This window comes from Rhodococcus sp. C26F (assembly GCF_053345925.1).
The window spans coordinates 1-48307 of the sequence record NZ_JBKFBA010000026.1 but is presented as its reverse complement, the minus strand read 5'-3'; the positions used below and the strand labels follow the sequence as shown (position 1 = coordinate 48307).

Here is a 48307-nt window from a genome sequence, read left to right as displayed (position 1 = left end):
GCCGACTCGGCGACCGACACCGCGGTGCCGCTGTCGGCCGCATACGCGCGAGCGAAGGCGTCCTCGGCGGTGGCGCCGCAGCTGGCGGTATCGGACACCAGGATGTCGTTGGCAGAAGGAGGCGACACACAGGTCACCGGCGCCGCTGCGGCGGTACCCCCACCGAACAGCGCAGCCGAGGCCACACCGACGGCGACGAGTACACCGGCCCGGAACGAACGGCGCGCGGTGAGAACGGATCGGAAGGAACGAATGGACAAGAACGGGCTCCTCTGCACTGGAGTGCCTCTTCGCGAAAGGCTGCGTCTGCGCGAACTGGGGAACGAGCGCCCCGCGCGAACGGGGGGCCGGTGCCCCGGCGGTAGGGTACCGATCACATGCGTCTCACGCGAGACCACGTGTCACAGACTGTCGAGGAGCCCCGGGAGAGCGGCGACGGAGTCGATGACGTGGTCGGGACGATCGACCGCCAGGTCCAGGACGGATTGCCGAAACTTGCCGGTACGCACCAGGATTCCCGTCATACCGAGGCGTTGCCCCGGGACGACCTCGCCCGCGATGTCGTCGCCGACGACCACCATCCGATCCGGTTCGACACCCATCCGCTCCGACGCGACGAGGAAGCCGCGCAGCGACGGCTTGCCCACCGCCACCACCGACCGGCCGGTGAGCTCCTCGAGTCCCGCCAGGTAGACCCCGGTGTCGATGCGCAACCCGTCGGCGGCCTGCCACGCGAGCGCCCGGTGCATCGCGACCACCGGGACGTCCTCGAGCATCAGTTCGGCGACGCGACTCATCGCCCGGTGCGTGAAGGCATCCCCCGCGCCACCGAGGATGACCACCTCCGGATCGTCCTCGTCCAGCACGAGACCGTCGAGATCGGCGGCGATGTCGCCTTCGTTGAGGACCCAGCAGCGCAGACCCGGATAGGTCTGCCGGACGTGGTCGACGGTGAGGGACACCGCGGTGACGATCTCGTCCGGCGACACCTCCATCCCGAGATCGGTGAGCCGCTGCGCGATCTCGGCGCACGTCCGGGAGGTGGTGTTGGTGAGGAAGGCGCGGCGGNCGCCGTCGGCACGCAGTCGTGCCAGGACGTCCGCCGCGCCCGGGACGGGCTGCCACTCGGTGACGAGCACGCCCTCGATATCGAACAACACCCCGTCCACACGCGTCATGCATCGAGCCTATCCGCGTGCGCGCCTACGGCGACAGGCTCGGCTCACACGCTTCCGGCGAGACGCTCGGCGAGCAGGCGGGTGAACCGCGCCGGATCCTCCACCTCGCCACCCTCGGCGATCAGCGCCATGCCGTGGAGCAGCTCGGCGACGTCGGCGAGCGAGGCGTCGTCCGGACGCTGTTCCCGGGCCGTGCGCAGACCCGACACGAGCGGGTGACCGGGGTTGAGTTCGAGGATCCGCTTGACCCGCGGCACCGGCTGACCCGACGCCTTGTACATCCGCTCGAGCGCGGGCGACATGCTGAAGGTGTCGCCGACGATGCACGCCGGGGAGGACGTCAGGCGCGACGAGAGCCGCACGTCCTTGACCTGCTCGTCGAGGGTCTCCTTCATCCACGACAGCAGGTCGCCGAACTCCTTCTCCTTCTCCTCGCGTTCGGCTTCGGCGGCCTTCTTCTCGTCCTCGGTACCGAGGTCGACGTCGCCCTTGGCGATCGACTGGAAGCGCTTGCCCTCGAACTCCGGAACGGAGGTCACCCACATCTCGTCGACGGGGTCGGTCAGGAGCAGCACCTCGATGCCCTTGTCGCGGAACGCCTCCATGTGCGGGGAGCTCTCGAGCAGCTGCCGCGACTCGCCGGTGAGGTAGTAGATCGCGTCCTGGCCGTCCTTCATGCGCTCGACGTAGCCGGCGAGCGTGGTCTGCTCCTCCTCGCTCGCCGTCGAGTCGAACGACGAGATCGCCAGCAGCGTGTCGCGGTTGTCGGTGTCGGAGATCAAACCTTCCTTGACGACCCGGCCGAACTCGCGCCAGAACTTCGTGTACTTCTCGGGTTCCTTCGCGGCCATGTCCTTGACGGTCGCGAGGACCTTCTTCGTCAGGCGGCGGCGGATGGCCCGGATCTGCCGGTCCTGCTGCAGGATCTCACGAGAGACGTTGAGCGACAGGTCCTGTGCGTCGACCACACCCTTGACGAAACGCAGGTACTCGGGGACGAGATCCTCGCAGTCGTCCATGATGAACACGCGCTTGACGTACAGCTGCACGCCGGTGCGCCGTTCGCGGGCGAACAGGTCGAAGGGCGCGTGCTCCGGGATGAACAGCAGCGCCTGGTATTCGAAGGTGCCCTCGGCCTTGAGCGGGATGATCTCGAGCGGCTCGTCCCAGGCATGGGCGATGTGCTTGTAGAAGTCCTTGTACTCGTCCTCGGAGACTTCGTCCTTCGAGCGCGCCCACAACGCCTTCTGCGAGTTGAGGGTCTTGGTCTCGAAGGTCACCTCGTCGGTGCCGTCCTCCGACTTCGTGGTGCGCGAGACCTCCATGCGGATCGGCCACGCGATGAAATCCGAGTACTTCTTGACGATCTCCTCGAGCTTCCACTGCGAGGTGTAGTCGAACAGGTGGTCCTCGGCATCCTCGGGCTTGAGATGCAGGATCACCGAGGTGCCCTGGGGCGCGTCGTCGACCTCGGCGATCGTGTAGGTGGATTCGCCGCTGGACTCCCAGCGCGTACCGGTCTTCTCCCCGGCCTTGCGGGTGACGAGCGTGACCTTGTCGGCGACCATGAACGACGAGTAGAAGCCGATACCGAACTGGCCGATCAACTCCTCGGAAGCGGCGGCGTCCTTGGCTTCGCGCAGCTTCTGCCGGAGTTCGCCCGTGCCGGACTTCGCGAGGGTGCCGATGAGATCGACGACCTCGTCGCGGTTCATGCCGATGCCGTTGTCGCGCACGGTCAGGGTGCGCGCATCCTTGTCCACCTCGAGCTCGACGTGCAGGTCGGAGGTGTCGACGTCGAGATCCTTGTTTCGGAAAGACTCCAGCCGGAGCTTGTCCAGGGCGTCCGACGCGTTGGAGATCAACTCGCGCAGGAAGGTGTCCTTGTTCGAGTAGATCGAGTGGATCATCAGATCCAGCAACTGCCGCGTCTCGGCCTGGAATTCACGCTGTTCGACGTTCGTACTCATTCCGGGTTCCCTTTCCACAAGCAGAACTTCCCCGGAAATAGTAAGCCGTCCGCGAGTCCGGCCCGTTCGCGCTTCCGGGTCCATGATGGAGGTGCAGGCTTCGTCGTTCACAGGAGGTTGCGATGACGGTTCGTCGGACGGTGGTCGTCGGTGCGGGCATCGTGGGTCTGTCCACCGCGTGGTTTCTGCAGGATCGAGGCATCGAGGTCACGGTGCTCGATCGGGTCGGCGTGGCGGGTGACGCCTCGTGGGGCAACGCCGGATGGCTCGCGCCGGCACTGACCCTGCCGCTACCCGAGCCGGGGGTGCTGCGTTACGGCTTGCGCTCGATGTTCCGGCCGTCGTCGCCCGTCTACGTGCCGCCCACGACGGATGTGCGGTTGCTGCGCTTCCTCGCCGACTTCGCCCGGCACTGCACGAGACGGCAGTGGACGTCGTCGATGGAGGTCTTCGCGCGCGCCAACCGCCTCGCCCTCGATGCCTACGACGATCTCGCCCGCGGGTCGGGCGACACGATCGTCACCGAACCGACGCGGGTCGCCGATCCGTTCCTCGCGGCGTTCACCTCGGACGATGACCGTCGGCTGCTGGTCGAGGAGTTCGAGCACGCGCGTGCCGCCGGCAGCGAGATCGACTTCGACCTGCTCGACACCGACACGCTGCATTCGCTCGAACCGCTGCTCGGGGACTCGGTGCAGGTGGGTCTCCGGATCCGGGGGCAGCGGTTCATCGATCCGCCGCGGTTCGTCGCCGCGCTGGCGCACGCGGTCCGCGCCAGGGATGCGGAGATCGTCACCGACGTCGACGTCGAGGAGGTGCGCGACACCGGTCGCGGGGTGGATGTCGTCGTGGCCGGTGGGGACTCGCGGTCGGCGGATGCGGTGGTACTCGCGAACGGAGCGTGGCTCGGGTCGCTCGCCCGGCCGTTCGGCGTGCGCACGCAGGTCCAGGCCGGTCGCGGCTACAGCTTCAGCGTGCGGCCGCCGAGCCTGCCGAAGAACCCGGTCTACTTCCCGGCCCAGCGGGTGGCGTGCACACCCCTCCAGGACCGTTTCCGGGTCGCGGGAATGATGGAGTTCCGCAGTCCCGACGCCCCGCTCGACCCGCGACGCATCCGGGCGATCGTCGACGCGACCCGTCCGCTGTTGCGTGAGGTCGACTGGGACGGGCGCAGCGAGGAGTGGGTGGGCTCACGGCCGTGCACGGCGGACGGGCTCCCGTTGATCGGCCGCACCCGTTCGGAGCGGGTGTACGTCGCCGGCGGGCACGGGATGTGGGGTGTGGCGCTCGGTCCCCTCACCGGACGGCTGCTCGCCGGGTCGATGACCGGCGAGCCGGATCCGTTGCTCAGGTCGTTCGATCCGCTGCGCTGACCGGTCCGGGTTCGAGACGGTCGCGCACGCGGTCGAACCATTCGAGGACGGCCCGTTCGTAGAGGATGCCGAAGTCGAGGGTCGCCGCGGCGTGCGGCGGGAGGATGTCGGCCGCCGCCTGCTGTTCGTAGGCGGCGAGCTGCTCCTCGTGTCTGCGGCGATGGTCGGCGAGCATCGAGGCGAGGCGCTCGGGCGAGAGGTGATCGCCGAAGGCGACGGTCAGGAGCAGCGGATGGCGGATGTTCTCGTCGCCCGGTTCGCGGTCGATCCATTCGGCGAAGGCCGTGCGTCCGGCCTCGGTCAGCAGGTAGGGCTTGCGGTCGCGCGGGCCCTTCTCCCCTGCCTCGATCAGTCCCTGCCGTTCCATCGCCGCCAGTTCCCGGTAGACCTGGCTCGTCGTCAGCGACCAGAACTTGCCGATGCGCGTCTGTGCGGTGGACACCAGGTCCCAGCCCGTTTTGGGGCCTTCGTGGAGGAATCCGAGCAGTGACGCGGCGGTGGCGTTGAGCGGTCGTCCGGTCATTGCCGGTTCCTTTCTCGATTCGGGTACGGAAAAGACTTGACATTCCACTGTGGCATATCCACCCTGGAATCAGGTGACATTCCATTGTGGAAGATCCCGGAGGGCACCATGGAACACACATCCACCACCGGCCCCGGTACCGCGACATCGCCGCTGCGCATCTCCGATGCCGAGCGCGAAACGATCGTGGAGGAGCTCGGGCGCCATCTCACCGCCGGACGGTTGACGATCGGCGAGTTCGACGAGCGTGCGGCCCGGGTCTACCGCGCCGTGACGCAGGACGACGCCGGCGCCGTTCTCACCGACCTGCCGTCGACACCCGTTCCTACCCCGTCCCCACCGGCCGGCAAACCGTTCCCACGTCTGCGCCTGCCGCTCCACCAGCGCATCGAGTGGGGAGCATGGGCCACCGTGGGATCGATCAATCTCGTGGTGTGGGCACTGGTCTCGCTCGGAACGGCCTCGCTGATCTACTTCTGGCCGATCTGGGTCATCGTTCCCTGGGGTCTCGTCCTGGCGGGACGCACCGCACTCGGACTCGAGGGCGGTCCGGACCGCCGCAGGACCGACGACCACATCCGCAACGCCCGGCGACTGCACCGCGAACACATGCGCCGCGCGGCCGTCGTCCACCGGCGTGCCGTCATGCACCGGCGTGGACTGAATCCGCACTGCGAGCGATCGAGCCGTACCTGGTACTGATGTTCCCGAGATAGTGCGGGTGCGTGAGGATGTAGGGGGCGTCGATCGAGATGCCGCGAACGACGATCTCCCCCGCCGTCTCCGGTGCCATGCCGGCGTTCCCGCCCTTGATGTGGTCCACGCGCCGGACCTCGCCGCCGAGCCGGGCGGTGCTGTCGTCGAGCCCCGAACGCACCAGTCCCGGGCACAGGACCGAGACCCCGACACCGTGCGGGGCGAGTTCGGCGCGTAGCGCTTCGGACATCGCGACGACGGCAGCCTTCGCCGCGCTGTACACACCGCGGCCCGGCACACCCGCGGTCAGCCCCATGACCGAGGCGGTGTTGACGATGTGCCCGTGCCCGCGTGCCCGCAGGTCACCCGCGAAGGTCGAAACGCCGTTGAACACCCCCGGTGACATCGATGTCGATGACGGTGTCGAAGACCTGAGGATCGAGGTCGGCGAAATCGGTTCCGTTGAAACCGATCCCGGCGTTGTTGACGAGGATGTCGACCGGGCCGAAGGCGTCCTCCGCCTCCTGCTTGACGCTGCACCAGCCCTCCCGGTCGCGTACGTCGAGGACGGCTCCGCGGAAGAGCCGGAAGACTCCCGTCCGGTCGGCGAGCGTGGATTCGATTGCCGCATCGTCGATGTCCGCGATCGTCACGGCCACTCCGCAGCGGGCCAGGGCGTCGGCGATACCGCGGCCGATGCCGCTCGCACCTCCGGTGACGAGCGCGTGGCGCGCCGAGGCGATGTTCATGGGGGCTCCGTTCGTCGAGATCGGTGGTTCGCCGGGATCGGTGGTTCGTCGAAATCAGCGCGACCGGCGGATCTTCCCGAAGTCCCAGCTGCGCACGCTGTGCGGAGTGACCCGCAGCCATGCGTGACGGCCGTCCGTCGTGAACTCGTCGCGACCGGCGTACTTGCGGGCGAAGGACAGTTCGACGCCGCGCAGCAGTTCGTCCTCGACGGTGCGCGCCACGACCTCGGGTCGGGAGCCGCGCGGCACGTCGCCGACGCTCACCGTGGTGCCGCGCACCTCGACGCCGCGCAGATCCGTGAACTGTTCCCCACCGTCGACGACGACCGCGATGCGCGGGTCCTTCTGCAGGTCGGTCCACCGGCGGCTGCGGACGAGGGAGTTGAGCCACAGGAAGGCGCCGTCCCAGACGAACCACAACGGAGCGACGTGCGGGCTTCCGTCACCACCGATCGTGGCGACGCGGCACGTCCGCTCGGCCGAGAGGAAGAGATCGATCTCCTCCTTCGTCATCGAGATCCCGGCGCCGCGCGTGCGCAGCGTGCCGTTTCCACTCATCAGGCCTCCTACCTGCACGAATCCTCGTGAAGAATTTTATTCTCTTTCATGAGAGAGATGTTCTCATCCGGCGGGTGCGAACACAACAGCCCGACGGGTCCGACCGGTCTGCGATAGTCGGGACCAGCCGTGCCCATCCCGGGCATCCCGCACGCCGGAGACGGAGCTGCCGATGTTTCTTCTCGACGACAGGCTGGTCTTCGGCGCCGGAGATCTCACCCGCGCCGCCTCGTGCGAGTTCGCACTGCTCCGCAGCCTCGACTCGGCGCTCGGTCGGCTCCCGCGCCCCGACACCGAACCCGATGCGATGCTCGACCGCGTCGTCGCACTCGGCGGCCGCCACGAGCAGCGCGTCCTCGACCGCTTCCGCGCGCAGGTGGGTGCGGAGAAGGTCGTCGAGATCGCCCGGCCCGAGTACACCGCGCAGGCGCTCACCGAGGCGGCGCAGGCCACCCTCGACGCCGTCCGGGCCGGCGCGCCCGTCGTCTATCAGGGCGCTTTCTTCGACACCGGCTCCTCCGACACCGCCCCCGATCCGCTCGGCATGATCGGCTTCTCCGACTTCCTCGTCCTCGAGGACGACGGCTACGCCGTCTACGACAGCAAACTCTCCCGGCATGCGAAGGTCGAGGCCCTGCTCCAGCTCGCCGCCTACGCGGACGCACTCGCGCGCACCGGGACGACGGTGTCCTCGCACGCGCATCTCGTCCTCGGCGACGGCTCGATCGCCTCCTACCCGCTCGCGGAGGTCATGCCGGTCTATCGGCACCGACGCGCCTGCCTCGAAACCCTTCTCACGTCGCACCGCGCTGCCCCCGGGCCGGTGCGGTGGGGAGCGGGTGGGCACACCGCCTGCGGTCGCTGCGACGACTGCACCCCGGAACTCGAACGTCACCGCGACCTGCTGCTGGTCGCGGGGATGCGCAGTACCCAGCGGCTGCGGCTGATCGAAGCGGGCGTGTCGACCATCGACGACCTCGCCGCATGCGCGGCACCCGTCGACGGGATGGCCCGCCGCACCTTCGACGCCCTGCGCGCCCAGGCACGGGCGCAGCTCGAGGAGGAGAGGCGGGGCAGTCCCTATGCGGAGGTCTACGACGCCACCCCGCTCGGCATCCTGCCCGCGCCCGACGAGGGCGACATCTTCTTCGATTTCGAAGGCGACCCACTGTGGTCCGAGGGCGGCAGTTCCGAGTGGGGACTCGAGTACCTGTTCGGCGTCGTGGAGGGACCGGCCGACGCACCGGCCTTCCGGCCCTTCTGGGCACACGACCGCGAGCAGGAGCGGCAGGCACTGCTGGACTTCCTCGACTACGTCACCGACCGCCGGCGTCGCCACCCGAGGATGCACGTCTACCACTACGCCCCGTACGAGAAGACGGCGTTGCTGCGGCTGGCCGGGCGCTACGGCGTCGGCGAGGAGATCGTCGACGACCTGCTGCGCGAAGGTGTGCTCGTCGACCTGTACCCCGTGGTGCGCAACTCGATCCGGGTGGGTGCCCGGGCGTACGGACTGAAGAAACTCGAACCGCTCTACACCGAGGAGAGCGAGGCACGCGACGGCGATGTCGCCGACGCGGGCGCCTCGATCGTCGCGTACGCCGACTACTGCGCACTGCGCGACGCCGGGCACCTCGAGGAGGCGGAACGCGAACTCGCGTCGATCGCCTCCTACAACGAGGCCGACTGCATCTCCACCCTGCGTCTGCGCGACTGGCTGCTCACCCACGCCCGCGACCACGGCATCTCCCCCACCGAGACGACCCACGGCGAGGCCGCTCCCGACGCGGAGGCGCACCCCGTCGAGACGAAACTCCTCGAATACGTCGGCGGTGCACTGGCGGGCGACCGCATCCCGGAACAGCAGGCGGCCGCACTCGTCGCCGCGGCCATGGGCTACCACCGGCGCGAGCGGAAACCTTTCTGGTGGGGACACTTCGATCGTCTGGCCACGACTCCCGACGAGTGGGCGGACGCCCGAGACACGCTGGTCGCAGCGACGTGCACACTCGAGACCGACTGGCACAAGGCCACGCCCCGCCGGCGACTGCTCCGGCGTCGGCTGCGCCTCGCGGGCGAGTTCGAGCCGGGCAGCACGTTGCGCGCCGGCCAGGACGTCTTCCTGTTGTACGACGCTCCGGGACCGGACGGACTGCCCGACGGCGGCACCGGGACGCGCGCGTGGTCGCGCGGCGTGGTCGTCGAACGCACCACGGGGACGGACCATCCCGACGTGCTCGTCGTGGACGAGTCGCTGCGGACGGACGAGGAGTACTCCGTGCTGCCGGTGGCCGTCACTCCCGGCGCGCCGATCTCGTCGAAGAACATCGAAGCGGCGATCGCCTCCGCCGCCGAGGCGATGTGCAGCGAGTTGCCGGCTCTGCCGTCGACCGCGGCGGTGGACGTGCTGCGCCGCATCCCTCCCCGCCTGCGCTCCGGTGCCGCGCTGCCGCCGCTCGGCGACGACGCGGCCGGCACGATCGTCACGGCCGTTCTCACCCTGGAGAATTCGTACCTGGCGGTGCAGGGCCCGCCCGGCACCGGAAAGACGTACACCGGGGCCCGGGTGGTGGCGGCGCTCGTGAACGAGCACGGCCGGCGCGTCGGCGTGGTCGCGCAGTCGCATTCGGTGGTCGAGAACATGCTGGCCGGCATCGTCGCCGCGGGAGTGTCGCCGGAACGGGTCGCCAAGGCGAAATGCCAGAGCCCCGATCCGACGTGGACCGCCTTCCCTGACGCGAAGTCCCTTGCGGCGCATATCGGTACATCCACCACCGGCTATGTGGTGGGCGGAACGGCCTGGGACTTCACGAATCCGAACTGCATCGAGCCCGGCAGCCTCGACCTGCTGGTGGTCGACGAGGCCGGTCAGTTCTGTCTCGCCAACACCATCGCCGTGGCCACGGCGGCGTCGAATCTGCTGCTGCTCGGCGATCCCCGCCAACTGCCGCAGGTCTCGCAGGGCACCCACCCCGAGCCGGTCGACGAGTCCGCCCTCGGATGGCTCGCCGAAGGGCACGGTGCGTTGCCCACCGATCGCGGCTACTTCCTTCCGGTGACCTGGCGGATGCACCCGGATCTGTGCGCGCGGGTGTCCGAGCTGTCCTACGAGGGACGACTGCGGTCGAAGTCCGAGATCACCACGCGCCGCGCGCTCGACGGCGTCCCGCCCGGCGTCCGGCTCGTGGAGGTCGCGCACGAGGGCAACGCGACCTGCTCACCCGAGGAGAGCGCCGAGATCGTGCGCGCCGTCGCAGCCGTGCTCGGCTCGGCGTGGACGGCCGACGCCGGCTCCCCGCCGCGACCCCTCGGCGAGGAGGACGTCCTGGTGGTCGCACCGTACAACGCTCAGGTCACCCGCCTACGGCAGGATCTCGCCGCCGCGGGTCTGCACCGGGTCCAGGTGGGCACCGTCGACAAGTTCCAGGGCCGCCAGGCGGCGATGGTGTTCGTGTCGATGACGGCCTCCGCCGTCGAGGACGTGCCGCGGGGCATGTCGTTCCTGTTGTCCCGCAACCGGTCGAACGTGGCTCTCTCACGCGGCAAGTGGTCTGCGGTGATCGTCCGGTCCGGCACCCTGACCGATCACCTCCCGTCGACCCCGGACGGCCTGATCGAACTCGGGGCGTTCATGCGGTTGACCGGAGCCGACCCGACCGCGACGTGACCGCACTCACATCGTCCGTTAGGATCGACGGCGATCCTGTTACCTCAGGTATCAGATACACGGGACCCGGTCCCCCGAGAAGACCCGGTCCCCCGAGCACAGGAGTACACGTGTCGAAGACCCTCGAGGCCACGATCGAGATCACCGCCTCCCCCGAGCAGGTGTGGCGCGTGGTGTCCGATCTGAAGCGGATGGGCGAGTGGAGCCCACAGTGCCGTCGGATGATCGTGCGCGGCGGGCCGGTGTCGGCCGGTACCACCACGATCAACATCAACAAGAAGGGCCTGCTGGTGTGGCCCACGACGTCGAAGGTGATCGATTTCGAACCCGGCCGTCGCCTGAGCTTCCGGATCAACGAGAACCGGTCCATCTGGTCGTTCACCCTCGAACCCACCGCCACCGGCACGCGGGTCACCCAGCGGCGCGAGGCGCCCACCGGGACCAGCAAGGTCTCGCAGACCCTGGTCAAGTATGTCCTCGGCGGCACCGAGGCGTTCGACGACGAACTGACGATGGGGATGAACGCGACTCTCGCCCGTCTCAAGAACGAGATCGAGGCGGGCGCGCGGGTCTGACCTTCCCTCCTCCGCTCACGTACGCTGGAGTGCCTGTGGACCGACAGGACCCGCCCGCGCGACGGGCGGGTCCACTGCGGTCCGGATCACCGATCGCCAGCGATAAGAGGAGCCCGTGGCACGTAAGCCGACGCCCGCCGGAACACCCCCCACCAGCGGGGTAGCCCACATGGTCGACCTGGTCAGGCATGTCGTACCGCCCATGCATCCGGGCGGCATCCCCTTCGTCGCAGCTCCGCTCGCCGTGGCCACCCTCGGCCGCCGCAAGCCCTGGCTGCGCCGCGCCGGTCTCGCATCGGCACTGGCGTGCGCCACCTTCTTCCGGCACCCGCACCGCGTGCCGCCGAACCGTGCCGGGGTGGTCGTCGCTCCCGCCGACGGTGAGATCGCTCTCGTCGACCACGCCGTGCCGCCCGCCGAACTCGGGCTCGGCAGCGAGGAGCGCCCCCGGGTCAGCATCTTCCTGTCCGTCCTCGACGTGCACGTGCAGCGCAGCCCCGTCGGCGGCACCGTCCGCTCGGTGGTCCACACCCCGGGCAAGTTCCTCTCCGCCGATCTCGCCGACGCGAGCGAGGTCAACGAGCGCACCAGCATGCTGATCGAGACGCGCGACGGCGCCGAGGTCGCCGTCGTCCAGATCGCCGGGCTGCTGGCACGGCGCATCGTCAACGACGCGCAGATCGGCGACACCCTGCCGATCGGCGACACCTACGGCCTGATCCGCTTCGGATCCCGGGTCGACACCTACCTGCCGGTCGGGAGCACCCTGCTGGTCGAACGCGGCCAGCGCACCATCGGTGCCGAGACCGTCCTCGCTCAGCTGCCCACGGTGTCGTGAGTCCGCACACGCAGGGTTCGCGTGCGGTCGCGACCGGGCGGTCCCGCAATCGGCCCAACGTCGTCCGCCTGCTGCCGAGCGTCATCACGATCCTGGCGTTCTCCGCCGGACTGTCGGCGGTGAAGTTCGCGCTCGACGGACAACTCGGCACCGCGCTCGGCATGATCGGCGCCGCGGCCGTCCTCGACTCGCTCGACGGCCGCATCGCCCGCATGCTCGACGCGACCAGCAAGATCGGCGCCGAACTCGACTCGCTGTCGGACGCCGTCGCGTTCGGTGTCGCCCCGGCGCTCGTGCTCTACGTGACGTTGCTCGACGGCAGCCCCTTCGGCTGGATCGTCGCCCTGCTCTACGCGGTGAGCCTCGTGCTGCGACTCGCGCGCTTCAACACCCTGCTCGAGGACGACAGCGTCCCCGCCTACGCACGTGAGTACTTCGTCGGTGTGCCCGCACCGGCGGCCGCCCTCATCGCGCTCGCACCCGTCGCCGCCCACATCCAGTGGGGCGACGGCTGGTGGACCGCCTACGGGCTGGTCGCGGTGTGGATCCTCGGGACGGCCGGGCTCGCGATCAGCCGCATCCCGACCTTCGCGATGAAGTCGGCGTCCGTGCCCGCGCGACTCGCCGTGGTGCTGCTCGTGCTGGTCGCGGTGGCGGCGGCCGCGCTGGTCACCTATCCGTTCATCCTCATGCTCGTGCTGGTCGCGGTCTACCTCGCGCACATCCCCTTCGCGGTGCGTTCGCGGCGCTGGGTCGCGGCCCGGCCCGAGACCTGGGACATCAAGCCCTCGGAGCGACGCGCACTGCGTGCCCGCAACCGCGCGCAGCGTCCGCGTCGTGTCGCCGCCCGGCGTGTCGCCACGTCGGCGAGATCTCAGGCGCGACTCGGGCTGCGCCGTCCGCGAGGACGATGACATGCACGACCCGCGAGGACGCTAGTCACGTTCTAGGCTCGGCGGGGTGACGACCCCACAACTCTCACTCACCGTCCGGCTCAACACCTCCGCCGCCGACTCGCGGCGCGGTGTCGTGCGTCTGCACCCCGAGGCGCTGGCCGCGCTGGGCCTGCGGGAATGGGACGCGATCGCACTCGTGGGAGCGCGTCGCACGGCGGTCGTGGCGGGTCTCGCCCCGGCCGGCACCCCGACCGGCACGATCCTGCTCGACGACGTGGTGCTGTCGAACACGGGCCTGAAGGAGGACGCGACGGTCGTCGTCGCGCCCGTGACGGTCTACGGCGCGCGCACGGTGACGGTCACCGGGTCCACCCTCGCGCGGCAGTCGATCCCGGAGACCACCCTGCGTCAGGCGCTGCTCGGGAAGGTCCTCACCGTCGGCGACGCGGTGTCGCTGCTCCCTCGCGATCTCGGACCGGGCACGAGCAACGCCGAGACGACGCGGGCGCTGTCGCGGACCTTCGCGATCGCGTGGACCACCGAACTGCTCACCGTCTCGTCGGTCGATCCGGCCGGGCCGGTGAGCGTGCAGCCGAACACCGCCGTCGTCTGGGGTGGTGGCCCGGGTGCCCTGCCGTTCTCCGTGCCGTCCGCCTCCGGATTCGTCTCGTCGGGGTTCGTCGCCTCCTCCCCCGTGACCGCCCGGCCCGAATCGGCCCCCGCCACGCCTCCGGCACCGCCGATCGAGGATCTCGTGGGTGTGCAGGCCCAGGTCGCGAAGCTCTCCGAATGGCTCACCCTCTCGCTCGACGAACCCGAACTGCTGCGCACCCTCGGCGCGTCGCCGCATCTCGGGGTGCTCGTCACCGGCCCCGCGGGCGTCGGTAAGGCGACCTTCGTGCGCTCGGTGGTCGCCGACCGGCGTCTGGTCGAGGTCGACGGGCCGGGCGTGGGTGCACTCGCCGCCGACGAGCGACTGCGCCGGATCTCCGCTGCGGCCGAAGCGGTGCGCGGCGGGGGTGTCCTGCTGCTCACCGACGTCGATGCCGTGCTCCCCGCCGACACCGAACCCGTCGCGACATTGATCCTCGACGAGCTGCGACGGGTCGTCGACACCGAGGGCGCGGTGCTGATCGCGACCACCGCGCATCCCGACGACGTCGACTCCCGGCTGCGCGCCCCGGAGATCTGCGACCGCGAACTGTCCCTGCCGCTGCCCGACGGCGCGACCCGGCGGGCCCTGCTCGACGTGCTGCTGCGCTCGGTGCCGTCCACCGGTCTCGACCTCGCCGCCGTCGCGGGTCGCACCCCCGGTTTCGTCGTCGCCGACCTCGCGGCGCTGTGTCGCGAGGCGGCACTGCGCGCGGCGTCGCGGGCGAACCGCGACGACGACGAACCCTCGCTCGTCCAGGACGACCTGCTCGGCGCGCTCGAGGTGATCCGTCCGCTGTCGCGGTCGGGCTCCGAGGAGTTGGCGATCGGCAGCGTGAGCCTCGACGACGTCGGCGACATGGTCGAGACGAAGCAGGCCCTGACCGAAGCCGTCCTGTGGCCGCTGCAGCATCCCGATTCGTTCGAGCGTCTCGGCGTCGACCCGCCGCGCGGTGTGCTGCTGTACGGCCCGCCCGGTTGCGGCAAGACCTATCTCGTCCGCGCTCTCGCCGGCACGGGGCGTCTGAGCGTCCACGCCGTCAAGGGCGCCGAACTGATGGACAAGTGGGTCGGTGCGTCGGAGAAGGCGGTGCGCGAGTTGTTCGAGCGTGCCCGCAACTCGGCACCGGCGTTGGTGTTCCTCGACGAGATCGATGCGCTCGCACCGCGCCGCGGGCAGAGCTCCGATTCCGGGGTGTCCGACCGGGTCGTCGCGTCGCTGCTCACCGAACTCGACGGTGTCGAGCCGCTGCGCGACGTCGTGGTGGTGGGAGCGACGAACCGGCCCGACCTCATCGACCCGGCTCTGCTGCGTCCCGGCCGGCTCGAACGTCTCGTGTTCGTGCCGCCGCCGGACGCCGAGGCCCGGGCCGCGATCCTGAAGACCGCGGGCCGATCGGTACCGCTCGACGACGACGTCGACCTCGACGACCTGGCCGCCGGACTCGACGGCTACTCGGCCGCGGACTGCTCGGCGCTGCTGCGCGAGGCCGCGCTCGCGGCGATGCGGCGCAACGTCGACGCCGCCGTGGTCACCGCGGAGGACGTCGCGGTGGCCCGGGAGAAAGTGCGACCCTCGCTCGATCCCGCGCAGGTCGCTCATCTGCAGGCCTATGCGGAGGGCCGTTGAGATGGCCGTGACCACCGCGGTCCGCGTCGCCGGACCGGCAGCCGTCCTCGCGGCCTTCCTCGCCGCCGGGGTCGCGATCCTCGTCCCGGCCGCGGGCGAATCCGTCCTTCCTGAGGGTGCGCGCAGCGAATGGGCGCCCGTGGTCACCGCCGCGCTCGCCGTTCTCTCGGCGGCCGGGCTGCAGCGGACCGGCTCCCGACGTACCGCCTGGATGCTGGCCGCCGCCTCGATCGTGGTCCTCGGGTCGATCCGCTATCTCGTTCCCGCCGGTATCTCGGCCGACAGCCTGACGGTCGTCGGATGGATGATCGCCGCGATCACCGGTGTGCTGCTCGGGGCGGCGACCGCGGGCTCGTGGGGTTCGGCGACCGGTCAGTGGGCCCTGATCGCCGGTGGCTGGGCGGCCTTCCTCACCGCCGCGGCCGTCGGTTCCGAGGTCCCCGTGGAGGCCATGCGCTGGACGGTTCCCCAGTGGGCGCTGGCCTTCGCACTCGTGGCAACGGTCGCCGCCGCGCTGACGGTGCCTGCCGGGATGCGCGTGCAGCGGGCCGATCCGCGGTTGCTCGCGATCATGGTGACCGCCGCGGTGGTGCTCTCGGTGGGCTACCGGCTGCTGGGTGGATTCGTGGGTTCCCGCGCGAGCGACACGGGTGTGCTCCTGTGGCTGGTCGCCGGTGGGGCGCTCGCGGTGGCGGTCGTCGGCGCCGAGATCGTCGCGCGCCTCGTCCCGCCCGGCGACGACCGGTTCGTCCTCGCTGTCACCGGAGCCGTGGCCGCGGCGTACCCCGTCCTCGTCGAGTTGTGGTCGGGTATGCAGTCGGCGACCGTGCCGTGGTGGGTGCTGCTCGTCGCGGGGGCCGCCGTGGTCGCCGGGGTGCGGCTCTCCCCCTACATGCCGTACGCGCTGCCCGGGTTGGTGCTCGCCGCGTCGATCTCGGCGGCGACGGTGTGGTGGCCGGCGGAGATCGGCGAGGGCATTCCCCTCGCGGTGCGGGTCGCGCTCGTCGCGCTGGGCACCGGTCTCGCACTCGGGGCATCGTTGCCGGGCTCGGCGTCCGTCGCGGCTCTCGGCCTGGCACTGCCGGTGCCGGCGACGGCCGTCGTCGGGGCGGTGTGGATGCTTCCGGCGGATGCGCAGTGGTCGGCGCTCGCACTGTTCGCCGCGGCCGTGATCTGTGCGTGGCAGGTGCGCTAGCGCTCTCACCTCCCCGATTCGCAAGCGTGCGAAGACAACCGTTAGGATGGGCACAATCCGTTTTGCCCGATGACGGCGAGCGGCGTGCATGTCGGGGCGATCCCCGTTTCGGCGGTGTGCCGTCCGCTGTGACGACAGCGAGTCCCACGGCCCGCAGTCAGTTTCACCCCGCCGACAGGCCCGACCCCGACGGAGTGCCTTTTGATCGCCATACTCGTTGCCCATGCGGTCGCTGCCCTTCTGGCGCCGCTTCTGGTCCGAGTCATGGGGAGAAATGCATTCCTGCCGCTCGCGGTGGTGCCCCTCGCGAGTCTCGGCTGGGTCGTCACCAACTGGGGAACCGATCAGAAACTGCAGATCGCGTGGGCCTCGACGCTGTCGATGAATTTCGATCTGCGCTTCGACACGCTCGCGGCGATCATGTGCGTGCTCGTCCTGGGCATCGGCTCGTTGATCCTGCTCTACTGCTCGCGCTATTTCGAGGACGACGAGCCCCGCCTGGGCGTGTTCGCCGCCGAGATGGTCGCCTTCGCGGGCGCCATGTTCGGTCTGGTGGTCAGCGACAACATGTTGCTGCTCTACATCTTCTGGGAACTGACGACCGTCCTGTCGTTCCTGCTCGTCGGGCATTACGCCGAACGCGCCTCGAGTCGCCGTGCCGCCACCCAGGCCCTGCTCGTCACCACGGCCGGTGGTCTGGCGATGCTGGTCGGCATCATCATCCTCGGCGAGATGGTCGGCAGCTACAACCTGTCCGACGTCGTCGCGGCGGCACCTCACGGATGGCTCGCCGGCGTCGCCGTGGTGCTCGTGCTCGTCGGCGCACTGTCGAAGTCCGCCGTGGTCCCGCTGCACTTCTGGCTGCCCGGCGCGATGGCCGCCCCCACCCCGGTGTCCGGATATCTCCACGCCGCGGCGATGGTCAAAGCCGGCATCTACCTCGTGGCCCGGCTCGCACCCGGCTTCGCGGACAGCGCCGCGTGGCGGCCGATCGTCATCGGTCTCGGTCTCGCGTCGATGATCCTCGCCGGCTGGCGAGCGTTCCGCGCCTTCGACCTCAAGCTCATCCTGGCCTTCGGCACCGTCAGCCAGCTCGGCTTTCTCACTGCGCTGGTGGGCACGGGCAGCCGGGAAGCGGCCCTGGCGGGCCTGGCGATGGTGATCGCCCACGCCCTGTTCAAGGCATGCCTGTTCATGGTGGTCGGCATCATCGACCACTCCACCGGCACCCGCGACATCCGCAAACTCGCGCATCTCGGCTCTGCCGCCCCCTACCTGATGGTGATCGCGATACTTGCGGCGGCGAGCATGGCCGGTCTGCCGCCGTTCATCGGTTTCGTCGCGAAGGAAGCCGCGCTCGAGTCGTCGCTGGTGGCCGAGGTGCTCCCCGAATGGGCGCGGATAGCCATGACTGCGGGCATCGTGGTGGGCTCGATCCTCACCCTCGCCTACAGCATCCGGTTCATCTGGGGCGCCTTCGGTCGTAAGCAGCTCAAACGTCCGAGCCCCGCGGTGCAGAACCTGCACGCGCCCGGCCCGCTGCTGCTCACCGCCCCGAGCGTCCTCGCGTTCGCCGGTCTCGCCGCGGGCTTCGCGAGCTCGTGGATCGACCATCTGATCGCCCCCTACGCCGACGAGCTGCCCACCGAACTCAGCAAGCCCTACCACCTGGCGTTGTGGCACGGATTCACCCTGCCGCTCGCTCTGACCGGCGTGGTGATCGTGGGCGGCACGGCCCTGTTCCTCGCGCACCGCACCATCGCGCGCCTGCGCTTCGAGCATCCCCCGCTCGGTAACGCCGACCGGATGTACGACGCGACCCTCCAGGGCATGGACACCCTGTCCCTGCGCCTGACCGCCTTCCTGCAGCGCGGTTCGCTCCCCCTGACCCAGGCGACCATCCTCATCACCCTGGTTGCGCTCCCGACGGTGCTGATGTTCTTCTTCGGTCTGAGCACGATGCCGTCGACGCGCGCGTGGGACTCGATCTGGCAGCTCGGGGTGGGGCTGATCATGATGGCCGCCGCGATCACCGCGACGGCCCTGCGCAATCGCCTCGGCGGTGTGCTGGTCGTGGGCGTGACGGGTTACGGGCTCGGTGTGCTGTTCGCCCTCCAGGGAGCTCCCGACCTCGCGCTCACCCAGTTCCTCGTCGAGACCGTCACCCTCGTGATGTTCGTGCTGGTCCTGCGCAAGCTGCCCGCCGAGACCGACCCGGCCGCGGTGATGGGCAGCAAGTTCGCCCGCGCGATGCTCGGCATCGCCGTGGGCGCGGTGGTCGCCGGGATCGGCGCCTACGCCGTCGCGGCACGCACCACCGATCCGATCTCGCTGCTGCTGCCCGACGCCGCCTACTACGGCGGTGACGGCAAGAACATCGTCAACGTCCTGCTCGTCGACATCCGCGCCTGGGACACGCTGGGCGAGATCTCGGTGCTGCTGGTCGCCGCGACCGGCGTGGCCAGCCTGGTCTTCCGCACCCGCCGCTTCGGCACCGCCCCGCGTGTGGCGGACGCACCTGCGGCGCAGCTCGACGCGGTCTCCGCCAGCAACGAGACGACCTGGCTGCTCGGCGGCGATCTCATCGATCCGCGCTACCGATCGCTGGTCCTCGAGGTCACCACGCGACTGGTCTTCCCCACCATGATGATCCTGTCGGTGTACTTCTTCTTCTCCGGGCACAACGCGCCCGGTGGCGGTTTCGCGGGCGGTCTCGTCGCCGGTCTCGCGCTGGTGTTGAGGTACCTGGCCGGCGGACGCTACGAGCTCGGAGAGGCGGTTCCCATCGACGCCGGCAAGATCCTCGGCATCGGACTCACCTTCGCCGCGGGCACCGCACTGGTGTCGATGTTCCTCGGCGCCCCGGCGCTGTCGTCGGCGACCCTCGAGCTCACGCTGCCTCTGCTCGGCGACATCAAGCTCGTGACCGCACTGTTCTTCGACCTCGGTGTGTACCTCATCGTCGTCGGCCTGATCCTGGACGTGCTGCGCAGCCTCGGTGCTCGCCTCGACGCCGAGACCGTGGGTGAGCGCCGATGACCGCGAACATCACGCTCCTCGCCGTCGTCGGTGTGCTCGTCGCGGCCGGTGTGTACCTGCTGCTCGAACGCAGCATCATCAAGATGCTGCTGGGCCTGCTGCTGGCCGGCAACGGCATCAACCTGCTACTGCTCACCCTCGGCGGTCCCGCAGGTCATGCACCCATCGTCGGTGTGGAGAGCGACGTCGAGCCGGACATGGCCGATCCCCTCGCGCAGGCGATGATCCTCACCGCGATCGTCATCACGATGGGTGTGGCGGCGTTCGTGCTGGCACTGACCTACCGCTCCTACACCTACCGCGCACGGGACGAGATCGAGAACGACCCCGAGGACACCCTCGTGTCGCAGCGACGCAGTCTCGCCGACCTGCCGTCACGAGACCGCTCCGACGACCCGCTCACCGGTATCCCGAGCAAGAGCGGCGACGCCTTCGACGCCGCGGGCAACCCGATCCCGCTCGATCAGCTCAAGAACATCGAGGACATCGAGGCGTACGAGGATCTGCACGACGGCGACTTCGACGACCCGACCGACTCGGCCTACACGCAGAACCAGGGCGGGACGGACGAGCCCGGTAGTGCCGACGTAGCCGAGGACGCCGACGAAGCCGTGCATGCCGGTGAGGTCGACGAAGCCGTCCGTGCCGATGAGGTCGACGAGGCCGTCCGTGCCGATGAGGTCGACGAGGCCGTCCGTGCGGACGATCCCGACCCCGAGGCCCCCGACCCTGCCGAGGGCGAGCGGACCGGAGACGACGAGAAGAACGGGAAGGAGGATCGCCGATGAACCTGAGCGTCGCGAACCTCGTTCCCCTCCCCGTCCTCATCCCTTTGCTCGCCGCAGCCGCGACCCTGATCGTCGGTCGCCGTCCGCGCGTCCAGCGGTGGATCACCGTCTTCGCGCTGGTCGCCTCGCTCGTCGTGTGCGTGGCGCTGCTGTACTACGCCGACGCCGACGGCATCGCGGTACTGCAGATCGGTGGGTGGGAGGCGCCGATCGGCATCTCGCTGGTCGTCGACCGATTGTCGGCGTTGATGCTGGTCGTCTCGGCGATCGTGCTGCTGTCGGTGATGCTGTACGCGGTCGGCCAGGGTATCCACGACGGCAACGAGCAGCAGCCCGTCTCGATCTTCCTGCCGACCTATCTCGCGCTCACCGCGGGCGTCAACATCGCCTTCCTCGCGGGCGACCTGTTCAACCTCTTCGTCGGCTTCGAGGTGCTCCTCGCCGCCTCGTTCGTCCTGCTGACCCTGGGTGCGAGCGCCGACCGCGTCCGCGCGGGCGTCTCGTACGTCATGGTCTCGATGGTGTCCTCGCTGGTCTTCCTCGTGGGCATCGCCTTCGCCTACGCCGCCACGGGCACTTTGAACCTCGCCCAGATGGCACTGCGGATGGACGAGATCTCTCCGGGCACCCGGGCCGCGATCTTCGGTGTGCTGCTCGTGGCCTTCGGCATCAAGGCCGCGGTCTTCCCGTTGTCGTCGTGGCTGCCCGACTCCTACCCCACCGCACCCGCACCGGTCACCGCCGTCTTCGCCGGGTTGCTGACCAAGGTCGGTGTGTACGCGATCATCCGGGCGCACACCCTGCTGTTCCCGGGCGGCGAACTCGACGACGTCCTGCTCGTCGCCGGTCTGCTCACGATGATCGTCGGCATCCTCGGTGCGATCGCGCAGAACGACATCAAGCGTCTGCTGTCGTTCACGCTCGTCAGCCACATCGGCTACATGATCTTCGGCGTCGCCCTGTCGTCGCAGACCGGCCTCGCGGGCGCCGTCTACTACGTCGGCCACCATATCCTCGTGCAGACCACCCTGTTCCTCGTGGTGGGTCTCATCGAACGCCAGGCCGGTTCGGCGTCGCTGCGACGCCTCGGCAGCCTCGCGCTCATGTCCCCGCTGCTGGCGGTCCTGTTCCTCATCCCGGCGCTCAACCTGGGCGGTATCCCGCCGTTCTCCGGGTTCATCGGGAAGGTCGCCCTGCTGCAGGCCGGCGCGGAGGACGGTTCGGTCCTCGCCTGGGTCCTCGTCGCCGGTGGTGTCCTGACCAGCCTCCTGACGCTGTACGTCGTCGCGCGTATCTGGACGAAGGCGTTCTGGCGGGCACGCGCCGACGCTCCCGAGGGCGACCTCGCCGACATCGGCCCCTCGGCGCTGATCGACGAATCCGCCACCGACATCTCCTTCGAGGAACGCCCGGACGTCGGCCGGATGCCGGCCGCGATGCTCGTCCCCACGATCTGGCTCGTGGGGATCGGTGTGTCGTTGACCGTCTTCGCCGGCCCACTGCTCGATATCAGTAACCGTGCCGCCGAGAACCTGCTCGACCGCACGGTGTACATCGAGGCCGTGCTGGGGGGTGAGCAGGAATGATGAAACGCGCCAACGTCCTGCGCATGTTCGTCGTGGGATGGACGACGCTGGTCTGGGTCCTGCTATGGGGCACCTTCAGCATCGCCAACATTCTCGGCGGCATGATCGTCTCGCTCGTCGTCATGTTCGTGCTGCCGCTGCCGCGCGTACCCGTCGAAGGCCGCGTGCACGTCTGGTCCGCGGTGCGGCTCGGAGGGGTGATCTTCCTCGAGACGATCCGTTCCACGACGAACGTGGCATGGCTCGCGATCCGGCCGTCCCCGCCGCCGGTCACCGGCGTGCTGCGCTGCCGGCTCACCATCAAGTCCGACCTGGTGCTGACACTGTGGACGGACATCATGAACAACATCCCGGGCACCATGGTGCTCGAGATCGACCAGGTGCGGCGGATCATGTACGTGCACGTCCTCGACGTGAGTACCGACAAGGCCGTGGCCGACTTCTACCGTTCCGCCCGCCTCATCGAGCGTCTTCTCATCCAGACGTTCGAACGCGAGTCGGAATGGCAGGCCAGCCCCTGGCGCAGCGGAACGGAGGAACTGACGTGACCGTGACACTGGCGATCGCGGGGGCACTGCTGTTCGTCTCCGCGGTCCTGATCACCTACCGCGTGATCGCGGGCCCCAACTCCCTCGACCGACTCGTCGGCGTCGACGCCCTGCTCGCGCTCGGCATCTGTGGCATCGCGATCTGGGCGGTGTACACGCGTGATACCACGGTCCTACCGGCCACTGTGGCGCTGTCCCTCGTCGGCTTCATCGGCTCGGTGTCCGTGGCTCGATTCCGGGTGCGTGACGAACAGTGACGACGATCCTCGATACCTTCGCCCACCTCCTGATCCTCATCGGGGCAGTGATCTCGCTGACCGCCGCGATCGGAGTGGTCCGTTTCCGCGACACCCTCTCGCGTATGCACCCCGCCACGAAACCCCAGGTGGTGGGTCTTCTGTTCGTGCTGGGTGGGGCCATGATCATCCTGCGCAGCTCGATCGACATCTGGATGATGGCGCTGTCGGGCATGTTCATGGTCCTCACCGCGCCCGTGATCGCCCATCGCGTCGGACGCGTCGCCTACCGGGAGCAACTCGGTCGCGACGGCCTGCTCGACGAGGACGCTCCCGGCGGTGCGTGACAGGTGACGAGGAGCTGACGGCCGGGACGTCCTCGGACGATCACTCCTTCAGTTCCTGCACGAGCGAGTCCACCACCGCGACGAGATCGCCGTCCGTCCGTTCCGCGAGCCGGCGCTGACGCTGATAGGACGCTCCCCGCACCGGGATGTCCGCGACCCGCACGAGTTCGTCGGCGCAGCCGAGCCGCACCGCGGTGGGCATGATCTGCTCGAGCAGATCGTTCAGGTCGTCGGTGACCAGCCGCTCGGTGCACACCGGGTCGAGGATGACCTCCGCCTCGAGTCCGTAGCGCGCCGCACGCCACTTGTTCTCCTTGACGTGCCACGGCTGCAGCACGGGCAGTTCCTCGCCCCGTTCGAGACATTCGTCGAAGTAGACGACGAGCGAATGCACGAACGCGACGAGGGCGGCCAGTTCGGCGCGGTTGGTGATGCCGTCGAAGACCCGGACCTCGAGGGTGCCCCATTTCGGCGCCGGCCGGATGTCCCAGTGCATGCCCCCAGGGTGGCTGATGACGCCGGACTTGAGCTGGTCGGCGATGAACTCCGCGTACTGCGGCCAGTCGGCGAAGTGATAGGGCAGGCCGGCGGTCGGCAGCTGCTGGAACATCAGCGCGCGGTTGCTCGCGTAGCCCGTGTCGTAGCCCGCCCAGATCGGCGACGAGGCCGACAACGCGAGCATGTGGGGATACTTCACGAGCATGGCGTTGAGGATCGGGACGACCTTCTCCGCCGAAGAGATCCCCACGTGCACGTGCACTCCCCAGATGAGCATCTGCCGTCCCCACCAGCGGGTGCGGTTGATCATCTCGTCGTAGTCCGGGGAAGGCGTGACGGTCTGGTCGGTCCACTGCGCGAACGGGTGGGTACCGGCGCACATCAGGTCCACGCCGTTCGGGTCGGCGGCACGTCGCAGCAGCGACAGCGACTCGGACAGATCGTCGACCGCCTCGGCGACCGTGTCGTGGACGCCGGTGACGAGTTCGACGGTGTTGCGCAGGAACTCCTTGGTCAACCGCGGGGTCTCCCCCGCGATCTCCTTCACCCTGTCGAAGACGACCGCCGCGCTGTTCGAAAGATCGCGGGTGGTCTTGTCCACCAGAGCGATCTCCCATTCCACGCCGATCGTGGGACGGGGTGATCCCGGAAACGCGACTGCCACGTCTCGATCCAACCACAGGGCCCCGCCGACGGATGTCCGTCTGCGGGGCCCTGTGTCGGGAATTACCTGCGAGATCGAGTCTCAGGAGATGCGGACTCCGGTCACTCGACGACGCCGCACGCGAGGCGTGCGCCGAGGTTGTCCTGGTGCACGACCACCGAAGCGCCGTCCTCACCCTCGAGGTCCTCGAGGCCGAAGGCCGAGGTGGTGACGGTGGCGGTGGCGGTGCCGTCCTCACGGACGACGAGCGAGACCAGGTCGCCGCTCTCCGGAACGGAGGTGTTGCCACCGGCCTGCAGGTGGGCACCGGCGGACAGGAACGCGCCGGGCTCGCCACCGTCCGGAGCGGTGGACTCGGCCTCGCAACGGCCGAACTCGTGGATGTGGACACCGTGGTAGCCGGGCTCGAGACCCTCGACGTCGACGGTCACCTCGACATTGCCGCCGTTCTCGGCGAACGACACGGTACCGGCCGACTCGCCGTCGACCGTGGTGAGCTCGGCGGTGAGCGCAGCAGCGGAGGCGGAGCCACCGGCGTGCGACTCGCTTCCGCCCTCGCTTCCACCCTCGGTGCCGTGGTCGTCGCCGTGGGCCTCGGAAGCGGGCGCGGCGGATCCCGTCCACACCGGCGGCGTCGTCCCCGGCTCGGTGCTCGCCTCCTCGCTGTTCGAGCACGCAGTCAGGCCCACCGCGGCGATCGCGACGATCGGGGCCAGAGCACGCCAGGACATGCGACGGGTGGAACTGGAGACCATCAAACCGCTCCTTCGAAGTGCCGAAAAGTCACCCGATCATAACCGGGTGTCTCCGGCGCCCACCCGGTGGCGGACCGACACCGTTCCGGCGCTACGGCGAAGTGACGATGACGATCACTCCGGGGGCTGCATTGCGGATGCCTTCGAAGCGCGGTTGCGCGGTGACCCCGAGCGATTCCGCGACGGCCGTCGCGGTCTGCTGCTCACCGGGCGACGTCCCGTAGAACACCGAGGTCTGCGGCAGCAGGCCCTCGCTGTAGTTGCCGGTCTCGGTGATGGTGAAGCCCTCGTCCTCGAGGTAGGTGGCGGTCTGCGCGGCCAGGCCCGCGATCTCGGAGTTGTTGAACACGCGGACCGGTGCCGTCGCGGCGGCCGAGGTGTCGGAGGCGAAGGAGGTTCCGCTCGCCACGGGCAGGGAGGGAACCGAGGACGCGGCCGCGGTGGTGGTCGCGCCGGTTCCGGCGGCGGACGTGCCCCCGTTCGCGGCAGCGGGCGAGGGCACGGTGGACACCGCGGCCGAGCGCGTGGACGGTGCGGCCGGCGCGGCAGCGGTCGTCGTCGTGGGTGCGGCCGCCGGAGCCGGTTCGTCGTCGGAATCACCGAGCGAGGCGAAACCCAGACCCGCGAACAGGATGCCCAGGGAGATCAGGACCATCGCGAACGCACGCAGAGGCGGTCCCGAGGGTGCGGGCGCGCGGCTGGGGATCTCGGGGGTTCTGCTCACGACCTCGACCATAGTTGCCCGAGCACACGCAGCGCTGCCGACCGGCCGCGCGTGTCGACATCGCAGTATCCGGCCCGGAGGCCGCCCGTCTAACGGGTGTCGAAACCGAGCCGGCGGGCCGCGCGGGCCTTCTGACGGCTCGCACGCAACCGCCGCAGCCGCTTGACCAGCATCGGATCGGCGGCGAGAGCCTCGGGACGATCCACCAGAGCATTGAGCACCTGGTAGTAGCGGGTGGCGGAGAGACCGAAGAGTTCCTTGATGGCGTCCTCCTTGGCACCGGCGTACTTCCACCACTGCCGTTCGAACGCCAGGATGTCGAGATCGCGACGGCTCAGGCCGTTCGCCTCGTCGCCGGTGGGCTCCTGCGCGGATGCGCCGTCGCCCTGCGGGGACACGAGATCGGACCGGTCGTTGCCGTGCGCTGCTGCGCCGTCCATTTCCCTCCTCGACTGGCTGGATCACACCGTGACGAAGAGTCCTTGCGTCTCGGCGGAAGTCATTCAATCACGGGGTGGGGACACATACCGGTTCGAGAACGCCGCGAGTCGATCCCATTATCCTGTGTCACCATGGCCATTCTTCCCATCGTCATCGTCGGCGACCCCGTCCTGCACAACCCGACCCGGCCGGTGACCGAGTCACCCGCCGAACTCGCTCAGCTGATCGCCGACATGTTCGAGACGATGGACGCGGCCAACGGCGTCGGCCTCGCCGCCAACCAGGTCGGTGTCGACAAGCGACTGTTCGTCTACGACTGCCCCGACCGCGACGAGTCCGGCAAGGTCGCGCGCCGGCGTGGCGTCGTCGTCAACCCGATCCTCGAGACCTCGGAGATCCCCGAGACGATGCCCGACCCCGAGGACGATCTCGAGGGCTGCCTGTCCGTGCCCGGCGAGAACTTCCCCACCGGTCGCGCCGACTGGGCGAAGGTCACCGGTACCGACGAGAACGGTGAGCCCGTCGAGATCGAGGGCCACGGATTCTTCGCCCGCATGCTGCAACACGAGGTCGGGCACCTCGACGGCTTCCTGTACGTCGACGTGCTGATCGGGCGCAACGCCCGCGCCGCGAAGAAGACCATCAAGCGTGCCGGCTGGGGCGTCCCGGGCCTGACCTGGCTCCCGGGTTCGGTGGAGGACCCGTTCGGCCACGACGAGGACGACTGACGAGGCGACCGGCGAACCGTCGATGACGACCGACCGTCCGGCCCCGTCCGTACCCCTCGGCACCCGGGTGGTGCTGCGGTACCGCCTGCCCGCCGGCTACAGCCACCCGATGACCGACGTCATCGGTGAACTCGTCTCCGTCGAACCGGTGGTCTCGGTGCGCACTGCCGACGGTCGTGTCGTCCAGGTGTCCCCCACCTCGGTCGTCGCGCTCAAGCCGATCGCGGCGCGGCCGATCCGCGTCTCGGAGATCCGCGCGCTCGAGCACGCCGCCGCCGCGGGGTGGCCCGGTCTCGAATCGGCCTGGGTGGACGGCTGGCTCGTGCGCGCCGGGCACGGTTTCACCCGGCGCGCCAATTCGGCGACGCCGCTGGGTGAACGCGGCACCGTGGCCGACCCCGCCGATCCGGCCGTCCGCGTCCGGCTCCGTGAATGGTTCGCGGCGCGCGGATTGCCACTGCGGCTGCTGGTGCCCGATCGACTCGCCCGGATCCCCGAGGGGTGGCCGACCTCGGAGCCGGTGCTCGTGATGGGCGCCGATCTCGCGAACGTGCCGTTACCGCCGGAGCCCACCCCGGTCACGATCACCGACCGGCCGGACGCCGACTGGATGTCGCTCCACCGCGCCGACGCCGACCCGTTGCTCGCGCAGGACGTGCTCGGCTCGGTGGCCGCGGGGATCCTCGGGTTCGGCCGCATCGGTGCACCCGGGCAGCCGCCCCTGGCGATCTGCCGCGCGGCGATCACCGATGCGCCGGACGGACGCCGCTGGGTGGGTCTGTCGACCGTCGAGGTCGCTCCCGAGCACCGGCGTCGCGGACTCGGCACACTCGTGTGCGGTGCCCTGCTGCGCTGGGCCCGCGAGCAAGGCGCGACCCACGCATATCTGCAGGTCGAGGAGTCGAACACCGCGGCGCGCGCCCTGTATCGCGAACTCGGCTTCGTCGACCACCACCGCTACCGGTACGTCTCCGAACCCGTCGGATAGGTCGCCTACAGTGGGCGTGTGCGCCTTGCTACCTGGAATGTGAACTCCGTCCGTGCCCGTACCGACCGCATCCTCGACTGGTTGCAGCGAACCGACACGGATGTGCTCGCGATGCAGGAAACCAAGTGCAAGGACGAGCAGTTCCCGTACGAACGCTTCGAGGAACTCGGCTACCGCGTCGCGCACGTCGGACTGAGCCAGTGGAACGGTGTGGCCATCGCGTCGCGCGTGGGCCTCGACGACGTGCAGATCGGCTTCGAGGACCAGCCCGGTTTCTCCAAGGACCCGGAGGTCGATCCGGCGCTCGAGGCGCGGGCGATCGGGGCGACGTGCGCGGGTGTGCGCGTGTGGAGCCTGTACGTCCCCAACGGCCGCGACCTCAACGACCCGCACTACACCTACAAGCTCGACTGGCTCGCCAAGCTGCGCGCCGACGCGCACGCCTGGGCCACCGCAGCGCCCGAGCAGCCCATCGCGCTGGTCGGCGACTGGAACGTCGCCCCCACCGACGACGACGTGTGGGATCCGGCCTTCTTCGAGGGCAAGACGCACACCTCGCAGCCCGAGCGCGACGCCTTCCACGCGTTCGCCGAGGTCGGCTACACCGATGTGGTCCGTCCGTACGCGCCCGGCCCCGGGGTGTACACCTACTGGGACTACACCCAGCTGCGCTTCCCCAAGAAGCAGGGCATGCGGATCGACTTCGTCCTCGGATCACCGGCCTTCGCGGCACGGGTGACGGGCGCCGAGATCGACCGCAACGAACGCAAGGGCAAGGGCGCGAGCGACCACGCACCGGTCATCGTCGACCTCGACCTCTGAGCAGGTCCCGCGTCGGGTGAACCGCCCGCGCAGGCATCAGGCCTTGCGGGCGGGCACCTTACGCTGCGGTTGCCTGCGCCGATTCTCCTTGCGCTGGGGTTCCGTGCGCTGAGGTTCCGTGCGCTTGGGTTCCGTGCGCTTGGGTTCCGTGCGCGGCGGCTCGAGAGCCACGACGACGTCGCGGTAGTTCTCGTGCGACGACAGGAATCGCTGCACATAGGTGCACACCGGCCGCACCCGCCAACCCCGGCTGCGCGCGAGATCGAGCGAACCACCGACGAGGACGGCCGCGAGACCCCGATGGCCGAAATCCTCGACGATCACGGTGTGCATGAAGTCGACGACCGGCGGGTTCGGCGCCGGAGCGCGTTCGAAGTCGTAGTACCCCAGGATGCCGACGAGATCGCCGTTGAGGCGCAGTTCGAACCGGTTCTGGTCGGCGTTGTCCGACACGGCGAGGTCCGGCGAACTCGTGTTCATGAGCGCCTCCAATGGGGGTGTTGCGTGATCGAACTGTGACCTATGCCACTATAGAGCAACGAGGCGGCCACCGGCGGCAACGCTGTCGTGTTTCGGAAAACGCACCCGCCTCAGCGCCGCCCGGCCGTGATCGAACACACCCTCGGTAGGGTGTCCGCGTGGACCTTCTGCCCCTGTCGCCTCGAGGCGAGACCCCGGTTCGAGCCCTCACCATCGCCGGCACCGACTCCGGAGGCGGAGCCGGCATCCAGGCCGATTCCCGCACGATGGCGATGTGCGGTGTGCACGCATGCGTCGCGGTGGCCGCCGTGACCGTCCAGAACTCCGTCGGCGTCCGCGGGTTCCACGAGATCCCCGCCGAGACCGTGGCCGACCAGGTGCGGTGCGTGGTCGAGGACATCGGGGTGTCCGCAGCGAAGACGGGCATGCTCGCCTCCACGCAGATCATCGAGGCCGTCGCGCAGGTGTGCTCCGAGGTGGGCATCGGCCGCGACATGGAGGTGCCGCTCGTCGTCGACCCGGTCTGCGCGTCGATGCACGGCGACCCGCTGCTGCACTCCGACGCGCTCGACGCGATCCGCGGGGTGCTCATCCCCCTCGCCACCGTCGTCACCCCGAATCTCGACGAGGTACGGCTGATCACGAGCATCGAGGTGGTCGACGACGCGTCGGCCCGGCGCGCCGCCGAAGCGCTCCATGCGCTCGGCGCCCAGTGGGTGATCGTCAAGGGCGGTCACCTGCGCAGCTCGGAGAAGAGCACCGACCTGCTGTTCGACGGCGACCGTTTCCTCGAGTTCAGCACGCCGCGCATCGAGACCGGCAACGACCACGGCGGCGGCGACACGCTCGCGGCCGCGATCGCGTCTGCCCTCGCGCACGGCCGGTCGGTGCCCGAGGCAGTCGAGTTCGCGAAGGAATGGATCACGAAGTGCCTCGAGTGGTCCTACGACCTCGGTCACGGCCACGGCCCGGTCAACCCGTTGTGGCGACTGCACGAGCGCTGACCGCGCCCGCCCTCACTCGGTGAACTCGGCGCGCACCTCGGCCCGCTGGTCGCCGGTGGGCACCCCGTCGGGTCCGTCGATCGAATTCGCGTAGACGGCCGTGCCGTAGGCGACGGCGGCGGCCGCCGCGGCGAACGCGTCGCGGTCGATGCCGGCCAGGGTGTCCTCGGGGGTGTGGTAGTTCGGGTCGAAGGGCTGGTCGGCGGTGCCACCCCACAGGTCGGCCTGGTCGGGAGTCTTGACGTCGTCGGCGCCGGTGAACACCCCGCCCGCGGGGATGCCGAAGGCTACGAACGGACCGTAGTCGGAGCGGCCGTCGAAATCCGTTCCGCCGACCTCGATTCCGCGTTCGTCGAAGAACTGCGCGAAGGTCCGTTCGATACCCGCCGAACCCTCCGGTCCGGGTCCTTCACCGACGGCGTCGGAGTCGTCGCCGTCGAACACCAGATATCCGGCGTTGGGCGAGCCGAGCATGTCGAAGTTCAGGTACAGGGCGATGTCGAGTCGTTCCTCGTCGGACAGCGACTCGACGTACCTCGTGGAGCCGACCAGTCCGACCTCCTCGGCGCCCCAGAACGCGAACCGCACGGCGTTGGTCACGCCCGGCTCGCTGCCGAGTTGCAGCGCGGTCTCGAGGACGGCGGCGACACCGGTTCCGTTGTCGTTGATCCCCGGTCCTTCGGGGACGCTGTCGAGGTGCGCGCCGACGACGACCACGTCGTCGGTCGAGCCGGTGCGCGTCTGCGCGATCACGTTGCGCGACTTCCGGTCCTCGGTGCGGGTCTGGAGTGTCACCGTCACGGTGGTCGCGGCGGACAGGCGCTCGGCGTCGGCCCCGGCCACGCCCCCGACCGGGATGCGGGGGTTCGATTCCGCCCCGAGACCGGCGGCGGCGAGCGGGCCGTCCTCGTTGTTGGCGACGAGCAGCGCGGCCGCTCCCCGTTCGGCGGCGACCTGCTCCTTGACGGCGAAGGTGCACACGCCGCGATCGACGATCACCACCGCGCCGGTCGCGTCGATGCCGTCGTAGTCGGTGGCCTCGCAACCGGGGGTGTCGTCGGGGGCGATGCGCACGACGCGCGCGGTGAGCCCCTCCGGTCCCGTCGACGGCGACATGCCGAGTGCGCTCACGCCCATCGGCTCCCCGTCGACGGTGAGCTGCTCGTTCTCGACGGCGAACAGGGTCGTGTCGAACTCCGGTGTCTGCACGTCGAATCCGGCGTCGCGCAGGGCTCCGGCGACGTAGTCGACGCTCGCGTCGTAGCCGGGGGTCCCGAGCGAACGGTTTCCCTGGTTCTCGCCGGCGATCCGTTCGAGTTCCGTCAGGTGCGTCATGACGGCATCGAGCTGCACGGCGTCGGCGAGCGCCGTCGGGTCGACGGGCGGCGCCTCCACCTCCGCCTCCGAGCATCCCGCCGTCAGCAGTACACCGGCGGCGATCAGCGCCGCTCCCCGCATGCCGTATCTCGTCTGCGCCCGCGCCATCGACCGAGCGTACAAAAAAGCACTGCGCCGCACGGGGAAACCGTGCGGCGCAGTGTGCGGAGGCAGAACCTGCGGCGTGTCGAGGTAGTACCTCAGGCGTCGCGGCGGTTGACCACCACGAGTGAGGCCGCGAACACCAGGAACGAGAAGGCCGCGAAGTACACGAGCGATCCCCATGGACCCCAGTGGAATTCGATTCCCTGCCCGATACCCAGGAAGTTGTTCGCGTTCGCGAACGGCAGGAACGGCTGGATCTCGCGGCCCACCGAACCGAACAGCGCGAACAACGACTCGAGCAGCAGCGGCCACAGCATCAGCAGCGCGATCGTGCCGGCCGACTGCCGCAGCAGCGTGCCCACACCGATCGCGAGGAAGACGCACAGGAACGCGTAGATCGCGGTGCCGTAGATCGCGCGCCACGCCGTGTCGCCGCTGAGGACGAGTTCGCGACCTGCGTCGGGCCCGGCCAGTGCCTTCGCGAGGTAGAAGGCACCGAACGAGACCGCGAGTGTCAGCACCGCGCCCAGCACACCGATGAGCAGGGCCTTCATCGTCAGGAGCAGGGTGCGGTTCGGGGTGGCCTGGAAGGTCGTGCGGATGACCCCGAAACGGTATTCGCTGGTGACCGACAGTGCCGCGAGGATCATGAGCACCAGCACGCCGAAGCCGGTGACGCCGCTGACCGCGACGTCCACGGTCGGATAGAACCGTCCCAGTTCGTCGTCCATCCCGGCCGACGCGCGGGAGACCGACCCGAGGATCGCGGCCAGACCCAGGCCGAGGGCGACGATGACGACGGTGCACCACAGCGGTGACTGCACCGACGTGAGCTTGATCCGTTCGGCCCGCAGTGTGTCGAGCGCCGTACTCATCACAGTCCACCCTTCATGACGTCGTCGACTCCGGATCCGTGGTATTCGACCTCGCCACCGGTGAGTTTCATGAACGCTTCCTCGAGCGACGCGTTGCGTCCCGCGAGTTCGTGCAGCACGATCGACCGGGTCGCGGCGAGTTCGCCGATCTCCGCCGCCGGAGCGCCCGAGACGTGCAGGGCACCGTCGTCCTCCCGCACGGTGTGCCCGCGTTCGGTGAGCGCGGTGCGCAGCTCGTCGAGTTGCGGGCTGCGCACGACGACGAACGAGTCGGACGCGCGGTCGACGAACGCCTTCACCGAGGTGTCGGCGATGAGCCGTCCACGGCCGATGACGATGAGGTGTTCGGCGGTCTGCGCCATCTCCGAGAGCAGGTGGCTGGACACGAGCACCGTGCGGCCTTCCGCGGCGAGCGCCTGCATGAACCGCCGGATCCACACGATGCCCTCGGGGTCGAGGCCGTTGACCGGTTCGTCGAACAGCAGCACGCGCGGGTTGCCGAGCAGTGCGGCGGCGAGACCGAGTCGCTGCGACATGCCGAGCGAGAAGCCGCCGGCGCGCTTGCCCGCGACCTCCGTCAGACCCACCTGGCGCAGAACCTCGTCGACACGCGAGGCGGGCAGACCGTTCGACGCGGCCAGCCAGGCGAGATGCGACCGCGCCGACCGGTTGGGATGCACCCACTTCGCGTCGAGCAACGCCCCGACGGTGGTGAGCGGCCGTGTCAGCTCGCTGTACGGCTTCCCTTCGATCAGTGCGGTTCCCGAGGTCGGCCGGTCCAGCCCCAGGATCATGCGCATCGTGGTGGACTTCCCCGCGCCGTTGGGGCCGAGGAAGCCGGTGACGATGCCGGGACGGACCGTGAACGTCAGGTCGTCGACCGCGGTCGTGGACCCGAAGGTCTTGGTCAAGCCGGTCACTTCGATCATGCGCACCACCCTACGTGCGGCTCCGGCGAGCGCATCCGATCACACTCCCCGGAGCCGCACGCGGTGCGTCAGGGGACGAAGACCTCGGTGGTGACCGGGATGCTCGGTCGCTCGGTACGCATCGTCAGGGCGACGCGGCCGGGTCCGGGGAACACGTGCATGAACAACGGCCGGGTGCTCGTGTGGAAGGCCGGCACGAAGCGGGTCTCCGTACCGCGGGCACCGGTGTCGAGGTTGTGCCAGTCGAAAGCGACGGTGACGTCGCAGTTCAGGATGCTCGGCGTCCACTCGCCGAGAAGCGAGTAGCCCTGCGTGATCCGCAGTTCGATCCCGTGGGTGGCACCCGGCGCCGAGGAGTACTCGTAGAGCGGGCCGTCGAAGGCGGTTCCACCGGCGCGCACGATGCCGGCGCAGATGCCGTCGCCCAATGTCAGCACGGGTGGCGTGGACAACTCCGTCGTCGCGCACGACCTCGGTCCGGTGTTCGACCAGCCCATCTGACACGGTTCCTGGGCGCCCGCGACACCCGGCGCCGCGACGGCGACGGCAGTGCCCATGAGCCCGGCAGCGGCGGCAGCGAGAATTCTGTGTGCAATTGTCATGCCCGGGGATCGTACAGACCGATCGGTATCCCGTCGCGTGATAATCGGAAAACCCCTGAACACCAAGGTGCTCAGGGGTTTCCCGTACCGGTCACGGCTCCATCGGCGAAGATGCCTGGGCCCAGAAGCGTTTCGGGATCCGGCCGGCGTGCCGGGCACGGAATCCCGCTTCGACGGCGTGACGCATCGCCGACGCCATCAGCGCCGGATCCTTCGCGCGGGTGACGGCGGTCGCGAGCAGCACGGCGTCGCAACCGAGTTCCATCGCGAGCGCCGCGTCGGAGGCGGTTCCGATTCCCGCGTCGAGGATCACCGGCACACCCGCGGCCTCGACGATCATCTCGATGTGGTGCGGGTTCGAGATGCCGAGGCCGGTCCCGATCGGCGAGCCGAGCGGCATCACCGCGGCACAACCGACGTCCTCGAGGCGTCGCGCGAGGACGGGATCGTCGGTCGTGTACGGCAGGACGACGAAGCCGTCGTCGACGAGTTGTTCGGCCGCGGAGACGAGTTCGATGGCGTCGGGCAGCAGCGTCCGTTCGTCGGCGATGACCTCGAGTTTCACCCAGTCGGTCTCCAGCGCCTCCCGACCGAGCTGCGCGGTCAGCACGGCTTCCTTCGCGCCGCGGCACCCGGCGGTGTTCGGCAGCGGTTCGATGCCGAGACGGCGCAGCAGGTCGAGGACACCGGTTCCGGAGGCTGCGTCGACGCGGCGCATCGCGACGGTGGTCAGTTCGGTGCCCGACGCGACGAGTGCCTCCTCGAGCACGGCCAGGTTCGCCGCGCCACCGGTGCCGGTGATCAGCCGCGACCCGAAGGTGCGGCCGGCGATGGTCAGCTGCGGCAGGTCGGCGCCGGGATCGTGTGTGTCAGCCACCCTGGACCGCCGTGAGGATCTCGATGCTCGCTCCGCGCGTGACCGGCTCCGACCAGCGGCCGCGCGGGCACACGACACCGTCGACGGCGACCGCGATGCCCTTCTCGGGCAGGCCGAGCTCGTTCAGCAGTTGTGACACGGTCGGGGCCGCGTCGTAGTACTTGTCCTCACCGTTGACGGTGATGCCCACGGACACGTTCGTCATCCCACACTCGCTTCCGTAATTCGTCCAGGACAGGCGTATTGCGCGTCGGCCAGCGACCGCCCACCGAGTTCGGCGAGCACCGCGTCGACGGTGAGCGGCGTGAGCAGCACACCGTTGCGGCCGTGGCCGGTCGCGGCGACGACACGATCGGAGAGCCGGCCGATCAGCGGCAGGTTGTCGGGGGTCATCGGGCGCAGGCCCGCGCTCGCCTCGAACAGTTCGTACTCGCCGAGCGCAGGGAAGATCTTCTCGGCGTCGGCGATCAGATCGCGCACCCCGGCCACCGTGACCTGTGTGTCGGACGCCTCGTACTGTGTGGCGCCCACGACGAGGCCGTCGTGGCGGGGCACCAGATAGGCGGGGCGTCCGTGGACACTCGCGCGCACGGTGCGCTGCGGCGGCGGGGTCGCGCCCGGCCGCACCCGCAGGCGCAGGATCTCGCCCTTGACCGGACGGACCGGAAGGCCCGGCCACAGTCGCGCCGACGCCGAGCCGGCGGCGAGCACCACCTGATCGTCGGGAAGGTCGGCGAGATCGTGGACGGCGGCGTCGGAGAAACGCACCCCGGCCGCGGTGGCCGCGACGCGCAGGGCGTCGACGAGCGTGCGGTTGTCGACCGACGACTCGGTGGGTGCAAGCAGTCCGAGACGCACCTTCGGCCCGAGCGACGGTTCGAACTCCCGGATCTCCGCACGGGAGAGCAGACGCATCTCGTGCCCCCGCTCCCCGACCCATTCGGCGACGGTCCGCAAGTCGGCCGCGTCCGCCGCGTCGAGCGCGACGGTCAGCGACGCCTCGGCGGTGAACACGTCGACGCCGGTCTCCGCGCGCAGTGCATCCGCGAATCCGGGCCAGCGGTCGAGCGAGGCCCCACCCAGGGACAGCACGTGGTCCTCACCGGGCCAGCCCTCGGACAGCGGGGCCAGCATCCCGCCGGCCACCCACGAGGCGCCACTGCCGGGATTCGGGTCGTGCACGGTCACGATGTGCCCCGAGCGGGCCGCGCGCCATGCGATCGACAGCCCGATCACTCCGCCACCCACGACGGCCACAGTTGCCATTGGTCCACCTCACTCCCTGCGCCGGCATGATCCGGGTCAGGTCATAACGGTCGGGGCCGGCAGGCCCCCTCTCAGCCCCGCGAACCTCGGGACTCCCGTGTCGTCACTTTCTGCCTAGAGGCTACCGTCTTGGTCGTGACCACCTATCGCGGCAACCATCCCGACCCGCGCGGCCGCCTCGCGACCGCCCGGTTGTACCTGTGCACCGACGCTCGCCGGGACACCGGCGACCTCGCACGGTTCGTCGAGGAGGCCCTCGCCGGTGGGGTCGACATCGTCCAGTTGCGCGACAAGGACTCGGCCGGCGAGAAGAAGTTCGGACGCCTCGAGGCACGCGAGGAACTCGCCGCCCTCGAGATCATCGGCGAGGCGTGTGCACGCCACGGTGCGCTCCTGGCCGTGAACGACCGCGCCGACATCGCGCTCGCGGCGGGCGCCGACATCCTGCATCTCGGTCAGGGCGATCTGCCGGTGCGGCACGCGCGGCAGATCCTCGGCGACGAGATCGTCATCGGCCGCTCGACGTCGAGCCGCGCGCAGGCTGCGCTCGCCGACATCGAGGAGGGCGTCGACTACTTCGCGTCCGGGCCGGTGTGGGACACCCCGACCAAGCCGGGACGGACCGCGGCGGGGCTGGAGGTGACGCGCGAGGTCGCGCAGTCGCAGCCGGCACGGCCGTGGTTCGCGATCGGCGGCATCGATCTCGAGCGGCTCCCCGAGGTGCTCGACGCCGGTGCCACGCGGGTCGCGGTGGTCCGGGCGATCACGAAGGCCTCCGATCCGCGGGCAGCCGCCGCAGCACTCGAGGCCGCGCTGCCGGCCTGAAAGGCGGCTGAAGGCTGCGCTGCCGGCCTGAGGCGTTACAGCCAGCCCAGCACGGCCGAGGGCGACATCGCGATCGTGCCCTCGGGCAACCGCGCGCGCAGGCCGCGATCCGCGGTGACCACGACCGTCACCCCAGGGTCGACCACGGCCGTCGCGGTGGAGGCCAGCCGGGTCAGTTCGTCGTCGCCGCTGCCGTCCGCGCTGTGCACCGGGATCCGGACGTCGTCGATCGTCGCGTCGCGGGCATGCCCTTCGAGGACCGCTTCGACGCAGGGGACCCAGCCGAACGTCCCGTCGGGAAATTCGACCGTGCGGGGAAGGACCGCGGCGAGGTCGGCGAGCAGGGCGCTCGTCGCGCCGGGGCGGTCGCGCCACCATCCGGTGGGGCCGCTCGCTCCGAGCACGTTCGCGGTGTCGAGCAGCATGCGTACCGGTGAGGTGCGCAGCGACGGCCACGCCTCGGCGAAGCCGCTGTGCAGCGGCATCGCCTCGACCTCCGGTTCGGGCACCCAGCGCAGTTCGGTGCTCTCCTGGTTGAGGCTGGTCACGAGCGTTTCGGTGGCGTCGGCGACGACGGTGGTGTAGGTCCATCCGCCCGCGAGACCGGAGGTGACACGTTCGGCGCGCACCGTCACGGCCGCGACATCGATGCCGGCCTCCTCGTGGGCCTCCCGCACGGCGGCGTCGACGGTGCTCTCATGCGAGTCGCGCGCTCCACCGGGAAGCGCCCAGGTGCCACCCTGGTGCGACCATGCCGCCCGGTGCTGCAGGAGAACCGCGGGGCGACCGTCCGCGAGCGGAGCGCGCAGCAGCAGACCTGCGGCGCCGTGTCGTCCCCAGCGTTTCTCACCGTCCGGTCCGACCGCCCAGCCGTCGCCGTCTCCACGCATTGCGTCCGCCTCTCCGATCCGCCCTCGTCCGGACCTGTGCCCGGTACCGGATCCCCGCCGTCCGTGGACGGCAACAATACCGCCGGGCTGCTTATATGCTCCCCTCAGACCGCTCGACACGAGGAAGGGAGTGCCCGGTGGACGTACGGATCACCCCTCCCTTCGCTCCTGTCGAGAGCCACATTCGCGACGACGCCGATACGGACACTCCGGACGCCCGGTTCGACGACGCTCGTGCCCTGCTCCGATCCACGCCGGTCCGGTTGGTGGTCCTCGGGGTGGTGCTCACCGTGCTGCTCGTCGCCTCGGCAGCGGTCTCCGCAACGATGGTGTCCGGCAGGCAGGCCACCCACGATCGTCTCCTCACGTCCATCGAGCCGCTCGCCAGCGCGGCCCAGAATCTCTACAGCGCGCTCTCGGTGGCCGACGCCGCCGCCGTGACGGGCTTCATCTCGGGAGGACTCGAACCGGAAGCGGTGCGCAGTCGCTACATCCGGGCCACCAACGAGGCTGCGGAATATCTCGTCATCGCTTCGACCGGTCTGACCGACGCCGACCGCGAGACCGCACACAACCTGACGGAGATCGGGCGGTTGCTGCCCGTCTACACGGGTCTCATCGAGACGGCCCGCACCAACAACCGCACCGGGCATCCGGTCGGCGCCGCATATCTCGGCGAGGCCTCGCACCTGATGCAGACCGAACTGCTCCCCGCCGCGCAGGAACTGCACACGCGCGGCGTCGCCGCGGTCGAGGACACCCAGCGCGACGCGGTGCGACCGCCCTGGCTCGCGATCGGGCTGCTCCTCGTCACGGTCGCCGCCCTGTGCGTGGCGCACGTCGTCGTGAGCCGCCGCAGTCGTCGCACCCTCAATCCCGGAATCCTCGTCGCGATCGGCGCGACCGGCGCGCTGCTGTGCTGGTTGCTCGTCGCGGGCCTGGCCTCGTCGAGTGCCACCGAACGCGCCATCGAGCGCGGTGCGGCACCGCTCGCCGATCTCACCGAGGGCCGGATCCTCGCCCAGCAGTCGCGTACCGCCGAGACCCTGCTGATCGCCCGGCGCGACACGACCGGCGCGTACGACGACACCTTCGGGACCAACATGGCGCGACTCGGCGACATCCTCGACGAGTACGGTCGCGATTCCGCCCTCGAGGCGGGCGCCGAGGCAGTGGAGACCGCCCGGTCGGCGCACGAGGCCTGGATCAACTCGCATGCACGCATGGTCGACGCCCTCGTCCGCGGCGATTACGCAGCGGCCTCGGTACTCGCGGTCGGCGCAGGTCCCGGCGAGTCCACCGCCCGGTTCGTCGCTCTCGATGCGGCCCTGACGGAAGGAATCGACGACACCCGCACCGAACTGCGCGACAACGAGTTCCGCGCCTCCCGCACCCTCGCCGGCCTCGCACCGATGTCGGTGGTGCTGCTGACGGTGGCGCTGGTCGGCGTGTGGGTCGGTCTCCGGCCCCGGTTGAAGGAGTACCAGTGAGAGAGCGCGTTCTCGTCGCGGGCCTGTGCGTCGTCGCCGCACTCGCCGGCGGGTGCGCGACCGATCCCCCACCGCGCGCCCCCGGCCTCCAGGGGACGACGACCTCTCTCCCGCTCCCCGAGAACGCGCGGATGCTCGAGTCGTCGGTGGCCACACCGCCCGCCCCCGACTGCGGCGATCCCACCGCCTCGCTTCCCCCGGACCCGAACGCCACCGGACCTGCGATCGATCGGATCCGCACGCGCGGCCGGCTGATCGTCGGCCTCGACACCGGCAGCAACCTCATGAGCTACCGCGACACCGCGACCGGGCGCATCACCGGTTTCGACGTCGACATCGCGCGCGAGATCGCCCGCGACCTCCTGGGCGATCCCGCTCTCGTCGACTACCGCATCCTGTCGTCGGCCGAGCGCGAGAAGGCGCTGCAGGACTCCACCGTCGACATCGTCGCGAAGACCATGAGCATCACGTGCGCCCGACGCGAGAAGGTCGACTTCTCCACCGAGTACTTCCGGGCCCAGCAGCGCGTGCTCGTCGTCCGGGGATCCGACATCCGCTCCGCCGCCGATCTCGCCGGCCGGCGCGTGTGCATCGTCGAGGGCACGACCTCGCTGCTCCGGATGCGGGAGGTACAGCCGTCGGCGTCGATCCTCACCGTGCCGTCGTGGGCCGACTGCCTCGTCGTCCTCCAGCAACAGCAGGTCGACGCCGTGAGCACCGACGACACGATCCTCGCCGGACTCGCCTCGCAGGACCCCTATCTCGAACTCGTCGGCCCCTCCCTGGGATCGGAGCCGTACGGAATCGGAATCCGGCTGGGCAGCGACGAGCTCGTACGGTTCGTCAACGCCACCCTCGAACGGATCCGTTCCGACGGGACGTGGACGGCGCTGTACGAGAAGTACCTGCGGGTGCTCGGTCCCACTCCGTCACCCCCGACTCCGAACTACCGGGAGTGACGGCCATGTCCGACGAACCCGAACCGGCCGATACCCCGTCGGTCGATTCCGGCCCCGCCACCGAACGGGCGGTGAACTCCGGGCCCACCACGGAACGGGCAGTGGACTCCGGGCCCGCCACCAGGCGTGCGGCGGATTCCGGGCCCGCGACCGAGCCGTCGACGAGCGACTCGGGACCGGCCACCGCGCGGGCGGCCGGGGATGCCGGACCTGCCACCGAACGCGGCCCTGTCCCCACCACGCGGCCCGAATCCACCCAGCGCTCGTCGATCTGGTCCGGCTCGTCGTCCCAGCGTTCGTCCTCCCAACGTTCGTCGAGCCGCCGCATCCGGCCGCGCGGAACCCAGCGTCGCCGCATCGCCGGCCTCGTCGACGTGCCGGTCCCCACCACGAAGGATCCGGTCGACGCGGTCCTCCGCGATCCTCACGTCTCCGAGGGCAAGAGGTTCTGCGCGAAGTGCGGACAACCGGTGGGACGCAGCACCCCGTCGGGGCCGGGTCCCACGGAAGGCGATTGCCCCCAGTGCGGAACACATTTCCAGTTCACTCCGGCCCTGCACCGCGGCGATCTCGTCGCCGGGCAGTACGAGGTGCAAGGCTGTCTCGCACACGGCGGACTCGGGTGGATCTATCTCGCGATCGACCGCAACGTGAGCGACCGCTGGGTGGTGCTGAAGGGCCTGCTGCAGGGTGGCGACGCCGAGGCGCAGGCGGTGGCGGTGGCCGAACGCCAGTTCCTGGCCGAGGTCAGCCATCCGAGCATCGTGCAGATCTACAACTTCGTCGAGCACCCCTCACCCGACGGCACCCCGATGGGGTACATCGTCATGGAGTACCTGGGTGGTCACACCCTGCGTACCGTGCTCGACAACTACCCTCCGCCGAACCGCATCCCGGTCGAGCAAGCCATCGGGTACATGCTCGAAGTGCTTCCGGCACTGCAGTATCTCCACGACATCGGACTGGTCTACAACGACCTCAAGCCCGAGAACATCATGGTCACCGACGAGCAGATCGAACTCATCGACCTCGGTGCCGTCTCCGCGATCGAGGGGTACGGCTATCTGTACGGGACGCCGGGATATCAGGCACCCGAGATCGTCCGGACCGGGCCGACGGTCGCGAGCGACATCTACACGGTCGGACGCACACTCGCGGTGCTCACGCTCGACATGCCGTCGGACAAGGGCCGGTACCGCGACGGTCTGCCCACTCCCGAGCAGGCGCCCCTGCTCGCCGAGTTCGACTCCTTCCACCGCCTGCTCCTGCGGGCTACGAACCCCGATCCGCAGCAGCGCTTCTCGTCCGCCGACGAACTGCAGGGACAGCTCACCGGTGTGCTGCGCGAGATCCTGTCGAAGAAACTCGGCACCGAACATCCCGGGCTGTCCCGGCTGTTCAGCCCGCCCCGCACGACCTTCGGCACCGACGAGGCGCTCGTCCCCACCGACGTCTACGCCGACGGGATCGAGCGCGACCCCAAACTGCGGGGCCAGGATGTCGCGGCGGCGCTGCCCGTCCCGCTGCTCGACCCCAACGATCCGAGTGCCGCGCTCCTCGCCGCAGCGGTACACAGCGAACCGCAGCAGACCCTCGACTCGCTCCGGCACGCGCGCGAGAACGGGGTCGGGCGGGTCGTCGGGGCATCCGACGTGTCGTTCTCCAAGGAGATCACCCTCGCCGAGGTCCGCGCCCATCTCGATCTCGGGCAGGTCGACAGCGCGGTGGAGATCCTCACCCGCCTCGAGCGCGCGTTCGGCGACGACTGGCGCATGGACTGGTACGCCGGCATCGCCGAACTGCTGCAGGACGACTACGAGGCAGCGTTCGCCCGGTTCGACAAGGTGCTGCAGGCTCTTCCGGGCGAGATCGCCCCGAAGATCGCGCTCGGGGCCACCGCCGAACTGACGCTGCAGCATTGGGAGAGCGACGACCCCGACGCGTGGCGACGCTTCTGCGAGCAGTCCTACCGGGTCGTGTGGCGCACCGATCACGCCGTCGTCAGCGCGGCCTTCGGTTTGGCACGCCAGCTCACCGCCCGCGACGAGATCCGTGCCGCCGTCGACGTGCTCGACGAGGTCCCCACGACCTCCCGGCACCACAGTGCAGCGACCATGACCGCCGCCCTGGTCCTGTTACGAGGCGGTCGCGTCGAGGAGATCTCCGAGGCGGATCTGCGGGAGGCCGCGCACCGGATCGCGTCGCTGCCTCCCGACGAGGGTCGCGCCCTGCAGATGCGCGCACTGGTCCTCGGGACGGCGCTCGAATGGGTGCGCAGTGGACGGGCGTCGAGTCGCGAGTACGACCGCATCCTCGACGTACCGTTCACCGAGAAGGGACTACGCCTGGGCACCGAGGCAGCGCTGCGGCAATTGGCGCGCAACGCCCCTTCCCGCACACACCGCTACACCCTCGTCGACCTCGCGAACGCGATCCGGCCGCGCAGTTTGACCTGATCAGAAGTCAGCGCCGGGCGAACTGCACGGCCGCGCGGGCGATGGCGAGTTCCTCGTTCGTGGGGATCACGAGCACCTCCACCTGCGACGAGTCGGCCGAGATCCGGCGTTCCCCGTCGTCGTCGGCAGTGTTGCGCGCATCGTCGACGACGATGCCGAGCCGGTCGAGGCCGGAGAGGCTGTCGCGCCGGACGTCGACGTTGTTCTCCCCCACCCCACCGGTGAACACGATCGCGTCGACGCCACCGAGCTCGAAGGTGTAGGCGCCCACGTACTTCCGGATGCGATGCACGTAGACCTCGTACGCGAGTCGCGCGTCCTCGTCGCCCTCGCCGACGAGCTTCAGCAGAGCCCGGAAGTCGTTGACACCCGACAGCCCCTTCAGGCCCGAATGCCGGTTGAGCAGGTCGTCGATGGCGTCGACCTTCAACCCGGCCGCCCGGTTGAGGTGCATGACGACACCCGGATCGATGTCGCCGCTGCGCGTGCCCATGACGAGACCCTCGAGCGGGGTCAGTCCCATCGAGGTGTCGATCGGGCTCCCACCTGCGACCGCCGACGCCGACGCACCGTTACCCAGATGGAGCACAACCAGATTCAGGTCCGCGATGTCGCGTCCGAGGAACTCCGCGGCACGCCCCGACACGTATTCGTGTGAAGTACCGTGGAATCCGTACCGCCGGATGTCGTGCTTGTGGGCGATGTCGCGGTCGATCGCATAGGTCGCCGCGTGCGGCGGAAGACCGTGGAAGAAGGCGGTGTCGAAGACACCCACGTGGGGGATGTCGGGAAGTTCCTCCCGCGCGACCTCCATTCCCACGACGTTCGCCGGATTGTGGAGGGGCGCAAGGATCGACAATTCGTCGACGGCGCGGACCACGTCGTCGTCGATCAGGGTCGGTTCGTAGAAGACCTTGCCGCCGTGCACGAGTCGGTGTCCGACGGCGACGATGCCCACCTCGTGCAGCGGACGGCCCAGCCCTTCGAGCATCTCCAGTACCGCACGCAGTCCGGTCCGGTGGTCGGCGATGGCGTCGTTGCGTTCGTCCACACCCGTCGTGTGGTGGAAGACGATCCGGCCCTCCGGTTCCCCGATCCGCTCGATCAGTCCGTGCGCCAGCGACTTTCCGCTCTCCGGTTCGATCAGTTGGAACTTGATCGACGACGATCCGGAGTTGAGGACCAGGACGATGCCTGCGGTGACCGGGTTCGGGCTGCTCACGCGTCTTCCTCCTGCGCCTGGATCGCGGTGATGGCGATGGTGTTGACGATGTCCTGGATCAGGGCGCCCCGCGAGAGGTCGTTGACCGGCTTGTTCAGGCCTTGCAGGACGGGTCCGACGGCGACGGCACCGGCGCTGCGCTGCACGGCCTTGTAGGTGTTGTTGCCGGTGTTCAGGTCCGGGAAGATGAACACCGTGGCGCGACCGGCGACGTCGGAGTCGGGTAACTTCGCGCTCGCGACCGTCGGTTCGATCGCCGCGTCGTACTGGATCGGACCCTCCACGAGCAGGTCGGATCGTCGCTCGCGCACGAACGTGGTGGCCGAGCGGACCTTGTCGACGTCGGCGCCCGAACCGGATTCGCCGGTGGAGTACGACAGCATCGCGACCCGGGGGTCGATGCCGAACCGGGCGGCGGTCGCGGCGGACGAGATCGCGATGTCGGCGAGCTGGTCGGCGGTCGGGTCGGGGACGACGGCACAGTCACCGTAGGCGAGCACGCGGTCGGCGAGGCACATCAGGAAGATGCTCGACACCGTGGAGACACCCGGTTCGGTCTTGATGATCTCGAGGGCGGGACGGATCGTGTGGGCGGTGGTGTGCGCCGCGCCCGATACCATGCCGTCGGCCAGGCCCAGATGCACCATCATCGTGCCGAAATACGAGATGTCGCGCATGATCTCGCGTGCACGATCGACGGTCATGCCCTTGTGGGCACGCAGCCGCGCGTACTCCTCCGCGAACCGGTCGGCGTGCTCGGATGTGCGCGGATCGAGGATCTGCGCTTCCGACAGGTCCACCCCGAGTTCCGACGCCCGCTGGCGGACGGCCGCCTCGTCGCCGAGGATCGTGAGCTTCGCGATGCCGCGCTGGAGCACACGCCCGGCAGCTCTGAGGACGCGATCGTCCTCGCCCTCGGGCAGCACGATGTGGCGCTGCTGGGCCCGCGCCCGGTCGATGAGCTGGTATTCGAACATCTGCGGGGTGGTCACGGACGGTCGCGGCAGTCGCAGCCGGTCGAGCAGGGAGTGCGCGTCGACGTGCCGTTCCATGAGCGCGAGAGCCGTGTCGATCTTGCGCTGCGCACCGAGGGCCATGCGGCCGCGGGTGCGGTCCGCGGCCGAGGCGGTATCGAAGGTGCCGAGGTCGGTGGTGAGGATCGGTAGCGACGGCTTCAGAGCCGCAACGAGCTCCGCGATCATCGGATGCGGCAGCAGACCGCCGTTCATGATGATGCCGGCGAGCGTCGGGAAACCTTCGGCGGCATTGGCATTGACCAGCGCGAGGATGACGTCGGAGCGGTCGGCGGGAGCGATCACGACGATACCGTCGGTGAGGCGCTCCAGAATCCGCTCGGCGGTCATGCCACCGACCATGATCCGCAGCGCTTCCCGCTGCAGCAGGTCGGGGTCGCCGCTGTAGAGCTCGCCTCCGATCGCGGTCTGCAGCTCGGCCATCGTCGGCGCCACCAGCGCGGGCACCTCCGGGAGCGTCCACACCGGTTCGGTGCGGTCGCCGAGTGCCTGTGCGATCTCGTCGAGTGCGTCGGGGTCGCAGCGGTTCACCACCACCGCACCGAGATGCGCGTGCTGACCCGCGAGCTCGTTTGCACACACCCCGGCGAGCTGGGCGATCTCGGCGGGCGTGCGGCGGGAACCGCGCAGGACGAGCAGCACCGGGGCGTCGAGGTTCGCCGCGATGCGGGCGTTGTACGACAGCTCGCTGGGGTTGGCGATCTCGGTGTAGTCGCTGCCGACGATGACGACGGCGTCGCAGCGGTCGGCCACCGCGTGGTACTTGCCGACGATGTCGCTGAGCGCGGTGTCCGGGTCGTCGTGGACGTCGTCGTAGGTGACGCCGATGCAGTCCTCGTAGGCGAGGTCGACGGTGGTGTGTTCGAGCAACAGTTCGAGGATGTAGTCGATGTCGCTGTCGGAGCGCGCGATGGGCCGGAAGACACCGACGCGGGCGGTTGACGCGCACAGCGTCTGCAGCACCCCCAGGGCGACGGTCGATTTCCCGGTGTCCCCTTCCGGAGCTGCGATGTAGATGCTCGAGACGGACCCTGCAGCAGCACTCATGGATTCCACCCTAACTGCAAACTTTGTTCCGTCCGGTGTAGCCGCGCACATGCCCGGCCGGATGTGTCAGGCCGGGCATGTGAGAGTCGCGGGAACTCAGGACTGGGTCTGCAGCACGCGCGGCGTGCCGGGCTGTTCGGCGTCCGCCACGACCTCCACCGGTTCGGCGTCGGCCGGCAGTCCGAGCAGGTCGGTCGGCGTCTTCGCCGTCTCACGCAGTCCGAGGACCGCGACACCTGCGATGCCGCACGCGACCGCACCGAAGATCGCGACCGGGAGCCAGCCCGTCACGCCGGGGAGCAGGATCAGCGCGGCGACCATCGGCGAGAAGCCGGCCAGCAGGTTGCCGAGCTGGTTGCTCACGGCCATCCCCGTGAAGCGGACGGTCGCCGGGAACTGTTCGGCGAAGAAGGACGTCCACACGCCGTTGTAGCAGCTGAAGAACAGCGACATGTTCACGAACGCGGCGACGGAGATCAGCAGGATGTTCGTCGTCGAGATCGCCCACAGGTATCCGGCGAGGCTCACCGCGCAGCCGAGGGAGGCGATCAACATGGTCGGCTTGCGGCCGATGATGTCGGAGAGGTAGCCGGCCGCGGGGATCGTGAACATCGACAGTGCGATGGAGACGGAGATGACGGTGAGCATCACGCTGTGCTCGACACCCACCGAGGTGGCGTACGACAGGCTGAACACGGCGAAGAGGGTCTGCACCGATGCCATCAGGGACGCGCCGGCCACCCGGATCACCGAGCGCCAGTGGAACTTGAACACGTCGCCGAGGGGGAGCTTGCGGACGACGCTCTCCTCCTTCACCTCGGTGAAGGTCGGCGTCTCGTCCAGGTGGTTGCGAACGTAGTAGGTCACGACGACGACAACTGCGCTGAGCCAGAACGGGATCCGCCAGCCCCAGCTGTAGAGCGCGTCGTCGGGCAGGAGCGAGACGGGCACGAAGACGACGGTCGCGAGCGAACACCCCACGGCGTAGCCGACCATCACGAAGCTCGTGAAGAAACCGCGGCGTCCCACCGGCGAATGTTCGACGGTCAACGTCGACGCCCCGGCCGATTCGGCGCCCGCCGAGAAGCCCTGCAGGACACGCATCGCCACGAGGAGGATCGGTGCGAGGATGTCCACCTGCTCGTAGGTCGGAAGACATCCGATGACGAAGGACGCGACGCCCATCAGGACGACGGTCGCGAGCATGACGCGTTTGCGGCCGAGCCGGTCGCCGAAGTGCCCCATGACGACGGCGCCCACCGGCCGTGCCACGTACCCCACGGCGAAGGTGGCGAAGGATGCGATGAGGGCGACGGTGGGGTTACCGCCCGGGAAGAACAGCACGTTGAAGACGAGCGCGGCGGCAGCGCCGTAGACGAAGAAGTCGTAGTACTCCAGTGCCCCTCCGAGGAGCGCGGCGATCGATGCGCGGCGGGGGTTCATCTCCGGTTTCGCTTCTGACTGCGGCATGGTCGATGCAGATTTGTCGGTGATCACGGTGCCTCGTTGGGTTCGATTCGGATCGGGGTCGGCGTGTGCCTCGTCCGAGCTGTGATGTCCGGCGGTGGCGGGCAGTGTGTGTGACGGTTGCCACCGCGTCGGAACAAACGTAGGTAGACACCGGACCCCGTCGCTGTTCCGTTGTGAAACAACATCGACATCTCTCGTCGAACAGAAAAGGTGCCGCTTCTCCTTCTCGGAGAAGCGGCGCCTCAAAGGCCGGATGTCAGGCGAGTGCGCGGAGCCTCGGCGCTAGGTCGCGCTCGAACAGTTCCAGGAACCGCTTCTGATCATGACCCGGCGCGTGGAACACCAGATGATTCAACCCGGCATCGACATACGCCTTGACCTTCTCGACGGCCTCGTCCGGATCCGACGCCACGATCCACCGCTTGGCGACCTGCTCGATCGGCAACGCATCGGCCGCCGCCTCCATCTCCATCGGATCATCGATGCTGTGCTTCTGCTCCGGCGTCAGCGACAACGGTGCCCAGAACCGGGTGTTCTCCAGCGCCTTGTCCGGATCGGTGTCGTACGAGATCTTGATCTCGATCATCTTGTCGATCTGCGTCGCATCCCGCTCCGCCTTCTCCGCACCTTCCGCCACGGCCGGCAGGAGTTTGTCGGTGTAGAGCTCCATGCCCTTACCCGAGGTGCAGATGAACCCGTCCCCGGCGCGTCCGGCATAGCGTGCCACCACCGGGCC

At 69.4% G+C, this 48307-nt stretch carries 44 protein-coding genes, 2 pseudogenes and 1 riboswitch; of the genes and pseudogenes, 22 read left to right on the top strand and 24 right to left on the bottom strand.

Annotation, left to right across the window (positions count from 1 at the left end):
• From ACLBYD_RS21555 to htpG, 3 genes are all read right to left on the bottom strand, one after another.
• A partial coding sequence (locus tag ACLBYD_RS21555; RefSeq protein ID WP_447818033.1) for a DUF6764 family protein occupies window positions 1-260 on the bottom strand: 260 nt, incomplete at its 3' end.
• Window positions 261-401: 141 nt separating this feature from the next.
• The gene (locus ACLBYD_RS21550; protein WP_447818032.1) at window positions 402-1178 is read right to left on the bottom strand and encodes an HAD-IIA family hydrolase; all 777 of its coding nucleotides are present in this window, start codon (window positions 1176-1178) and stop codon (window positions 402-404) included.
• A gap of 44 nt (window positions 1179-1222) precedes the next feature.
• Entirely contained in the window at window positions 1223-3148 is a 1926-nt protein-coding gene (gene htpG, locus ACLBYD_RS21545; protein ID WP_192378513.1) for a molecular chaperone HtpG, read from the bottom strand.
• Between the two features lie 122 nt (window positions 3149-3270).
• On the opposite strand from htpG, the gene ACLBYD_RS21540 reads away from it, so the two are divergent.
• A complete protein-coding gene (locus tag ACLBYD_RS21540; protein ID WP_447818031.1) occupies window positions 3271-4521 on the top strand; it encodes an NAD(P)/FAD-dependent oxidoreductase in 1251 nt (416 codons plus the stop codon).
• Here ACLBYD_RS21540 and ACLBYD_RS21535 read toward each other — a convergent pair.
• On the bottom strand, window positions 4496-5044 hold the full coding sequence (locus tag ACLBYD_RS21535) for a PadR family transcriptional regulator (protein WP_447818030.1): 549 nt from the start codon (window positions 5042-5044) through the stop codon (window positions 4496-4498). The genes ACLBYD_RS21540 and ACLBYD_RS21535 overlap by 26 nt on opposite strands.
• 108 nt (window positions 5045-5152) lie before the next feature.
• Here ACLBYD_RS21535 and ACLBYD_RS21530 point away from each other — a divergent pair, with 108 nt between their 5' ends.
• Complete coding sequence (locus tag ACLBYD_RS21530; protein WP_447818029.1) at window positions 5153-5746, top strand: DUF1707 SHOCT-like domain-containing protein; 594 nt, start codon at window positions 5153-5155, stop codon at window positions 5744-5746.
• Here ACLBYD_RS21530 and ACLBYD_RS21525 read toward each other — a convergent pair.
• The 3 genes from ACLBYD_RS21525 to ACLBYD_RS21515 are packed head-to-tail and all read right to left on the bottom strand — an operon-like array spanning window position 5688 to window position 7047.
• On the bottom strand, window positions 5688-6134 hold the full coding sequence (locus tag ACLBYD_RS21525) for an SDR family NAD(P)-dependent oxidoreductase (protein WP_447818028.1): 447 nt from the start codon (window positions 6132-6134) through the stop codon (window positions 5688-5690). The two genes, ACLBYD_RS21530 and ACLBYD_RS21525, sit on opposite strands and share 59 nt — an antisense overlap.
• A complete protein-coding gene (locus ACLBYD_RS21520; RefSeq protein ID WP_447818027.1) occupies window positions 6103-6489 on the bottom strand; it encodes an SDR family NAD(P)-dependent oxidoreductase in 387 nt (128 codons plus the stop codon). Before ACLBYD_RS21520 ends, ACLBYD_RS21525 begins: the two co-directional genes overlap by 32 nt.
• 54 nt (window positions 6490-6543) lie before the next feature.
• The gene (locus ACLBYD_RS21515) at window positions 6544-7047 is read right to left on the bottom strand and encodes a pyridoxamine 5'-phosphate oxidase family protein (protein ID WP_447818026.1); all 504 of its coding nucleotides are present in this window, start codon (window positions 7045-7047) and stop codon (window positions 6544-6546) included.
• 172 nt (window positions 7048-7219) lie between these two features.
• On the opposite strand from ACLBYD_RS21515, the gene ACLBYD_RS21510 reads away from it, so the two are divergent.
• The 12 genes and pseudogenes from ACLBYD_RS21510 (at window position 7220) to mnhG (ending at window position 23043) form a co-directional block, all read left to right on the top strand.
• A complete protein-coding gene (locus ACLBYD_RS21510) occupies window positions 7220-10714 on the top strand; it encodes a TM0106 family RecB-like putative nuclease (RefSeq protein WP_447818025.1) in 3495 nt (1164 codons plus the stop codon).
• A 110-nt stretch (window positions 10715-10824) separates the two neighbouring features.
• Window positions 10825-11289, top strand: coding sequence for an SRPBCC family protein (locus ACLBYD_RS21505; protein ID WP_085469694.1), 465 nt, complete (start codon window positions 10825-10827; stop codon window positions 11287-11289).
• 115 nt (window positions 11290-11404) lie between these two features.
• The gene (locus ACLBYD_RS21500; RefSeq protein WP_024101805.1) at window positions 11405-12127 is read left to right on the top strand and encodes a phosphatidylserine decarboxylase; all 723 of its coding nucleotides are present in this window, start codon (window positions 11405-11407) and stop codon (window positions 12125-12127) included.
• Complete coding sequence (locus ACLBYD_RS21495) at window positions 12124-13041, top strand: CDP-alcohol phosphatidyltransferase family protein (protein ID WP_060650589.1); 918 nt, start codon at window positions 12124-12126, stop codon at window positions 13039-13041. The genes ACLBYD_RS21500 and ACLBYD_RS21495 overlap by 4 nt, the downstream gene beginning before the upstream one ends.
• 46 nt (window positions 13042-13087) lie before the next feature.
• A complete protein-coding gene (locus ACLBYD_RS21490; RefSeq protein WP_447818023.1) occupies window positions 13088-15304 on the top strand; it encodes an AAA family ATPase in 2217 nt (738 codons plus the stop codon).
• Between the two features lies 1 nt (window position 15305).
• Complete coding sequence (locus ACLBYD_RS21485) at window positions 15306-16499, top strand: hypothetical protein (protein ID WP_447818022.1); 1194 nt, start codon at window positions 15306-15308, stop codon at window positions 16497-16499.
• Between the two features lie 201 nt (window positions 16500-16700).
• Window positions 16701-19538: a Na+/H+ antiporter subunit A gene (locus ACLBYD_RS21480; RefSeq protein ID WP_447818020.1), complete on the top strand. Its 2838-nt coding sequence runs from the start codon at window positions 16701-16703 to the stop codon at window positions 19536-19538.
• Window positions 19535-20077: pseudogene (locus tag ACLBYD_RS21475) on the top strand (Na(+)/H(+) antiporter subunit C); the annotation flags it as partial. The gene ACLBYD_RS21480 and the pseudogene ACLBYD_RS21475, both read left to right, overlap by 4 nt.
• Window positions 20078-20322: 245 nt before the next feature.
• Window positions 20323-21912 carry a Na+/H+ antiporter subunit D gene (locus ACLBYD_RS21470; protein ID WP_447818019.1) on the top strand — a complete coding sequence of 530 codons (1590 nt, stop codon included), beginning with the start codon at window positions 20323-20325 and terminating at the stop codon, window positions 21910-21912.
• Window positions 21912-22460 carry a Na+/H+ antiporter subunit E gene (locus tag ACLBYD_RS21465; protein WP_447818018.1) on the top strand — a complete coding sequence of 183 codons (549 nt, stop codon included), beginning with the start codon at window positions 21912-21914 and terminating at the stop codon, window positions 22458-22460. Before ACLBYD_RS21470 ends, ACLBYD_RS21465 begins: the two co-directional genes overlap by 1 nt.
• Entirely contained in the window at window positions 22457-22717 is a 261-nt protein-coding gene (locus ACLBYD_RS21460) for a monovalent cation/H+ antiporter complex subunit F (protein WP_213933932.1), read from the top strand. Before ACLBYD_RS21465 ends, ACLBYD_RS21460 begins: the two co-directional genes overlap by 4 nt.
• Window positions 22714-23043: a monovalent cation/H(+) antiporter subunit G gene (gene mnhG, locus ACLBYD_RS21455; RefSeq protein WP_447818017.1), complete on the top strand. Its 330-nt coding sequence runs from the start codon at window positions 22714-22716 to the stop codon at window positions 23041-23043. The genes ACLBYD_RS21460 and mnhG overlap by 4 nt, the downstream gene beginning before the upstream one ends.
• A gap of 40 nt (window positions 23044-23083) precedes the next feature.
• On the opposite strand, the gene ACLBYD_RS21450 is transcribed toward mnhG, so the two are convergent.
• The 4 genes from ACLBYD_RS21450 to ACLBYD_RS21435 all read right to left on the bottom strand — a co-directional run bounded on the left by ACLBYD_RS21450 (window position 23084) and on the right by ACLBYD_RS21435 (window position 26124).
• Window positions 23084-24205, bottom strand: a complete 1122-nt coding sequence (locus ACLBYD_RS21450) for a glutamate--cysteine ligase (RefSeq protein WP_447818016.1) — start codon at window positions 24203-24205, stop codon at window positions 23084-23086.
• A gap of 101 nt (window positions 24206-24306) precedes the next feature.
• On the bottom strand, window positions 24307-24960 hold the full coding sequence (locus ACLBYD_RS21445) for a superoxide dismutase family protein (RefSeq protein ID WP_447818015.1): 654 nt from the start codon (window positions 24958-24960) through the stop codon (window positions 24307-24309).
• Window positions 24961-25051: 91 nt separating this feature from the next.
• Window positions 25052-25696 (bottom strand): LytR C-terminal domain-containing protein, encoded by a 645-nt coding sequence (locus tag ACLBYD_RS21440; protein WP_447818014.1) that lies wholly within the window; start codon window positions 25694-25696, stop codon window positions 25052-25054.
• A gap of 77 nt (window positions 25697-25773) precedes the next feature.
• Window positions 25774-26124 (bottom strand): DUF3263 domain-containing protein, encoded by a 351-nt coding sequence (locus ACLBYD_RS21435; protein WP_016691601.1) that lies wholly within the window; start codon window positions 26122-26124, stop codon window positions 25774-25776.
• A 132-nt stretch (window positions 26125-26256) separates the two neighbouring features.
• Here ACLBYD_RS21435 and ACLBYD_RS21430 point away from each other — a divergent pair, with 132 nt between their 5' ends.
• Genes ACLBYD_RS21430 through ACLBYD_RS21420 form a run of 3 tightly spaced genes read left to right on the top strand, consistent with a single transcriptional unit; the run spans window position 26257 to window position 28663 of the window.
• Window positions 26257-26853: a peptide deformylase gene (locus tag ACLBYD_RS21430; RefSeq protein WP_024101813.1), complete on the top strand. Its 597-nt coding sequence runs from the start codon at window positions 26257-26259 to the stop codon at window positions 26851-26853.
• A 22-nt stretch (window positions 26854-26875) separates the two neighbouring features.
• Window positions 26876-27841, top strand: coding sequence for an N-acetylglutamate synthase, CG3035 family (locus ACLBYD_RS21425; RefSeq protein ID WP_447818013.1), 966 nt, complete (start codon window positions 26876-26878; stop codon window positions 27839-27841).
• Between the two features lie 18 nt (window positions 27842-27859).
• On the top strand, window positions 27860-28663 hold the full coding sequence (locus ACLBYD_RS21420; RefSeq protein WP_120280159.1) for an exodeoxyribonuclease III: 804 nt from the start codon (window positions 27860-27862) through the stop codon (window positions 28661-28663).
• 159 nt (window positions 28664-28822) lie between these two features.
• Here the strand turns inward: ACLBYD_RS21420 and ACLBYD_RS21415 are convergent.
• Window positions 28823-29143 (bottom strand): annotated as a pseudogene (locus tag ACLBYD_RS21415) (GNAT family N-acetyltransferase); the annotation flags it as partial.
• A 158-nt stretch (window positions 29144-29301) separates the two neighbouring features.
• On the opposite strand from ACLBYD_RS21415, the gene thiD reads away from it, so the two are divergent.
• The gene (gene thiD / locus ACLBYD_RS21410; protein ID WP_006553650.1) at window positions 29302-30147 is read left to right on the top strand and encodes a bifunctional hydroxymethylpyrimidine kinase/phosphomethylpyrimidine kinase; all 846 of its coding nucleotides are present in this window, start codon (window positions 29302-29304) and stop codon (window positions 30145-30147) included.
• Between the two features lie 12 nt (window positions 30148-30159).
• On the opposite strand, the gene ACLBYD_RS21405 is transcribed toward thiD, so the two are convergent.
• From ACLBYD_RS21405 to thiO, 7 genes are all read right to left on the bottom strand, one after another.
• Window positions 30160-31632 carry a M20/M25/M40 family metallo-hydrolase gene (locus ACLBYD_RS21405; RefSeq protein ID WP_447818012.1) on the bottom strand — a complete coding sequence of 491 codons (1473 nt, stop codon included), beginning with the start codon at window positions 31630-31632 and terminating at the stop codon, window positions 30160-30162.
• A gap of 92 nt (window positions 31633-31724) precedes the next feature.
• Window positions 31725-32504 (bottom strand): ABC transporter permease, encoded by a 780-nt coding sequence (locus tag ACLBYD_RS21400; protein WP_447818011.1) that lies wholly within the window; start codon window positions 32502-32504, stop codon window positions 31725-31727.
• A complete protein-coding gene (locus tag ACLBYD_RS21395) occupies window positions 32504-33433 on the bottom strand; it encodes an ABC transporter ATP-binding protein (RefSeq protein WP_006553653.1) in 930 nt (309 codons plus the stop codon). The genes ACLBYD_RS21400 and ACLBYD_RS21395 overlap by 1 nt, the downstream gene beginning before the upstream one ends.
• A gap of 68 nt (window positions 33434-33501) precedes the next feature.
• Window positions 33502-34035 (bottom strand): hypothetical protein, encoded by a 534-nt coding sequence (locus ACLBYD_RS21390; RefSeq protein WP_447818010.1) that lies wholly within the window; start codon window positions 34033-34035, stop codon window positions 33502-33504.
• 91 nt (window positions 34036-34126) lie between these two features.
• On the bottom strand, window positions 34127-34912 hold the full coding sequence (gene thiG / locus ACLBYD_RS21385) for a thiazole synthase (protein ID WP_006553655.1): 786 nt from the start codon (window positions 34910-34912) through the stop codon (window positions 34127-34129).
• Complete coding sequence (thiS, locus tag ACLBYD_RS21380; protein ID WP_006553656.1) at window positions 34905-35117, bottom strand: sulfur carrier protein ThiS; 213 nt, start codon at window positions 35115-35117, stop codon at window positions 34905-34907. Before thiS ends, thiG begins: the two co-directional genes overlap by 8 nt.
• Window positions 35114-36178 carry a glycine oxidase ThiO gene (thiO, locus tag ACLBYD_RS21375; RefSeq protein ID WP_447818009.1) on the bottom strand — a complete coding sequence of 355 codons (1065 nt, stop codon included), beginning with the start codon at window positions 36176-36178 and terminating at the stop codon, window positions 35114-35116. The genes thiS and thiO overlap by 4 nt, the downstream gene beginning before the upstream one ends.
• Window positions 36175-36287, bottom strand: a riboswitch (TPP riboswitch). Its footprint overlaps the gene before it by 4 nt.
• A 26-nt stretch (window positions 36288-36313) precedes the next feature.
• Between thiO and thiE the strand changes: the two genes are divergently transcribed.
• On the top strand, window positions 36314-37003 hold the full coding sequence (thiE, locus tag ACLBYD_RS21370; RefSeq protein WP_349536153.1) for a thiamine phosphate synthase: 690 nt from the start codon (window positions 36314-36316) through the stop codon (window positions 37001-37003).
• Window positions 37004-37038: 35 nt separating this feature from the next.
• Here the strand turns inward: thiE and ACLBYD_RS21365 are convergent, their stop codons facing one another.
• A complete protein-coding gene (locus ACLBYD_RS21365) occupies window positions 37039-37893 on the bottom strand; it encodes an NUDIX hydrolase (protein WP_447818008.1) in 855 nt (284 codons plus the stop codon).
• A gap of 137 nt (window positions 37894-38030) precedes the next feature.
• On the opposite strand from ACLBYD_RS21365, the gene ACLBYD_RS21360 reads away from it, so the two are divergent.
• The 3 genes from ACLBYD_RS21360 to ACLBYD_RS21350 are packed head-to-tail and all read left to right on the top strand — an operon-like array spanning window position 38031 to window position 42798.
• The gene (locus ACLBYD_RS21360; protein ID WP_447818007.1) at window positions 38031-39383 is read left to right on the top strand and encodes a hypothetical protein; all 1353 of its coding nucleotides are present in this window, start codon (window positions 38031-38033) and stop codon (window positions 39381-39383) included.
• On the top strand, window positions 39380-40342 hold the full coding sequence (locus ACLBYD_RS21355) for a transporter substrate-binding domain-containing protein (RefSeq protein WP_271037638.1): 963 nt from the start codon (window positions 39380-39382) through the stop codon (window positions 40340-40342). The genes ACLBYD_RS21360 and ACLBYD_RS21355 overlap by 4 nt, the downstream gene beginning before the upstream one ends.
• 5 nt (window positions 40343-40347) lie before the next feature.
• Entirely contained in the window at window positions 40348-42798 is a 2451-nt protein-coding gene (locus ACLBYD_RS21350) for a tetratricopeptide repeat protein (protein ID WP_447818006.1), read from the top strand.
• 7 nt (window positions 42799-42805) lie between these two features.
• On the opposite strand, the gene ACLBYD_RS21345 is transcribed toward ACLBYD_RS21350, so the two are convergent.
• From ACLBYD_RS21345 to ACLBYD_RS21330, 4 genes are all read right to left on the bottom strand, one after another.
• Complete coding sequence (locus ACLBYD_RS21345; protein WP_447818005.1) at window positions 42806-44020, bottom strand: acetate/propionate family kinase; 1215 nt, start codon at window positions 44018-44020, stop codon at window positions 42806-42808.
• Entirely contained in the window at window positions 44017-46101 is a 2085-nt protein-coding gene (gene pta / locus ACLBYD_RS21340) for a phosphate acetyltransferase (RefSeq protein WP_120280168.1), read from the bottom strand. Before pta ends, ACLBYD_RS21345 begins: the two co-directional genes overlap by 4 nt.
• A gap of 96 nt (window positions 46102-46197) precedes the next feature.
• Window positions 46198-47544 (bottom strand): MFS transporter, encoded by a 1347-nt coding sequence (locus tag ACLBYD_RS21335; RefSeq protein WP_447818059.1) that lies wholly within the window; start codon window positions 47542-47544, stop codon window positions 46198-46200.
• Window positions 47545-47827: 283 nt separating this feature from the next.
• The coding region (locus tag ACLBYD_RS21330) for an LLM class flavin-dependent oxidoreductase (protein WP_447818003.1) at window positions 47828-48307 on the bottom strand (480 nt) is incomplete at its 5' end.

Coding starts and splice junctions, on each gene's coding strand:
- ACLBYD_RS21390 (WP_447818010.1), bottom strand. CDS start 34,035: ATGACAATTGCACACAGAATTCTCGCTGCCGCCGCTGCCGGGCTCATG.
- ACLBYD_RS21445 (WP_447818015.1), bottom strand. CDS start 24,960: ATGGTCTCCAGTTCCACCCGTCGCATGTCCTGGCGTGCTCTGGCCCCG.
- ACLBYD_RS21430 (WP_024101813.1), top strand. CDS start 26,257: ATGGCCATTCTTCCCATCGTCATCGTCGGCGACCCCGTCCTGCACAAC.
- htpG (WP_192378513.1), bottom strand. CDS start 3,148: ATGAGTACGAACGTCGAACAGCGTGAATTCCAGGCCGAGACGCGGCAG.
- ACLBYD_RS21470 (WP_447818019.1), top strand. CDS start 20,323: ATGAACCTGAGCGTCGCGAACCTCGTTCCCCTCCCCGTCCTCATCCCT.
- ACLBYD_RS21365 (WP_447818008.1), bottom strand. CDS start 37,893: ATGCGTGGAGACGGCGACGGCTGGGCGGTCGGACCGGACGGTGAGAAA.
- ACLBYD_RS21510 (WP_447818025.1), top strand. CDS start 7,220: ATGTTTCTTCTCGACGACAGGCTGGTCTTCGGCGCCGGAGATCTCACC.
- pta (WP_120280168.1), bottom strand. CDS start 46,101: ATGAGTGCTGCTGCAGGGTCCGTCTCGAGCATCTACATCGCAGCTCCG.
- ACLBYD_RS21425 (WP_447818013.1), top strand. CDS start 26,876: ATGACGACCGACCGTCCGGCCCCGTCCGTACCCCTCGGCACCCGGGTG.
- thiO (WP_447818009.1), bottom strand. CDS start 36,178: ATGGCAACTGTGGCCGTCGTGGGTGGCGGAGTGATCGGGCTGTCGATC.
- ACLBYD_RS21405 (WP_447818012.1), bottom strand. CDS start 31,632: ATGGCGCGGGCGCAGACGAGATACGGCATGCGGGGAGCGGCGCTGATC.
- ACLBYD_RS21440 (WP_447818014.1), bottom strand. CDS start 25,696: ATGGTCGAGGTCGTGAGCAGAACCCCCGAGATCCCCAGCCGCGCGCCC.
- ACLBYD_RS21515 (WP_447818026.1), bottom strand. CDS start 7,047: ATGAGTGGAAACGGCACGCTGCGCACGCGCGGCGCCGGGATCTCGATG.
- ACLBYD_RS21335 (WP_447818059.1), bottom strand. CDS start 47,544: ATGAACCCCCGCCGCGCATCGATCGCCGCGCTCCTCGGAGGGGCACTG.
- ACLBYD_RS21530 (WP_447818029.1), top strand. CDS start 5,153: ATGGAACACACATCCACCACCGGCCCCGGTACCGCGACATCGCCGCTG.
- ACLBYD_RS21435 (WP_016691601.1), bottom strand. CDS start 26,124: ATGGACGGCGCAGCAGCGCACGGCAACGACCGGTCCGATCTCGTGTCC.
- ACLBYD_RS21520 (WP_447818027.1), bottom strand. CDS start 6,489: ATGAACATCGCCTCGGCGCGCCACGCGCTCGTCACCGGAGGTGCGAGC.
- ACLBYD_RS21535 (WP_447818030.1), bottom strand. CDS start 5,044: ATGACCGGACGACCGCTCAACGCCACCGCCGCGTCACTGCTCGGATTC.
- ACLBYD_RS21395 (WP_006553653.1), bottom strand. CDS start 33,433: ATGATCGAAGTGACCGGCTTGACCAAGACCTTCGGGTCCACGACCGCG.
- ACLBYD_RS21465 (WP_447818018.1), top strand. CDS start 21,912: ATGAAACGCGCCAACGTCCTGCGCATGTTCGTCGTGGGATGGACGACG.
- ACLBYD_RS21400 (WP_447818011.1), bottom strand. CDS start 32,504: ATGAGTACGGCGCTCGACACACTGCGGGCCGAACGGATCAAGCTCACG.
- ACLBYD_RS21540 (WP_447818031.1), top strand. CDS start 3,271: ATGACGGTTCGTCGGACGGTGGTCGTCGGTGCGGGCATCGTGGGTCTG.
- thiS (WP_006553656.1), bottom strand. CDS start 35,117: ATGACGAACGTGTCCGTGGGCATCACCGTCAACGGTGAGGACAAGTAC.
- ACLBYD_RS21350 (WP_447818006.1), top strand. CDS start 40,348: ATGTCCGACGAACCCGAACCGGCCGATACCCCGTCGGTCGATTCCGGC.
- ACLBYD_RS21485 (WP_447818022.1), top strand. CDS start 15,306: ATGGCCGTGACCACCGCGGTCCGCGTCGCCGGACCGGCAGCCGTCCTC.